Here is a 54,617-nt window from a genome sequence, read left to right as displayed (position 1 = left end):
TCTAGCAAACAGCCTGCCTAACCGCCGCCGGTTTTTCTTCCCCTGTTAACACCCTCGCGCTAGCATGCGCGAAACGGGATTGTTTTCGGGGGTTGGAAATGGATTTGCTGGGTGTTCTGGTCGCGATAATCGGCCTTGTCGTCATCTTCCTCGCGATGGGCGTGCGCGTGGTCAAGCAGGGCTACGTCTACACGATCGAGCGGCTGGGCAAGTTCACCCTTGCCGCAGAGCCGGGCCTCCACCTCATCATCCCCTTCATCGACCGTGTCGGGCAGAAGGTGAACATGATGGAGCAGGTTCTCGACATTCCGGGCCAGGAAATCATTACCAAGGACAACGCCATGGTCGGCGTGGACGCGGTGGTGTTCTTCCAGGTCCTCGATGCGGGCAAGGCGGCTTACGAAGTCTCCAACCTCTACAATGCGATCATGGCGCTCACTACCACGAACCTTCGTACGGTGATGGGCTCGATGGACCTCGACGAAACGCTTTCCAAGCGTGACGAGATCAACGCCCGCCTGCTGGCGGTGGTCGACCATGCGACGTCGCCTTGGGGCGTGAAGATCACGCGTGTCGAGATCAAGGACATCCGTCCGCCGATCGACATCAGCGAGGCAATGGCCCGGCAAATGAAGGCGGAACGCCTCAAGCGCGCCGAAATCCTCGAGGCGGAGGGCGACCGTGCTTCGGAAATCCTTCGCGCAGAAGGTTCGAAGCAGTCCGCGATCCTCGAAGCCGAAGGCCGCAAGGAGGCCGCCTTCCGTGACGCAGAAGCGCGCGAGCGTGAGGCCGAGGCGGAAGCCAAGGCGACGCAGGTCGTGAACGATGCGATCGCCGGTTCGGGCGGGCAGGCGCTCAACTACTTCGTCGCGCAGGAATATACCAAGGCGGTCGGCAAGTTCGCCACCAGCCCCAATGCCAAGACCATTCTCTTCCCGGTCGAGGCGACGCAGCTCATCGGCTCGCTCGGCGGGATCGGCGAACTGGTCAAGGGAATCACCGACGACGGCCCCGGTGGCGGATCGCCGCCGCGCCCCTCCACCCCGACACGCACGGCACCTTCGCCTTCGCCGGCTCCGCGCCCGCAGCCGCGCAGCTCCACGCCCACCGTGCCGCGTAGCGGTGGAACGCCGGGAGCACGCTGATGGAGTGGTTCGAAACGCTCGCCCCGCACTGGGTCTGGCTCGCGCTCGGGTTCTTCCTCGCCGCGGCCGAAATCCTCGTGCCAGGCTATTTCCTGATGTGGCTTGCAGGCGCAGCACTGGTCACCGGCGTGATCGCATTCGCCCTGCCGATCGGTATTCCGCTCCAGATCGTTGCCTTCGCCATGCTCTCGATCGGCGCGGTCTTCATCGGCCGCAATTACCTGCGTGCCAATCCGGTCGAGGATGCCGATCCCAAGATGAACCGTCGCGGCATGCGCCTCGCCGGTGAGACCGCGATCGTCGTGACCGCGATCGACGGCGGCACGGGACGCGTGAAGCATGGCGATAGCGAATGGCTCGCCAAGGGCTGCGACGCGCAGGTTGGCGAGAAGGTCCGGATCAGCGGCAGCGATGGTGCCGTGCTGATCGTCGAGAAAATCTAGCTTACGATCAGGCCGACAGGCGCGGCTCGAAACGGCCGTGCTTGCGGTAGCGCGTCATCCACTTGTCGAGGAACAGGCCCAGCGGCTTGGGCTCGATGTCGAACTTCTCGAATCCGGGATAATCGCCGCTGGCGACATTGCCCTGCTTGAGCAGGTTCCACTGGTCGCTGCCCATCGGCGTGCCGGGCAGGGCTGCGAAGGTGGCCGAAAGACCGTCGGGCATCGGCAGGAAGGTCCGCTTGCGGCGCTGCGCATCGGCGATCCGCTGGTTGATCTCCATCATGGTCAGCTTTTCGGGACCGCCGAGTTCGTACGTCTTCCCGCCATGCTTGCCGGGGTTTTCGAGGCTGCGCGCGATCACTTCGGCAACATCGTCGACATAGACGAGCTGCAGCTGTGCATCGGGCCCGAAGACCGGCAGCACCGGAAGTTTCGAGATCAGGTCGCCGAACATGTTGAGGAAATTGTCGTCCTTGCCGAAGACGATGCTCGGGCGCACGATGGTCGCGTTCTTGAAGGCGGCCTTCACGGCCTGCTCGCCGCGATGCTTGGCGGCCGCGTAGTCATTGGTGGTGTCTTCGTCAGGCTCGGCCGCAATCGCGCTCACATGCACGAAAGCACCAGCACCAGCATTCGTGGCAGCTTCGGCCATCCAGCCCGGCGCATCGCCCATGAGCTTGTAAAGATCGCCCTGGAAGCTGCCGACGAGGTTGACCACGGCATCGGCGCCTTCGATGCAGCGCTCGACGCTCTGGCGGTTGGTCGCATCGCAGCGGGCGAACTGGAGCTGGCCCAGATTGGCGAGCGGCTTGAGGCTGAATGCCTTTTCCGGATTGCGGGCCGCGATCCGCAGGCGTGCGCCGCGTTCCAGCAGGGCCTGCGCCACGTAATTCCCCAGGAATCCGCTGCCACCCATGAGGACGACGAGTTTACCGTTGAGCGCGCTGCTGTTTGCCATGACCTGCCTTGGAAATTGATGCTGTCCGTTAGGATTTCGGGCTGCCCCTAGCCGTAACCCATGCGAGGCCGCAAGCGTTCCTCTCATCGAGGTGCGAATAGCGTTGACAAGGGGGCGACCCCTTCGCTAGTGGCCCGCGCCTACCACGGACACGGACTCGTATGATCCGCTTGTCTCGTAAGTGTGCCCAGATGGCGGAATTGGTAGACGCACCGTCTTCAGGTGGCGGCGCTCGCAAGGGCGTGGAGGTTCGAGTCCTCTTCTGGGCACCATTTTTCGATAGCTTGCGATTTTCGAAGTGCGCGCTGCGTGCGGTGGCCTAGATTGCGAAATCGAGGCTGTATCCGGGCGCATAGTAGAGACGGGTCGCCGTGACCGAGCGCTGGTCCAGCCATGTCACGCGTTTCATGGTGAAGAGTGCCTCGCCTTGCTCGAACCCTAGAACGGCGGCCAATTCGGCGTCGGCGCTGGTTGCGCAGAGGCTCACATCGCCGCGAGTGAACGGCACGGTGCGGATCAGCCATTCATTGGCGCTCGTCTGTGCGAGGTCGGCCTGTTCGAATTCGGGAACCGTCCCGAGATTTACCCACCGGCGTTCGAACACGAATGGGCGCCCGTCGGACAGGTGCAGAGTCTCGAGATAGGCGCAGCGACTCTGTTCTCTCACGCCCAGGAGCTGCGCGATCTCCGCCGTCGGTATGAGAGTTTCGCGCCGCACTATCCTCGCCGAATAGGCTGCGTCCCGGCTTTCCACCTGTTCGCGGATGATCGGGATCTTGAGCTGCGCTTGAGGGGCGGGCATCGGGCGCACCCTTGTGCCGCCCTTGCGCTTGCGCTCGACGATGCCCTCGTCGGCCAGCGCCTGCAGGGCGCGGTTCACGGTCGTGCGCGAACACTCGTATTCGGCGGCAAACTCCATCTCGCCGGGGATCAGTTCGCCAAGCTTCCATTCGCCTGCGACGATCCGCTCGCGGATGGCCTCGCGAATCCCTCCATGGGTGACGCCGTTCACAGGGCGCTCCGCAGCTCGGCCATGGTGGTCGCGAACTTGCGCCGGATTTCGCCGGCGCGGACATGGTCGCCGCCGGTCACGATATGGCGGCCTGCCGACCAGACATCGCGGACGGGATTGCCCTCTACACCAAACACCCAGCTGTCGATGCGCTGGTCGGGATCGGCCCAGTCGAGGAAGGGGATGTCGTCGCGAAGGGCTACAAGGTCGGCCAGCTGGCCTGTCTCGATCGTGCCTGCCTTGCGGCCGACAGCCTGCGCGCCGCCGCTCGCCGCGCGTTCCAGCAAGTTGCGGCCGTTGGAGCGGGCCTTGTCGTCGGTCAGCACAGCGCGCTGGCGCAGGAGGAGGCGCTGGGAGACTTCGAGCATGCGCAGCTCTTCGGCTGCTGATATGCGGATATTGGAATCCGATCCGACGCCGAACCGTCCGCCCGCGGCGAGATATTCCTGCGCGGGAAATATTCCGTCGCCGAGATTGGCTTCGGTGGTCGGGCAAAGACCTGCGACAGCACCGGACTGCGCGAGATCGCGTGTCTCGCCCTCGTCGATATGTGTCGCATGGATGAGGCACCAGCGTTCGTTTACGGGCATGGTATCGAGCAGCCAGCGGACCGGCCGTGCGCCGAGCGCGGCTTCCACTTCTTCGATCTCCCTGACCTGTTCGGCAGCATGGATGTGGAACGGGCCCTCGGGGCACAGGTCGAGGCACACAGAGAGGCCTTCGCCATCGACGGCCCTCAGCGAATGCGGCGCGACGCCGAGGCGGAAGTCGGCAGGCATGTGCGCGGCGGCGTCCGCAATGGCGGCGTAGAGCGTCTCGAACTCTTGCGGACTGCATCCGAAGCGCGACTGGCCCTGGTTCAAGGCGCGCTTGTCGAGCCCGCCATGGCTGTAGAGGACCGGCAGGTGTGTCAGGCCGATGCCGCTCGTCTCGCTCGCTGCGAAGATGCGCTGCGACATCTCGGACACGTCGTCGAAATGCGCGCCCCGGGGCTGGCGGTGGAGGTAATGGAATTCAGCCGAGGCGGTGAAGCCTGCCAGCGCCATATCCATCTGCACCTGCGCGGCGATTGCCTCGATATGCTCGGGCGTGAGGACCTCGAGGAAGCGGTACATGACCTGCCGCCAGCTCCAGAAATCGTCGGAGCCGGAAGGTCCGCGCGTCTCGGCAAGGCCCGCCATTGCGCGCTGGAAACTGTGCGTGTGGAGATTGGAAAGGCCCGGGATCAGCGTGCCGACGGCACTCGCGGCATCGAAGCCGTCATTGCCGAGATAGGTGATCGTGCCCGTATCGTCCCAGCGGACCACATGGTTCGCGAGCCAGCCGCCCGGGGTCAGGACCTGCCGCGCAGAGATTTCACCGGCCATAGCAGCTTGCGCCTTTCCAATATTATGTGCATACATAATCACGCAAAGAGGGGAAGCGCAAGCCCATGAGTCTCAGGGTCTTCAACGGATGCAGCGCGGCGACCATGAGCGCCGGCGAGGGCTATGGCCTGGTCGAAAACGCAGCCATTGCTATCGAGGGAGGGCGAGTTGCGTGGGTTGGGCCTGCACAGGATTTGCCGCCCGAATATGCCGATTGTCCCGCAACCGATCTCGGCGGCGCGCTGGTCACTCCGGCCCTGATCGAATGTCACAGCCATCTCGTTTTCGGTGGCGACCGGGCGCAGGAATTCGCCATGCGGCTCGGCGGGGCAAGCTATGAGGAAATCGCTCGCGCGGGCGGCGGTATCCGTTCGACCGTCAAGGCGACGCGCGAGGCAAGCAATGAGGAATTGCTCGCATCGGCCTTGGTCCGGGTCGACGACCTGCTCGCCGACGGGGTCGCGGTGATCGAGGTGAAGTCGGGCTACGGCCTCACCGTCGAGCAGGAATTGCGCATGCTTCGCGTCGCGCGCAGTATCGAACAGCACCGGCCGGTCCGCATTTGCACGACCTGGCTCGCCGCTCACGCGCTTCCACCCGGTTACGAAGGCCGAGCCGACGATTACGTAGAAGAGGTCGCGATCGCCGGATTGCGGCAGGCCCATGCGGAAGGCCTCGTCGATGCGGTCGATGCCTTCTGCGAGAATATCGGTTTCACTCCGGAACAGGTCCGCCGCGTGTTCGAAACCGCACGCGAACTGGGCCTACCGGTCAAACTCCATGCCGAGCAGCTGAGCGACCTCAAGGGCGCCGTGCTGGCGTCGGAGTTCGCAGCGCTCTCGGCCGATCACCTCGAATTTTTGGCCCCCGAAGACGCCGCGCTCATGGCGAAAAGCGGCACGGTCGCCGTGCTGCTGCCGGGCGCATTCTTCACCTTGCGCGAGACGCAGCTGCCACCGGTCGAGGCCCTGCGTGAGCATGGCGTCGCCATGGCCGTCGCGACCGATGCCAATCCCGGCAGTTCGCCCATGTCCTCGCTGCGGCTGGCGATGGGGATGGCTTGCACGCTGTTCCGCCTGACGCCTGTAGAGGCGCTGGCGGGAGCGACACGCAACGCGGCCTCAGCGCTCGGGCTCTCGGACGAATATGGCTCCATCGAAGCGGGCAAGCGCGCGGAACTCGCCGTCTGGCAGGTGCAGCATCCCGATTACCTCAGCTACTGGCTCGGCGGCGACTTGCTGCGCGGGCGGATCGTGAACGGAGAATTCCATGAGCGTTGAGCTCGTCCCCGGCCAGGTCGGCATGGCGCAACTCGAGGCGCTGTATCGTAGCGGCTCAGCCTTCCATATCTCGGGCGAGGCAATGGGGCAGGTCGCGGGCGCCGTCGAACGGCTGGAAAAGGCCATGTCCAAGGGCGAGGCTCTCTATGGTGTGAACACGGGCTTCGGAAAGCTCGCCAGCGTGCGGATCGCGGAAGCCGACCTTGCCGCCCTCCAGCGCAATATCGTGCTCTCGCACAGCGCAGGCTTCGGCAAGCCTCTGCCCGCCGATGTGGTTCGCCTTATCATTGCCTTGAAATGCATCTCGCTCGGACGCGGAGCCTCGGCAGTGCGCCCGGTTGTCATCGAGCGACTGCAGCAGATGGTCGCCAGCGATGTCATCCCGCTCGTGCCCGAAAAGGGATCGGTCGGTGCCTCGGGCGATCTTGCCCCGCTGGCCCATGTCGCTGCCACGCTCATCGGTGAGGGCGAGGCATTCTACAAGGGTGAGCGGATGGCGGCGGGCGCGGCTTTGCAAAAAGCCGGTCTGGAGCCGGTCGAGCTGCAGGCGAAGGAAGGCCTCGCTCTTCTCAATGGCACGCAGGTTTCGACGGCGCTGGCGCTGGTCGGCCTGTTCGACGCCTGGAACCTCGCCACCAACTCGCTCGTGACGACCGCGCTGTCGATCGATGCGGCGATGGGGTCCTCGGCGCCATTTCGCGACGAGATCCACACGCTGCGCGGCCATCGCGGCCAGATCGACGCGGCGCGGATCGTGCGTGACCTGCTCGAAGGTTCGGAGATCCGGGAAAGCCACCGCGAGGACGATCTGCGCGTGCAGGACCCCTATTGCCTGCGCTGCGCTCCGCAGGTCGTGGGTGCGTGCCTCGACCAGCTGCGCAATGCGGGCCATGTGCTGCGCACCGAGGCCAATGCAGTGACCGACAATCCGCTGGTGCTGTCCGACGGTGAGGTGGTGTCAGGCGGCAACTTCCATGCAGAGCCGGTGGGACTGGCAGCAGATGCCATCGCCCTTGCCATCTCGGAGGTCGGCAGCATCGCCCAGCGCCGTGTCGCCCTGCTGGTCGATCCTTCGCTCAGCTTCGGCCTTCCGGCCTTCCTCTCCGCTAATCCGGGCCTGCAATCGGGCCTGATGATCGCCGAGGTGACTTCTGCTGCATTGATGAGCGAGAACCGCGCGCTCGCCAATCCGCGTACGGTGGATTCCACGCCGACCTCGGCCAATCAGGAAGACCATGTCTCGATGGCATGCCATGCCGGGCGCCGCCTGATCGAGATGAACGAGAACCTGTCCGCAATCCTCGGTATCGAGGCCATGTCGGCGGTCCAGGGGATTGAATTCCGCGCACCGCTCAGCACCAGCGATGCGCTGCAAACGGTCATGGCGCGCGTGCGCGAAGCCTCGCCGGTGCTGGACAGCGACCGCATGGTCGATGGCGATATCGCCGCCGCAGCTGAACTGCTCGCATCGGGACCGCTCTGCGAGGGACTTCACGAAGCCACGATCGGCGAGGCACTGGGATGAACCCCGTCTGTGTCGAGACCGGCAATTCGCCCATCGTCCTTGCGCAGCCGCATTCTGGGACGTGGCTGCCACACGATGTTATCGAAGCATTGGAACCCGCCGCGCGAGAGCTGTTCGACACCGACTGGCGTATTCCGGAACTCTATGAAGGGCTCCTCCCCGACGCGACCATCGTGCGTGCGACCTTCAACCGCTATGTCATCGATGCAAACCGCCCGCCCGACGACGCGTCGCTTTATCCGGGCCAGAACACGACCTCGCTCGTCCCGCTGACCGATTTCGATGCCAAGCCGATCTGGCGGCAGGAACCTGACGCTGCCGAGATCACGCGCCGGAAATCCCAATTCCATGCCCCCTATCACACGGCGCTGGCCGAGCAGCTTGCGCGAGTGAAAGCGCAGCACGGTTTCGCCGTCCTCTACGATTGCCATTCGATCCGCAGCCACGTGCCCTATCTGTTCGAAGGCGAATTGCCTGTGCTCAACATCGGGACCAATTCCGGGACCTCTTGCTCCCCCGCGATCGAGAGCGCTGTCGAGCAGGCCTGTGCCACAAGCGCCTTCACCCACGTCCTCAACGGCCGCTTCAAGGGCGGCTGGACCACCCGGCACTACGGAAGGCCTGCCGAGAACATCCATGCCGTCCAGATGGAGATCGCGCAAAGCGCCTATCTCGCGGCCGAGGAACCGCCCTTCACCTATTCCCCCGACAAGGCCGCGACGCTGCGCGATACGCTCGCCGCGGTCTTTGCCGGCATCGAAAGCACTTTCGGAGATTTATAATGAGGACTTCGGCATGACCATCGACCGCCGCAACGCCCGTGACGTGAAGGCCCCGACCGGCCCGGAGCTCAATTGCGGCAGCTGGCAGACCGAGGCGCCGTTCCGCATGATCCAGAACAATCTCGACCGCGAAGTGGCCGAGAACCCGGACGAACTGGTCGTCTATGGCGGTATCGGCCGCGCGGCGCGCAGCTGGAGCGATTTCGACCAGATCCTGACCAGTTTGAAAACACTGTCGGACGACGAGACGCTGCTGGTCCAGTCGGGCAAGCCCGTCGGTGTCTTCCGCACGCATGGCGATGCGCCGCGCGTGCTCATCGCCAACTCGAATATCGTGCCGCACTGGGCGAACTGGGAGCACTTTAGCGAGCTCGATCGGAAGGGCCTGATGATGTACGGCCAGATGACCGCCGGCTCGTGGATCTATATCGGCACGCAGGGCATCGTGCAGGGCACTTACGAGACCTTCGTCGAGGCTGGTCGCAAGCATTATGGCGGCGACCTGACTGGCAAGTGGATTCTCACCGGCGGGCTCGGCGGCATGGGCGGCGCGCAGCCGCTCGCGGCTGTGATGGCGGGCGCCTGCTGCCTCGCGGTCGAGTGCAATCCGGAAAGCATCGATTTCCGCCTCCGCACCCGCTACCTCGACGAACGCGCCGATAGCGTGGACGAGGCCCTCGAAATGATCGAGCGCTGGACGGCGGCGGGCGAGGCCAAGTCGGTCGGCCTGCTCGGCAATGCCGCGGAGATCTTCCCCGAACTGGTGAAGCGCGGCGTGCGGCCCGACATCGTCACCGACCAGACGAGTGCGCATGATCCGGTGAACGGCTACCTGCCCGAAGGCTGGACCATGGGCGAATGGCGCGAAAAGCGCGAAAGCGACCCCAAGGCGGTCGAGAAAGCGGCGCGCGCCTCGATGCGCCGTCAGGTCGAAGCCATGCTGGCCTTCTGGGATGCGGGCGTGCCGACGCTCGATTACGGCAACAACATCCGCCAGGTGGCGCTGGAAGAGGGGCTGGAGAACGCCTTCGACTTCCCCGGCTTCGTGCCCGCCTATATCCGCCCGTTGTTCTGCCGCGGTGTCGGCCCGTTCCGCTGGGCTGCGCTTTCGGGCGATCCGGAAGACATCTACAAGACCGATGCCAAGGTGAAGGAGCTGCTCCCCGACAACCACCACCTCCACAATTGGCTCGACATGGCGCGTGAGCGGATTGCCTTCCAGGGCCTGCCCGCACGCATCTGCTGGGTGGGCCTGGGCGATCGCCACCGGCTCGGCCTCGCCTTCAACGAAATGGTTGCGACCGGCGAACTGAAGGCGCCCGTCGTGATCGGCCGCGACCACCTCGATTCAGGTTCGGTCGCCAGCCCCAATCGGGAGACAGAGGCGATGAAGGATGGCTCGGACGCGGTTAGCGACTGGCCGCTGCTCAACGCCCTCCTCAACACCGCCAGCGGCGCGACTTGGGTGAGCCTGCACCATGGCGGCGGCGTGGGCATGGGCTTTTCGCAGCATGCGGGCATGGTTATCGTTGCCGACGGGACCGAGGATGCGGCGCGGCGTCTCGAACGCGTGCTCTGGAACGACCCGGCAACTGGTGTGATGCGTCATGCCGATGCGGGCTATGACGAGGCTGCGGATTGTGCGCGCGAGAAGGGGCTGAACCTGCCGGGCATCCTCGGCTAGCGCGCCCTCGCTCGTCAGAAATCAAGCGCTTCGACCAGGGCGCCGGCTTCGCATGCGGGACTGCCTGCAGGCCTGCGGATGAGCCAGTCGGCTTCGGCCAGTGGCGCCTGCGACCCGCTCTCCTGATTGCTGCGCGGCACCAGCCCGTCTGCAGTGGCCCGTGCCCGGACGAAGGTCTCGCGCGAGCCGGTCGGCGGCAGGGCGGCGGCCAGCGGCATCGACAGGAACCGGAGCTGCCCGGATGCCGAGCCACCCTGCATGGCGGCCAGCAGCGGCCTCAGGAAAAGGCGCGCGGTCACCATCGCGGAGGTCGGATTGCCCGGCAGTCCGAGGACCATCTTGCCGCGCGATGTGCCAAGCCAGACAGGTTTTCCCGGCTTGATGGCGATTTTCGAGAACACGAGGTCGAGGCCCGCATCGCCGAACATCGGGCGGGCGAGATCGTGATCGCCGACCGAAGCGCCGCCGGTCACCACCACGCAGTCCGCCGTGTCGAGGGCCTGACCTGCCAGCCCGGTCAATTCGCCTAGATTGTCTCCGCCGCGCGAGCGGGAAACGATCTGCGCGCCCATCTCTTGGGCCATGGCGGCGACCCCGAAACTGGCCGATTCCGGCAATGCCCCGGGCGTCTCGAAAGCGCTGCCGGGAGGCGCGAGTTCGTCGCCGGTCGCGATGATGGCGATGCGCGGGCGCGCATGCACCTCCACAGTCGCTACGTCGGCGGCGGAGGCCGAGACTATCGCGCGCGGGGTCAGGCGATCTCCCCGCTTCAGGAGGTTGTCGCCAGCGCGAAAATCGCTCCCCGCCTCGCGGATGTGGCGGGCCGGACCGTAGCCTTCGGAGAAGCGAACCTTGCTGCCCTCGCGCTCGGCATATTCCTGCATGATGACGCAATCCGCGCCTGCGGGAAGCGGGGCGCCGGTGAAGATCCTCGCCACCTCGCCGTCCGACAGGGTGCCGGGATCGGCTGCGCCCGCCTTGATCTCGTGCGCGACGGTCAGCCATTGGCCTGGACGCGTTGCGCCTTCTGCCACCGCATAGCCATCCATCGCGGAGATCGCCCTTGCCGGTGCATCGCCGCGCGCGCACAGGTCCTGGGCGAGGTAGCGGGCCGAAGCCTCGGCGAGAGGCACTTCCTCTGTCGCCAATGGACGCACCGCAGCTGCCAGTTCTTCGATTGCGGCATCGAAATCGAGCATGCCTGCTGTCAGCCCCCGATCGAGGCGAGATGCGGGGTCTGTCCGCTGTTCCCGTCGTGCAGGCGATGCCCGCGCATCTTGGTGGGCATGGCGGCGCGGATACGGTCCACCAGCGCATCGAGCTGGTCGTCCGCTTGCAGGAGGTCGCGCAGGTCGAGGCCCTCGTCACCGAACAGGCACAGGTGCAGCTTGCCGCGGCTCGACAGGCGCAGGCGATTGCAGCTGTCGCAGAAGCCCGACCCATAGGGCGAGATCAGCCCGATCGAACCGCGGCTCGAAGGGTGGACATAGTCATTGGAAGGGCCGGCTCCCGGCTGGCGGGCGCTGGCCTGCCAACCTTCTTCGAGCAGGCGGGAGCGGATGACTTCGCCCGGCAGAGCTTCGCCGCGATGGAAACCTGCATTGTCGTTGGTGCGCATCAGTTCGATGAAACGCCAGGTGACCGGGCGGTCCGCGACAAATGCGAGAATGTCCTCCCAGTCGCGCGCGCCGAGCGATTTCATCAGTACGCTGTTCACCTTCACTGCCTCGAATCCTGCGTCGAGACAGGCATCGATCCCGGCGATCACCTCGCTCAGGCGGTCATGGCCGGTGATCCTTGCGAAGCCTTCCGGATCAAGCGTGTCGATACTGACGTTGACCGCGTCGAGTCCGCTTGCCCGCCAAGCCTTCGCATTGTGCGCGAGGCGGTATCCATTGGTGGTCAGGGCAATGCGTTCGGCGCCCGGAACGCCCGCTACGGCTTCGAGGATTTCGCCGAAGTCGGGCCTCACCGTGGGTTCGCCACCGGTGAGGCGGAATTTCCACAGGCCGAGGTGTGCAAATGCGCGCACGGCCCGCAGGATTTCGTCGCGGGAAAGTTCCGGCGCCAAGCCCGTTTGTTTCCTGAAGCCGTCAGGCAGGCAATAGGTGCAGCGGAAATTGCATTTCTCGGTCAGCGATATGCGCAGGTAGGAGAAGTGCCGGCCGAAACCGTCCCGCAATCCGCGTGCGTCGCCATCTGGCGCAGGACCTGGTGCGGAAGCCGGGGGATCGAATAACGCCATGGACGCAATTCCTAGTCGCAGTTTTGCACCTTGGCCAGCCACGTTTTGAGGGACTTGGCAAGGCCGGCATTGACTAACGCTGCATGTATATTAGATAATGCGCATATAAAGGTGACGCCATGACCCATACTGATGACGATGTAATCGAGGCAGCCGCCGGGCAGGTCGAACGTGCTCTTGCCGACACGGCGCTGCAGCCTGAAATCAAGGCATTTTTCGACGAGGAAACGAACACGGTCAGCTACGTGGTCCACGACCCGGATACGCGCCAGTGCGCGATCATCGATTCGGTGCTCGACTATGACGCGGCTTCGGGTCGTACCTCGCATGAATCGGCCGATCCCATCCTCGACCACATACGGCAGCACGACCTGACCGTCGAATGGCTGATCGAAACGCACGCCCATGCCGACCATCTTTCGGCAGCGCCCTACCTGCAGGAAAAGCTCGGCGGGAAGCTCGCCATCGGCCGCGAAATCATTGAGGTCCAGGAGGTCTTCGGCAAGCTGTTCAATGCCGGCAGCGATTTCGAGCGCGACGGATCGCAGTTCGATCACCTGTTCACGGACGGCGAGACCTTCATGCTCGGCCGGATCGAAGGCATGGCGCTTCACGTCCCCGGCCACACGCCCGCCGACTATGCCATCGTGATCGGCAATGCCGCCTTTATCGGCGACACGCTGTTCATGCCCGATTTCGGCACGGCGCGCGCCGATTTTCCCGGCGGCGATGCGCGGGTGCTGTTCCGGTCGACCCGCCGCCTTCTCTCGCTGCCCGCACAGACGCGCCTGTTCATGTGCCACGATTACAAGGCGCCGGGCAGGGACGAATATGCCTGGGAAAGCAGCGTCGCCGAACAGCGCGCGGGAAATGTCCACGTGAAGGAAGGCACGAGCGAGGACGAATTCGTCGAAATGCGCACGGCGCGTGACCGCACTCTCGCCATGCCCAAGCTGATCATGCCGGGCGTGCAGGTGAACATGCGCGGCGGTCATCTTCCCGAACCCGAGGAGAACGGTGTGAGCTATATCAAGATACCGGTGAACACGCTGTGATGCTGCCCGGATTTCCAGACGCGGCACCCGTCGACGGGCTTGCCGGTGGCGTGCTGATCGGCCTTGCCGGAGCCTTGCTGTTGCTCGGTGCCGGTCGCATCGTCGGCGTGTCGGGTATTGCCAGCCGCGCCGTCGGCCTCAGCAGCGAAGGCATGTCCAGGCGTTCGGCGTGGCTGTTCCTCATCGGCCTGCCGCTGGGCGCGGCTATCGTGGCTACGCTCAAGGGCGGACTGAACCCCGAATTCGTGTCGCTGCCCTTGCTGGCCGTGGCAGGTGTCCTCGTCGGCTTCGGTGCGCGGCTCGGCAGCGGCTGCACGAGCGGGCACGGCGTGTGCGGCGTTAGCCGTTTGTCGCAGCGCTCGATCGTGGCGACGCTGACCTTCATGGCCTCCGGCATCGCTACCGTCGCCCTCATGGGAGCAGTCGGATGAGCCTGCGCAATTACTTGCCCCCGCTCGCTTCGGGCCTCCTGTTCGGTGCGGGTCTCGCCCTTGGCGGAATGACCGATCCGGCGCGCATTCGCGGTTTTCTCGACATTTTCGGCGCGTGGGATCCGACGCTGGCTTTTGTCATGGGCGGTGCCGTGCTGGTGATGGCCGTGGCATGGCGGTTCGTGCCGCGCATGACCAAGCCGATTTTCGCGCAGTCTTTCGCCTTGCCCGACCGGTCGGACCTCACGCCCCAGCTGGTGTCGGGCGCGACATTGTTCGGTATCGGATGGGGTCTTGCCGGCCTGTGCCCGGGCCCGGGCTTCGCGATCCTCGCAATCGCACCGCTTCAGGCCGTGGTTTTCCTCGCCAGCCTGGTGGCGGGGATGGCTCTTAACCGGGTGATGTTCAAAGGCTGAGGTCGCTCAGCAGCCGGGCAGGCCGCCTTCTTCGGCAGGCGCGCAATACAGTGCGTAGAGCGTGCCTATCACGGCTTTCACTTCCTCGCTGTCGAGCGAATAGTGGATGAATTGCGAGCTGCGCCGCGTCTTCACGAGTTTTTCGCGCCGCAGGACCGACAGGTGCTGCGAGAGGGCCGATTGCGAAAGCGGGACAAGCTCGGTCAGCTCGCCGACCGTCATTTCATTCTGGGAAAGCTGGCACAGGATCAGCAGGCGCCACTCGTTAGCCATCGACTTCAGCAAAGCCGTCGCACGCGAAGCGTTCTTCTGCATGTCTTCCATGGGCATTTCCATGGTCTGTCGTATTCCCCTGCTTAACCCGAAGCCTGTTTTGAAAGCTTCGCCAAATTACCCCTAGTCGGCGGATAAGGCAATTGCCGAGGGCTCTTTGCAGCGATCTGTTTGCCCTGCCACCAATGCGCTGTAATAGCATGGCAGGGGTGGCGAGGATTGTAGAGGCTCGCCGTCCGACGGAGGGAGATGGGCATAAATCCGTTCGAGACCGTCCACGAGGACGTTGGCCTTTCGCCGCAAGTCGGCGACGAGGTAAAAACGTCCACCTGCTACATGTGTGCCTGCCGCTGCGGCATCAAGGTGCATCTCAAGAACGGCACCATCCGCTATATCGAGGGCAATCCCGACCACCCGGTAAACAAGGGTGTGCTGTGCGCCAAGGGCAGTGCGGGCATCATGCACCAGAACGCGCCTGCCAAGCTGACCAAGCCGCTGCTGCGCGTCGGCGAGCGGGGTTCGGGCGAGTTCAGGGAAATCGAGTGGGACGAAGCGCTCGAGCTTGCGACCGAATGGCTGGGTGAGGTGCGCCAGCGCGACCCGGGCAAGCTCGCCTTTTTCACGGGGCGCGACCAGTCCCAATCCTTGACCGGCTGGTGGGCGAGCCAGTTCGGCACGCATAATTTTGCAGCCCACGGCGGCTTTTGCTCGGTCAATATGGCGGCGGGCGGGCTCTACACGCTGGGCGGCGCCTTCTGGGAATTCGGCGAACCCGATTACGAGCGCACGCTCTACCACATGATGTTCGGCGTGGCCGACGATCATGACAGCAATCCCATCAAGCTCGGCCTGGGCAACCTCAAGACGCGCGAAGGGACCAAGTTCGTCTCGGTCAATCCGGTACGCACCGGCTATTCGGCGATCGCGGACGAATGGATCGGCATCCGCCCCGGCACCGACGGGCTCTTCGTCTTCGCGATCATCCACGAGCTGCTGCGCGCAGAAAAGATCGATTGGGCGAGCCTTGCGCGCTATTCCAATGCGCCGTGGCTGGTCATCCGCGAGCCGGGTGCGGCAGATGACGGCCTGTTCTTGCGCGGGCCAGATGGCGGGCCGCTGGTCTGGTGTCTCGAACAGGGCAAGGAAGTGCTGGCCAACGCCGTGCACCGCAAGCCTGCCTTCGCCGGCGAGCGGCAGGCCCGCGGGCGCACGGTCGTCCCTTCCTTCCAGCTTCTCGCCGAACGCTATCTGGCCGAGGAATTCTCGCCCGAGGCAGTGGCCGAGACCGCCGGCGTTCCCGCCGAAGTCACGCGCCGGATTGCCGCCGAACTGGCTGAGACCGCCTTCGAGAAGGAAATCGTCATCGAGGAGCCCTGGGTCGATGCCTGGGGCCGCCACCACGATAGGTTCGTCGGCCGTCCGGTGAGTTTTCACGCCATGCGCGGCATTTCGGCGCATTCGAACGGCTTCCACACCTGCCGCGCGATCCATATCCTGCAAGCGCTGCTCGGCAGCGTCGATTGCCCGGGCGGCTGGCGCTACAAGGCGCCGTTTCCCAAACCGATACCGCCGGGCATCAAGGCGGCGTGGCCCAAGGCGGAGGCGGGGCTGCCGCTCGATGGTCCACCTCTCGGCTTTCCGCGCTCGCCCGAAGACCTGATCGTCGACCAGCACGGCGATCCGCTGCGCATCGACAAGGCGTTCAGCTGGGAGCACCCGCTCGCGCTCCACGGCATGATGCACATGGTGCTGCACAATGCGGCGAACCACGATCCCTACGGCATCGATGTCCTCTTCATGTTCATGGCGAACATGGCGTGGAACAGCTCGATGAACATCCCCGAGACGCTGGGGTATTTCACGAAGAAGCGCGAGGATGGTGAATATGTCATCCCGAAAATCATCTACTCCGATGCCTTCTATTCGGAGACGGTCCCCTATTGCGACCTGATCCTGCCCGACACGACCTATCTGGAGCGGTGGGACTGTATCTCGATGCTCGACCGGCCCATCTCCTCCGCGCATGGCGGGGGCGATGCCATCCGCCAGCCGGTGGTCCCGCTCGACCGCGACGTGCGGCCCTTCCAGACGGTGCTGCTCGACCTCGGCGCAAGACTCGGCCTGCCGGGGATGACGAATGAGGACGGCTCGCCCAAATTCCCCGGCGGCTATGAGGATTACATCGTCAATCACGAACGCGCGCCCGGTGTCGGGCCGCTGTCGGGCTGGCGCGGCGAAGACGGGAGCAAGTCGGGCGTGGGCGCGGTCAATCCCGACCAGCTCACGCGTTACGTCGAGAACGGCTGCTTCTGGCACGAAGAGCTGCCGCTGTCGGCACAGTTCATGAAGTTCGCCAACCGCGAATATCTGGAGCACGCGAAGAAGATGGCGTGGCTGGGCCATGCCGATCCGATCACCTTCCAGCTCTATAACGAGGATTTGCAGAAATTCCGCCTCGCCGCGCAGGGACATGGCGACATCCAGCCGCCCGAGGCGCATCGCGAGCGGATCGAGACCTATTTCGACCCGTTGCCGATCTGGTACCAGCCCTTCCTCGAACGCGACGAGGGCGGTGAGGAATTCCCGGTCCACGCGCTCTCGCAGCGGCCGATGCACATGTATCACAGTTGGGGCAGCCAGAACGCGTGGCTGCGGCAGATCACCAGCGCGAACAAGCTGCACATGCACCGCGAGCTTGCGGCGAAACACGAGCTTATGGATGACGACTGGGTCTGGATCGAGAACGGGCGAGGGCGGGTGAAGGCGCAGGTCCGGCTGGTGACCGGCGTGAACCCAAACGTCGTCTGGACGTGGAACGCCATCGGCAAGCGCAAGGGCGCTTGGGGCCTCGACAAGGACAGCCCCGAATTCGAGAAGGGGTTCCTCCTCAACCACATCATCACCGAGAAGCTGCTGCCCGAGAAAGGCGGGAAGGAATATTCGAATTCCGACCCCGTCACCGGACAGGCGGCATGGTACGATCTGCGCGTCCGACTGAGGAAATGCAGCGTGGAGGAGGCTGGCGAGGCCTATCCGATGTTCGAAGCCGTCGACAAGCGCTTCAGCGGCCAAGAATGCCCGATGGAATTCGGCGCAAACCTGCAAGGCAATGACACCGGCGGCAAGGCACCGCTCAAGGAATTTATCGGCCAGCGCAGCGCCAACCACAGCTGGGTCGATGGCATCAGGGACGGACGCGGAAACAGGGTGAGCGAGAAACCATGACCAGCCTGCCCAAGACCACCGCAAAGAAGCTCGGCCTCGTCGTCGATCTCGACATCTGCGTCGGCTGCCACGCCTGCGCGGTGAACTGCAAGGAATGGAACGCCGGCGCCAAATCCGCGCCGCTCACCGATTACGATCCCTACGGCAAGAAGCCCGACGGCGTGTGGTTCAACCGCGTCCACACCTATGAAACCACCGACGAGGCGGGCCACGGACAGACGGTCCATTTCCCGCGCAGTTGCCTCCACTGCGAGGATGCGCCCTGCGTCACCGTTTGCCCAACCGGCGCCAGCTACAAGCGCGAGGAGGATGGTATCGTCCTCGTCAACGAGGACATCTGCATCGGCTGCAAACTGTGCAGCTGGGCCTGTCCCTATGGCGCGCGCGAATATGACGAGAACGAAGGCGTGATGAAGAAATGCACGCTCTGCGTCGACAAGATCTACAACGAGAACTTGCCCGAAGAGAGCCGCGTGCCGGCCTGCGTTTCCACCTGCCCCGCAGGCGCGCGCAGCTTCGGCGATCTGGGCGACCCGGATAGCGAGGTCTCGAAACTGGTCGCGGCGCGCGGCGGCTACGACCTCATGCCCGAACAGGGGACCAAGCCGGTCAACAAGTACCTGCCGCCCCGGCCGCGGCAGGACGGGCGCGGCGGCGACAAGGCTCCGCGCATGCTCGAGCACGCCGATGACAGCACCGAGGGCGCGGGGCTGATCGCGCGCTGGGTCGACAAGATCCTGTCGTGAGGAGCTGACCGAGATGCATCCGGCGAAATCCGTCATCTTCTTCACCACCGCGAGCGGCGCGGGCTACGGTATGATGATCTGGCTTGGCGTGCTCGCCGCACTGGGAATGCTGCCTCAAGAAACCGTGTTCGGCATTCTCGTCTTCGGCCTCGCATTCGCACTTATCGTCGGTGGCCTTTTGTCCTCGACCTTCCACCTCGGGCGGCCCGAGCGGGCGTGGAGGGCGATGTCGCAATGGCGCACGAGCTGGCTTAGCCGGGAGGGACTGGCCGCCATAATCGGCTTCGTGCCGCTCGGCCTGTTTGCGCTCGTTGCAATCTTCTCGATTGCCGACATGGCGCTGGGTGTAGTCCTTGGCCTGGTTGGCGCGGCGATGGCGCTGCTGACGCTCTATTGCACCGCGATGATATATGCATCGTTGAAGACGATACCCGCGTGGCACAACCGCTGGACCGTCGCGGGCTACCTCGTGCTCGGCCCGATGAACGGCGCGGTCATCCTCGCATTCCTGCTGGCTGTTTTCGGCTTCGAAGAAGCGGCTGGCACGATGCGCACGATCGCCGGTGTCATGATCATCATCGGCCTGACGGTAAAAACCTTCTACTGGAAGCATCTCGCCACCGCGCCCGCCACGAGCACTGCCGGCAGTGCGACCGGCTTGGGACATCTCGGCAAGGTCGAAATGACCGGCAGCCCGCACGACCAGGACAATTACCTCCTGCGCGAAATGGGTTTCCGCATCGCCCGCAAGCACGCACGCAAGCTAGGCCGGATTGCCATAGTGCTCGGCTTCTGGATGCCGCTTGCATGTCTCTTGGTGGCAGGAATTTTCCTCGATGGCGGATTGCCCGCCGCCGGAATAGCGCTCCTGTTTGTCGCGGTTATCGCATGCCAGATTGGCATCACCGCCGAGCGCTGGCTGTTCTTCGCCGAGGCCAGGCACGCGGTGACGCTCTACTACGGCGAAAAGGCGCTCTGATAGGCTCGTCCCCCGGATTGCAGGCAGCACCAAGAGCCTTTTGGCGCGCAGCGAAGAACGCGTCATTCCGGTCTGCTCGGCTTGGGGCATTGCAGCATTAGCGAGCGCGCTTCCCGCATATCTTGCCCAAGCCGAATTGCGGATATGCTGACACTCAAACCGGTTGCAATTGCGCACCGATTTGCTTTGGTATGCGCGAGAGAGATTTGGAGAGAGAAGTATGAGCAACGGACCGCTTACCGGCCTGCGTGTCGTCGAATTCCAGGGTATCGGACCGGGGCCGCATGTGGCCATGCTGCTTGCCGACCTCGGCGCGGAAGTGGTCCGCATCGAACGCCCGGGCCACAAGCCGATGAACGCGGTGGTCGAACGTGCTCGTCATCGCGCGGCGGTCGATCTCAAGAGCGAGGACGGGCAGGCTTTCGTCAAGAAGGCGCTCACCAATGCCGATGTGCTGATCGAAGGCTTTCGCCCCGGTGTGATGGAGCGCCTCGGACTTGGTCCCGATGTCGTGCTCGGCCTCAACCCGCGCCTTGTCTATGCGCGCATGACCGGCTGGGGGCAGGACGGCCCGCTGGCGCAGGCGGCGGGGCACGACCTCAACTATATCGCCATCACCGGCGCGCTCGACAGCATCGGGGCAAAGGGCGAATTGCCGATCCCGCCGCAGAACCTTGTCGGCGATTTCGGCGGCGGCTCGATGTATTGCGCTTTCGGTATCCTCGCCGCGCTTTACGAGAGGCAGACCAGCGGCAAGGGGCAGGTGGTCGATGCGGCCATCGTCGATGGCGTGACCAGCCTGATGAGCTTTTTCTACGGCCAGCCGCATTCGGCACTTCGCACGACGCAGCGCGGGGCGGGGCTGCTTGGCGGCGCGGCGCATTTCTACCGCTGCTATGAATGCGCGGACGGCAAGGAAATCACCGTCGGCGCGATCGAACCGCAGTTCTATGCCGAACTGCTCGCCCGCGCCGATGCACCCGAAGAGCTGCGCGAAGGCCAGATGAACCCGGCGAACTGGGACGATTACACCGAAAAGCTCGCCGCACTGTTCAAGACGAAGACGCAGGCCGAATGGGCCGCGCTGCTAGAAGGCACCGATGCCTGCTTCGCCCCGGTCGTCCCGCTCGACGAGGCGAAGGACCATCCGCACATGAAGGCGCGTGGTGCATTCGTCGATCATGGCGGGCGCTCGCACACCGCACCGGCACCCCGCTTCGACCGCACCCCGGGCGTGATCCGCGACAGTGCGACCGACGGCGAAGAGGTGGTGGCGCGCTGGGCGCAAGGGAGCTAGAGAGCCGCGCATAAGGAGAGATTTTACAATGCGCGATTGCACCAAGTTCTACATCGACGGCCAGTGGGTCGATCCGGTTGCCGAAAACACCCAGCCGGTCGAGAATCCCGCCACCGAAGAAACCATCGGCCACATCAGCTTCGGCACCAAGGCCGATGTCGACAAGGCGGTCGCTGCCGCACGCCGCGCATTCGAAAGTTTCAGCCAGACAAGCAAGGAAGAGCGCCTCACCCTGCTGCGCGCGATCCAGGCGGAGATCGCCAACCGCAAGGACGATCTCGCACTCGCCGTGAGCGAGGAAATGGGCGCGCCGATGAGCCTTGCCAATGGTCCGCACACCGGCCTGCTCGCCGGCCACTGCCAGACCGCCATCGACGTGCTCGAAGGTTTCGAATTCGAACGCCAGGACGGCCCGACGCTGCACATCTGGGAGCCGATCGGCGTGGTCGGCATGATCACCCCGTGGAACTGGCCGTTGAACCAGATCGCCTGCAAGGTCTTCCCTGCGCTCGCAACTGGCAACACGATGATCCTCAAACCTTCCGAAATCGCGCCCTTCGACGCCTATATCTTTGCCGAGATAATGGACGCGGCGGGCGTGCCCGCGGGCGTGTTCAACCTCGTCAACGGTGACGGTCCGGGCGTGGGCGAAGCGATGAGCGGCCACCCTGACATCGACATGATCAGCTTCACCGGATCGACGCGCGCGGGCGTGCTGATTGCCAAGAATGCCGCCGATACGGTCAAGCGCGTGGCGCAGGAACTGGGCGGCAAGAGCCCCAACATCATCCTCGACGACAGTGCCTTCACCCAGTCGGTCATGCGCGGCACCATCGCCATGATGGGCAATTCGGGCCAGACCTGCACTGCGCCCAGCCGCATGCTCGTGCCGCACAAGCGCATGGAAGAAGCCAAGGCAGCGGCCAAGGAAGCTGCCAAGGGCGTGATCCCCGGCGATCCCAAGGGCAATGCCACGATCGGACCGGTCGTCTCCAAGGCACAGTGGGACAAGATCCAAGGCCTCATCGAAAAGGGTATTGAGGAAGGCGCGACGCTGGTCGCGGGCGGCCCCGGCAAGCCCGAAGGGCTGGAAACCGGCCATTACGTCAAGCCGACCGTCTTCGCCGATGTCACCAACGACATGACCATCGCGCGCGAGGAAATCTTCGGGCCGGTCCTCGCGATGATCGGCTATGACGATTACGACGACGCCATCCGCATCTCGAACGACACCGAATACGGCCTTGCCAGCCACATCATGGGCGAGGATATCGAGACCGCGAAGAAGCTCGCCAAGCGCATCCGCGCCGGCCGTGTCGCGATCAACGGCGGCTATGACATGAACGCGGCCTTCGGGGGCTACAAGAAGTCGGGCAATGGCCGCGAATGGGGCGAGTGGGGCTTCCACGACTTCCTCGAAATCAAAGCCGTGATGGGCCATAGCTGATGGCGGGCAGGCACTTCGACGAATGGCAGGTCGGCGACAAGCTGACCCATGAAATCCGGCGCACGGTGACAGAGGCGGACAACCTCTTCTTCACCGTGATGACCCACAATCCGCAGCCCCTGCACCTCGATGTGGAAGCGGCCAGGGAAAGCGAATTCGGGCAGATCCTCGTCAACGGGACCTACACTTTTTCGCTGATGGTGGGCCTTAGCGTGGGCGACACCACGCTCGGCACCCTGGTGGCGAACCTCGGTTACGACAAGCTCGTCATGCCCAAGCCGGTCTTCATCGGTGACACACTGCATGCGACCAGCGAGGTGATCGGACTGCGCGAAAGCAAGTCGCGCCCCGATACCGGGATCGTGACCTTCCTCCACGAAGCGGTGAACCAGCGCGGCGAGGTCGTCTGCCGCTGCGAACGTTCGGCGCTGCTCAAGAAAAGCGTCTGATACCCGGCGGTTGCACCCATTGTGCCCCTTCGCGCGTTGAGTAGCGAAGGTGAAGGCAATGAGCGGAATAAGAAACGGCAAGGATCCAGAAGGCGTCGAAGATGTCATCGGCGAACTCGACGAGCTTGCGTCCGAGAACGACGAGGTCTGCATAGCCGATGTGCTCGACGATTTCGGCGCGCGCAGTTTCGGCCCCGTCATCATGATCTTCGCCCTTATCGAAATTACCCCCATCGGGGCCATTCCCGGCGTGCCGACCACTCTTGCTTCGATCATCGCGTTGATTGCCCTGCAGATGCTGTTCGGCAAGGAGCACATCTGGATGCCGCAATTCGTCCAGAAGCGATCGGTCGAATCGAAGAAACTGCACAAGGCCGTGGGCAAGCTGCGCGGCGTAGCGCACTGGCTCGATGGACACAGCAAGGACAGGCTGAGCGCGCTTACGCAAGGCCTCTGGTTGAAGGTTGCCGCGCTGGCAATCGTCATCCTGTGCGTCACCGTGCCGCCGCTCGAATTCCTGCCCTTTGCCAGTTCCGGCCCGATGCTGGCCATTGCTGCGATCGGGCTTGCCCTGATCGTGCGTGACGGGTTGGTGATGCTTTTCGCCCTGGCGCTTGCCGTTGCTGCGCTGGGCGGCGGGACTTATTACTACTACACCTCCGGCGATGAAGAGGGCAGCTCGAGCGCATGGACTGCTCCGCTCGATGAAGGGCCGACCTTGACCTGATCGCGTCGCCCGGCGCACAGTTGCGCAAGGGGAGGATACGCGATGCACAAACTCATCGGAGTCGCAGCTGCAGGCCTGTTTCTCGCAAGCTGTAGCGACGGGTTGCCGGCGGACGCGACCGAGGCGCAATCCGGCGATGACACCGACACTATCGAGCTCGCCGAATTCCCCGATCGTCCATATTGGGGCGACACCCATCTCCACACCGACGTCTCTGTGGATGCCTTCGGTTTCGGCGTTCGCCTCGGGCCGGAAGACGCGCTGAAGTTCGCGCGCGGGGAACAGGTGACGGCGACCACGGGCATGACAGCCAAGCTCGACCGCCCGCTCGATTTCCTCGTCATCGCCGATCATTCCGATGCGATGGGCGCGACGCGCAGGCTTTACGATGCACCGCGCATGATGGTCCGCGATCCCACGCTGCGCCGCTGGTACGACATGATGCACGAAAGCCCCGAGCAATCGACGCGCGCGGTGGCCGAACTCATCACGGCAGCGGCGAATGACGAAATTCCCGAAGCGCTGCGCGATCCCGCACAGCAAGAAAAGAACACGCGCGAATTGTGGGATCGTCATCTCGACATCCTCGACCGCTATAACGAGCCGGGCAGGTTCACCGCCTTTGCCGGGTTCGAATGGACGCTGATGCCGGGCGGCAACAATCTGCACCGCGTCGTCATGTTCAGGGATGGCAGTGCGAGGACCCGCGAAATCCTTCCTTATCCGGGGATCGACGGCGAGGTCACCGGCCTGTGGGATTATATGGACGCCTACGAGGATAACACCGGCGGCAAGGTGCTGGCGATCCCGCACAATTCCAACCTGTCGAACGGCATGATATTCGAACTGACCGGGCCCGATGGCGGGGCGATGAGCGCGCAATATGCCCGCCGCCGTGCCGCGCGCGAGCCGGTTGTCGAGGCGACGCAGATCAAGGGCGACAGCGAGACGCATCCCTTCCTCTCGCCGAACGACGAGTTCGCAGGCTTCGGTGTCGCCGGCTGGGACTTGGGCAATCTCCCGCTGACCGCAAAAGCCACGCCGGACATGTATGCCGGCAGCTATGTCCGCTCGGCGCTGCTGCGCGGGCTCACACTGGAACAGCAGCTCGGGGTCAATCCCTACGCCTTCGGCCTGATCGGCTCGACCGACAGCCACACCGCACTCGCCACCGGTGACGAGGACAATTTCTTCGGCAAGCACACGGGCAACGAACCGCGTGCAGGCCGCGCCATGGAAGGCCAGAACCTCGGCACACGGGTCGGCCGGTTCGGCTGGCATTACCTTGCTGGCGGCTATGCGGCTGCCTGGGCGAGGGGGAATACGCGCGCGGAAATCTTCGATGCCTTCATGCGCCGCGAAGTCTACGCAACGACCGGCCCGCGCATGGTGGTGCGCCTCTTCGCAGGCTTCGACTTTACCGATGGCGACTGGGACGGCGACTGGGTCCGCACAGGCTATACGCGCGGCGTGCCGATGGGCGGCGAGCTGGAAGACAGCGGCAAGGCTCCAACCTTCCTGATCAGCGCCCTGAAGGATCCCGACGGGGCGAATCTCGACCGCGTGCAGATCGTGAAGGGCTGGGTCGATGCGAGCGGTGAGGCCCGCGAAAAGGTTTACGATGTCGCGTGGAGTGCGCGCGAGATGGACGGCGCTTCGGATTCCCCCGTTCCGCCGGTCGGCGACACGGTCAACCGGAGCGAGGCGACCTACGAGAACTCGATAGGCGCTCCGGAACTGCGGGTTACCTGGACCGATCCCGATTACGTCCGGGGACAGCGCGCCTTCTACTATGTGCGCGTGATCGAAATCCCCACGCCGAGCTGGGTCCTGTTCGATGCTAAGCGCTTCGGTCTCGACCTGCCAGCAGACGTGGTGGAGGCGAATGTCATCCAGGAGCGCGCCTATTCCTCGCCCGTCTGGCTGCGAGAGCGCCGCGCGCCGGGTGATGCACCGCCGATCATGGACGAGGGATGATACGAGGGCTGCTGCGCGATCCGCTTGCGCATTTCCTGATTGCCGGGGCCGCGATCTGGGGCGTGCTCGCGCTTGCGGGCGATCCGGTCGATCCGGCCGAGCGCACGATCACCTTGACCCGCGAGCAGCAGGCCGGGCTCGCGCTCGGTTTCGAGCGTACGATGGGCCGCCCGCCGACCGATGCCGAACTCGATGCCCAGATCGAGCGCTGGACGCGCGAGGAAGTGCTCTACCGGGAGGCCTTGCGGCTGGGCCTCGATCGGGGCGACCCGGTCGTCAGGCGGAGGCTGGCCGCCAAGATGGACGAGCTCGCCGGGGCCGAGGTTGAGCTGGCGCAGCCTTCCGAGGCTGAACTGAAGGAGTGGCTGGCGGACAATCCGGCGGCGTTCGAAACCGGTGGAACGCTGACGTTCGAACAGGCCTATTTCGCCAGCGAAGACGAGGCATTGGCCGCGCGTGACGGCGGAGAGCCCGTCGGTCAGGCGATCAGCCTGCCCGGCTCGGTCGAAGGCATGGACGAGCGAGAAGTGGCGCAGGTTTTCGGGAGCCAGTTCGCGGGGGAAGTCGCGCGGCTTGCTGCCGGGCCGCAGTGGCAGGGCCCGATAGCTTCGGGTTTCGGCTGGCATCTTGTGCGCCTGACCAAGCGTGACGAAGGCAAGATCCCACCTTTCGGCGAGATCAGGGAACGGGTGGAGGCGCAATGGCGAAGCCGTACCATCCAGGCGCGGCGCGAGAAGGCCTATGAGCTGCTGCGCGATGCCTACCGGATCGAGGTCGAATGATCCGCTGGTTGCTTGCGCTTGTGCTGCTTGTCATCCCGGCGGTCGCTTCGGCAGACGAGTTGCGGCCCGTGTCGATCCAGTTCGAACAGGTCTCTGCCACCCAATGGTCGCTGGGCTGGCGCGAGCCGCGCGCCCCGCGGGCAATTGGCGAACCGGTGCGACCGATCCTGCCCGGCAATTGCCAGTTCTCCGGCGAGCCCGGGATTATGATCGCGCCTGCGGTCGCGACAGGGCGCGCCGAGGTGAGATGTTCGGGCGATGTGGCAGGACAGGAGATGGGCTGGAGCTTCCCCGCGCCGGGCGAGGCGATCCTGCGTGTCGCTCCCACGGACCGGCCCGTGCAGGTGCACCGGCTCACACCAGAAGCCCCGCTTGCGACCATCGCCGAGCGTCCGTCGAGCGCGCAAGTGTGGCTCAGCTATTTCCTGATCGGAGTGGAACACATCCTCGCGGGATGGGACCATCTCCTGTTCGTCATCGCGCTGGTCCTGCTTGTGCGCGGCGGCTGGGCGGTCGTGAAAGCGGCGACAGCCTTCACCATCGCGCATTCGATCACGCTGGCAGGCACGACGCTTGGCCTGACCGGTTTGCCTCAGCGACCGGTCGAGGCGCTGATTGCCCTGTCGATCGTATTCCTCGCGGTGGAAATCGCTCGCGGCACGCGCGAGACACTGACCCGCCGCCTGCCTTGGCTGGTCGCCTTCATATTCGGCTTGCTCCACGGCTTCGGCTTTGCAGGCGCCCTGCGCGAAATCGGCCTGCCCGAAGGCGAGGTGCCCGCCGCGCTCATCAGTTTCAACCTCGGTGTGGAGGCCGGCCAGTTGCTGGTTATCGCCGCCGTACTCGTGGCGGTCGCAGCGCTACGCCGTATCAGGCCCGGTCTCGAGGCGCGGGCGATCCGCATCGCCTCCTATCCCATCGGGATAATCGGGGCTTACTGGCTGATCGACCGCGTAATCGGCTGAGGGTCGCCGCCGAGCGCCTGCCACAGCAGCACCCGGGCGCGCTTGGCACGGCCCAGCGCAGCCGCTGCACGTTCGCCGCTCGCATCGGCTGCGCGCCGCGCCTCGAGTACGGTGAGGAAATCGGCAAGGCCAGCCTCCTGACGTGTTTCGGCAAGGCGCGCGGCCCGCTGCAGGCTTTCTGCCTCGGAGTTGGCCGCGGCGAGTTCGCGGTCGGCTGCTGCGACGAGGCTATAGGCTGCTTCGGCATCACCAAGCGCGGTATAGACGGCGCCCCGATAGGCTTCGAACGCCGCGCGCTTTCCAGCGGCGGCACCGTTGATCTCGGCCTCGATCCGACCGAAGTCGAGCAATGGTCCGGCAATGGTGGCGGCGATGGAGCCGACGATGCTGTCCTCATCGAACAGGTCGCCGGGGCTGAAGGCGAGCAGGCCGAGTGCTGCCGACAGGTCGAATGTCGGAAAGCGGCGGCGTGCGGTCGCGGCAAGCTCGGCATCGGCTGCGGCAAGCCCGGCGGATGCGGCGAGGATATCGGGCCGGTTGACCAATAGCGAGGAGGGCAAGGCAACCGGCGGAGCGGGAAGCTCGGTGTCCGGAGCCCCCAGCGCCATGGCCGCCCGCACCTGCATGCCGCCCTGTGCGGTCAGGGTGACGAGCCTGCCGGTTAGGCGCGCACGCTCGCTGTCCAACGCGGCAAGGCGGCTGCGCGAAGCATTGGCGGCGCTTTCGGCGCGCACGCGGTCGAAACCCGGCGCAATCCCGGCGCGTTCGCGCACGCCCGCCAGCCGCGCCAGTTCCTCGGCAGCGGCGATGTCGCTTTCAATCTCCTCCTGCCGGGCTTCGAGCGTGCGCCAGTCGATCACACTCGCAGCGATCTCGGCGAGCAATGCGTTGCGAACGGCGAGGGCCGAAGCGTCGGCGGCATCGACGCGGGCGAGCGCCGCGCGTTCCTGTGCGCGCAGGCGGCCGAAGATATCGAGATCCCAGCGCGCCGTCAGGTTGGCGGCATAGGCAACGCGTTCGGTGTCAAAGGCGATCCCCGGAGGCAATGAAGTGCCGAATTGCGCGGGATTGGTGCGGGTGCCCGTGACGGATGCGTTGGCACCGATAGCGGGCAAGCGCTCCGCCCCGGCTCGCGCGGCTCCTACACGGGCCTGTTCGATCCGTGCAACGGCCTCGCCGAGTGTCGGGGACCCTGCCAGCGCTTGCGCCGCAAGCGTGTTGTAGGCGGGATCGGAGGTCGGCAGGAGTGCGGCAAGCTCCGCGCCCGTTCCTGCGTCAGGTGCGTGGAAGAACTGCTGCGGCAGGACCGGCGTCGGCGTCGCGACTTCGGGCGGAGGTCCGCCCGCACAGGCCGACAGGGCTAGCGCGCTTGCGGTAAGGAACAGTGCGCGCATCATTCGCCAGCCTTGGCCGGCATATAGGCATCGACCTGCTGGCCGACACGGAACAGGCCGTTGTCGCCAACCGCTTCCGCAGGCAGTTCGTAGATCACCTGCAGGACGCGCACATCGACGCGTTCGGCAGCCGAATTGGTGAGCGAACGCTTGGGCACGACCAGCGGCTCTGCACGAACGAAGCTGGCCTGCACCTGCTGGTCCGACGCGCCGCGCGGGCTGACGGTGGCCGGTTCGCCCATGGCAAGGCGCGGGGCCTGTTCCTCGTCGATATCTATGCGGACGTGCATCGGCTGGGTCTGGCCCATTTCGATGAAAGGCTGCGAGCCGCCACCACCCATGGTGCTGACATATTCGCCCTTGCGGATATTCACCGCGAGGATTTCGCCCGCGATCGGGGCGCGCACGGTCAGGCGCCCCAGTTCTGTCCGGGCCGACCCTGCGCGCGCCTGGGCGGCATCGAGCCGCGCGCGTGCGAGGCTGAGGCGCTCGGCAGCGGCGCTGGCTTCGCCTTCCGCGCGGATCACTTCGCTGCGGCTGACCGCGGCGGGATCGTCGACATTGCGATAGAGCGCAAGCTGGCTTGCGGCAGTGGCCTGTGCGCTCTGCGCTTCGGCGATGGCTGCACGCGCTTCGGCAATCGCGGCGTTGGCTTCGCGCAGCTGCGCCCGCACGGCGCGATCATCGACGGTGAACAGCGTCTGGCCTTCGCTCACGCGGTCGCCGGGCTGGACGTAGAGACCGGTCACGAGACCCGAGAGGGCCGATCCGACTTGGACCAGTTCGCTCGACGGTTCGACGATACCCGAACCTGCGACACGCGCTTCGTCAGCCAGCGCTTCGGGTGTGCGCGGCGGTTCGCGGTCGGGATCGGACAATTCGCGATCGGGCTGTCCAGACAGGATGAAAATCGCTGCGAAGATCAGTCCGACCACCGCGATCACCGGCAGGATCTGCCGCGAGAAGCTCAAATTGCGAATGTCTAGTGCCATCTCAGTGGTCCTCCGGCATGTCGGTGCCGTCATGCTTTACTTTCCCGTCCTCGAGCACGAGGATACGGTCGGCCATGTCGAAAATGCGGTTGTCGTGGGTGACGATGATGCAGGCGCGGTCCTTGGCGACGGCGACTTCGCGCAGCAGGTCCATCACGCGGCGGCCCGAGGCGGCATCGAGCGCCGCGGTCGGCTCGTCGCAGACGACGAGACGCGGTTCGTGCACCAGAGCACGCGCAATGGCGACGCGCTGCTGCTGCCCGCCCGAAAGCTGGTTCGGCAGCTTGTCGGCCTGGTCGCCGATGTTGAGTTTCTCCAGCATGGCGACGGCTTTTTCGCGCGCATCGTGCCGGTCCATCCCCTGCGCGATTAGAGGCACGGCAGCGTTGCTGGCGGCATCGATCGAGGGGATCAGATTGTACTGCTGGAAGATGAAGCCGATGTTGTTCAGCCGGAAGTCGACCAGCTCATCATCGGACAGGTCGTAGATGTCGGTGCCGAAGACCTTCACCTCGCCCAAGGTCGGCCAGAGGATGCCGCACATGATCGAAATGAGCGTCGTCTTGCCCGATCCGCTTTCGCCGACGAGGAAGGTGAGTTCGCCCGCCTTCACGTCGAGATCAATCCCGTGCAGCACGGTGATCGTCTGCTGGCCCGCCTTGAAATCGCGCGTCACTCCGCGCGTGGAGATCGCAGGGCCAGAAGAGACCGGGCCGCTCACCGGAACACCGCCGCAGGTTCGGTCTTGAGCACTCTGCGCAGCGCTAGCCAGCCGGTCAGCGCCAGGATCAGGGCGACGGCGACGAGGCTGATAATCGGGATCTGCCAGGGAATGTAAAAGCCCTTGAATTGCGGGTTTGCGGAGAAAGCCTGAATGAAGCCGACCGTCCCCAAGACACCCAGGCCGTAGCCTATGAGGCCGACCAGACCGGCTTGCGCGGCAACCATGGAGCGGATCTTGGAATTGGTCACGCCGATGGCTTTCAGTGCGCCGAATTGCTTGATGTTGTCGCGAATGAAGAGGCTGAAGGTCAGGCCGACGATGGCAACGCCAACAATGAAGCCGAGGGCCACGGTGATCCCGAAATTGATGGGAATGCCGGTATTCTCGATGATGAAATCGACCCCGTCGCGGGCGAATTCCTCGCGCGTCTGTGCCTTGAGGCCGGTGTCTCGCTCGATGCGTTCGGACAGCGCCTTTGCTTCCGCCGGATTTTCCGCGCCGACTAGGACGAAAGACAGGCGGTTGCGCGTGCCCGGCACGTAGTTCAGCGCCTGGCTGTACTTCGTATAGAGCACCACGGTGCTAGTGAAGCTGGGGACGGCATCGGCAATCCCGCGAATGACCGCGCGCTGGTCGTTCAGTTCCAGCCGCTCGCCGATGGGCGACTGGCCCGGGAACATGCGCGTCGTGCCGACATCGTCGATGATCACGCTGTCGGGCTGCGAGAGGACGTCGATCGAGCCTTCGACCATGTTCTTGGGCAGTCCGATCAGCGTCGCATCGTCCACACCGATCACGGCCACGCCTTCCAGATCGCCGTCCTTGGTCCGTACCGAAGCCTGCGCGCGGATATGCGGGACCGCCCACTCCACCCCGGGAACCCCGCGCACCTTGTCGAGCGCGGTGGAGGGCATGGCATAGGCGACATCGGTCGTGCGGCTGACCGGGTCCATGACCCAGACATCTGCGCTCGAGACATTGTAGACGCCGCTGGCGCCGCGTTCGAGGAGGTTGACGAAGATCGTCAGCTGCTGGGTGATGAGCAGGGTCGAGAACGCGATGCCGAACACGAGCCCGAAGAACTTCTGCGGATCGCCTGTCAGCATGCGGATGGCTATCCAGATCATGTTTTGGCGACCTCTGCTTGCGTTGACGGGGCGACTCGTTCATTACTGAACGATGGCGTTCAACTGAACGGGACCGTTCATTTTGTCAAGCGACGTGAAGAGGGCTGGAAGGCCGGCAGACAAGGCCAAGCGCGAGGCGATCCTCGACGCGGCCGGTCGTGCCTTCTTCCAATCGGGATTCGCGGCAACTTCGATCGAGCAGGTCGCGGCCGATGCCGGCGTGTCCAAGGTCACCGTGTACAACCACTTCGGCGACAAACGCGGCCTGTTTGCCGCCGCAGTGGAACTCGAATGCGAAAAGATGCGCGGTCAGTTCCAGGCAGCGCCGGACCTGCGCGGGACGCTGCGCCAGCGGATGACCGCGGTGGGCGAGGCGATGATGGCCTTCCTGTCGCGCCCCGAAATGGTCCAGTTCGAACGCCGTATCGCTGCGGAAACCGAACATGAGCCGGAGATCGGCGCCGCTTTCCTCGCCTCGGGGCCGCACCGGATGAAGGCGGCCTTTGCCGGCCTCATGCGGGCAATGGTCGAGGCGGGCGAGGTCGAGATCGACGATGTCGAGCTCGCGGTCGAACAGTTCGCCAGCATGTGCAAGGGAATGGGCGACCTGGAACGGCGTTTCGGCCATCCTGTCGACCCGGTTCGCGACCGCCAGCGCATCGAAGGTGCGGTCGAGGTGTTCTGCCGGGCCTACGCAGTCGATGAGTGTGATCGCGATTAGCGCCGAAATACCCTCTGTGCTAAACTTGTCATTCACACGCCCGCCCCTACATCAGCAATTCCAGGAAAGGATTGCACCCAGCAATGCGTGACGAAAACGAAAACCAGTCGCCCGAGCCCGATGGCAACGGCCCCAACCCGTGGATCAAGAGCCTCATGGTATGGGGCGGCGTCTTCCTCGGCCTGCTGCTGGTGGTTTCGCTGTTCGGCGGCGGCAGCCAGCCGGCTGGTACTCCGCTGCTCTATTCCGATTTCAAGGACAAGGTTGCCGAAGGTCAGATCGCATCGGTGGTAATTTCCGACGAGACCATCGTCGGCAAGACGACCGCTGGCGAAGCGTTCAGCACGATCCCTGTCCGCAACGATCCCAAGCTGACCGAGTTGCTGGAAGAAAACGGCGTCCAGTATTCAGGCAAGGAAGCCGATAACGGCAACATGCTGATCTATGCGCTGATCCAGATCCTGCCGTTCCTGCTGATCCTCGGCATCGCCTTTTTCGCCCTGCGACAGGTCCAGAAGGGCGGCGGTGCGGGCGGCGCGATGGGCTTCGGCAAGTCCAAGGCCAAGATGCTCACCGAAAAGCAGGGCCGCGTCACCTTCGACGATGTCGCCGGCATCGACGAGGCGCGCGAGGAACTGGAAGAGATCGTCGAGTTCCTGAAGGATCCGCAACGCTTCTCCAAGCTTGGCGGCACCATCCCCAAGGGTGCGCTGCTGGTCGGTTCGCCCGGTACCGGCAAGACGCTGCTCGCACGCGCCATCGCGGGCGAAGCGGGCGTGCCTTTCTTCACCATTTCGGGTTCGGACTTCGTCGAAATGTTCGTCGGCGTGGGCGCAAGCCGCGTGCGCGACATGTTCGAACAGGCCAAGAAGAATGCACCGTGCATCCTCTTCATTGATGAAATCGACGCCGTCGGTCGCAGCCGTGGCCATGGCCTCGGCAATTCGAACGACGAGCGCGAGCAGACGCTGAACCAGCTGCTGGTCGAGATGGACGGCTTCGAAGCCAATGAAGGCATCATCATCATCGCGGCGACCAACCGCCCCGACGTGCTCGACCCCGCGCTGCTGCGCCCGGGCCGTTTCGACCGCCAGGTCGTGGTGCCGATCCCCGATATCGACGGCCGCGAGAAGATCCTTGCCGTCCACATGAAGAAGGTGCCGCTGGCTCCCGACGTGAACCCGCGCACCATCGCGCGCGGCACGCCCGGCTTCTCGGGTGCTGATCTCGCCAACCTCGTCAACGAAGCAGCCCTGCTTGCGGCGCGCCGCAAGAAGCGCCTCGTCGCAATGCAGGAATTCGAGGACGCCAAGGACAAGGTCATGATGGGCGCCGAGCGCAAATCCATGGTCATGGACGAGGACGAGAAGAAGATGACCGCCTATCACGAGGCAGGCCACGCGCTGGTCTCCTTGAACGAGCCGGCATCGGACCCGATCCACAAGGCGACCATCATTCCGCGCGGCCGTGCGCTGGGCATGGTGATGCGCCTGCCGGAACGCGACAATTACTCGTACCACCGCGACAAGATGCACGCGAACCTCGCAGTCGCCATGGGCGGCCGCGTTGCGGAAGAAATCATCTTCGGCCACGACAAGGTCTCGAGCGGGGCGAGCGGCGACATCCAGTATGCCACTGACCTGGCGAAGAACATGGTCACCAAGTGGGGCATGTCCGACAAGCTTGGTCCGCTGATGTATGAGGAAAGCCAGGAAGGCTATCTCGGCATGGGCCAGACGGCGCGGACCATGGCCGGTGCGGAAACCAACAAGATGATCGACGCCGAGATCAAGGAATTGGTCGAGGGCGGCCTCAAGCGCGCGCAGGAAGTCCTGACCGCACAGGAGGACAAGCTCCACCTACTCGCCCAGGCACTGCTTGAGTACGAGACGCTGACTGGCGAAGAGATCGACCGGCTGATGAAGGACGGCAAGATCGACCGCCCCGACGAGCCCAAGGGCCCTGTCGCCGTGCGTCCGGCGGGCAGCTCGACTGTTCCCAAGGCAGGCAAGAAGTTCGGCGGTTCGGGCGACGGAGCCCCTGCAGGGGCCTGATATCCGCCAAGAGCCAATGGGAAGGGCGCCGCGGGGAAACCCTCGGCGCCCTTTCTGCGTTTGGACTGGATACATCAGCTATTTCGAAGGTCAGACCATGAACCGCACCTACTCTGCCATTATTGCCCTCGCCGCACTTTCAGGCGTCGCCGCCTGCTCGCAGGAAACCCAGGATGATGCCGCGCGCACTGTCGATCTCGCAGGAGACGATATCGAAGCCAACGCAGCCGTGGTGGGCGAAGTGATCGAGGAAGGCGCGAAGGACGCGGCCGGTGCGGTCAGCGAAGGCGCTGCCAACCTCGAACAGCATATCGAGGAAGGCGACAAGGAAACGCCCGGCCCGGCACCGATCCTCGGTGACAACCTCAACAGCGATCAGGCCGATCCGAAGGACTAGTTCAGAAGGCGCCGAGCAGCAGCAATAGCTGGAGGAAGATCGTGAGTACGATCATGATGAACAGCGTCAGCACGCCGAGGCGCCAGAAGGCCGAGAATCGCGAGAGCCCATAAGCCCCGCGCAAGTGCTTGTAGATGTGGATCGGCGGGACCAGTATCGACGCGAGGACGATGAAACCTTCGGGCACACCGGCAAGCCCCGCGAGCGTGATCGTGAGGATGAGCAAGGTCATGAAGCTCAACGAATAGGTCACGAAAATCGCGTGGTCATAAGCCTTGAACTTGCGTCGCCATGCGAAGAGCAGCCACACGAAGGGTATCGACAAGGGTATCAGCAGCCAGCTGAACTTGTAGAAATTCGTCTGCAGTTTGTAGAGCATCAGCGTAGGGTTCGAGCGCCACTTCTCTATGCCCTTGTCCAACCAGGCGATACCGGTGCCTTCCTTCATCGATTTGCCGATCGAGTTACCCAGGGCAAAGGACTGGGTGGTCTCGATCGCCTGGTAGGCCTCTTCCGCCTCGGCGATTTCCGCCTCCAGTTCGGCGCGCCCGGGATCGTCGGCCGACATGGCCGCCAGTTCCGCCTTCGATGTTCTCAGCGCCTTCCCGGCCTCTACCTTGACCCGGTCGATCGAGTTTTTGACCTCTACCGGGCTATCGGCGCGCAGGTCGGTCGGCGTGGAAATCCCCGCCAACTGGAAGACGGCGAACATCAGGAAAATCACGAAGAGGAACAGCGCCATGGGAGACACGAAGCGCGCACGCTCGCCATCGATATAGCGGCGGGTCAGTTCTCCGGGCTTGAACACAAGCTTGGGCAGCGTCTTCCACGTGCGGCCTTCGAAATGCAGCGCGCCGTGGAGCAGGTCGTGCAGGAAAGCGCCGAGCGTGCGGTGGAGATGCGCCTGCTGGCCACATTCATGGCAGTGCGGGCCGACAAGCGCGGTACCGCAATTGAGGCAAGTCCCTTCGGCGAAGTGGCCCTTTTCGAGCGGGGTTCCGTTCTTGCCGCGGCCGTCGATGGCCTTGGCGAAAAGACCGCCTTCGACCGCCGTTCCGATTGCATCGCCGATATCGCTCACGAATTCCCCCTTGCCGTGCCGACGCATCATAGGCCGCCATGGCGCAGACGCAAACCGCCACGATTGGACTTGCAGCAGCTGGGCCGCCTTGCGAAAAGCCCGACATGGACGCCATCGGCACTTCGGCTGAGTTATACGCCCTTGGCGCAATGGCGGGCGTGTTCGCCCTGTTTGCAGGTATCGAACTCCTCGTACCGGCAAGGAGCACGCCGCGCGGCAAGCGGTGGGTGACCAATCTGGCGCTCTTCGCCATCGACACGCTGGCTGTGCGCCTGCTGGTCCCGCTGCTGATGGTCGGTGCAGCCGCCCTGGCGCAAGATCGCGGCTGGGGCCTCTTTAACCAGGTCGAGATCCCGCAATGGGCCGGTATCATCGCAGCGATCGTCGCGATGGACCTTGCGCTTTTTTTCCAGCACTGGGCGACCCACCGGATCCCGCTGCTCTGGCGGTTGCACAAGGTCCATCATTCCGATCCCGCCTTCGACGTGACGACCGCGGCGCGTTTCCACCCCATCGAGATCATGGCGAGCATGGTGTTCAAGATGGCAGTCGTGGTCGCGCTGGGCCTGCCGGTCTGGGGCGTTTTCCTGTTCGAGCTGGTCTTCAACCTCGCCACGCTTTTCACCCATGCGAACTTCGCGCTGCCCAAGGGGCTGGAAACGCCGGTTCGCGCCGTGCTGGTGACGCCCGACATGCACCGCATCCACCACTCGGCGATCGAACGCGAGACGAACAGCAATTACGGCACGCTGCTGTCTGGCTGGGATCGCCTCTTCGGCACTTACGTGGGCAAGGGGCAGGGCAAGCTCACGATCGGGCTCGAGGAATACCAGGACAAGCGCCCCCATGCGCTGGGCTGGAGCCTGCTGCTTCCGTTTCGCAAATAAGGGCGGACCAAATGAAAAACCCGCCCGGTGAGGGGCGGGTTTTCATGTTTGCAGCCAGTCCGAAGGATCAGCCTTCGTAGTCTGCCCCGATCGAGGTCGAGCGGGTCGGTGCCGATGCGGTGATGCGCAGCGCTTCGGCCGACTGGCTCAGCGAGCCGACTTCATCCATCTCGTCATCGTCGTCCGGAAGGATCTTCTGCAGGTTGGTGACTGCAGCTTCCTTGAGATCCTTCGGCTTGACCGTCTGTTCCGCGATTTCGCGGAGCGCGACGACGGGGTTCTTGTCGCGGTCACGGTCGAGCGTGATTTCCGCACCGCCCGAAATTTCACGTGCCCGCTGGGCGGCCAGCAGGACGAGATCGAAACGGTTGGGAACCTTGTCTACGCAATCTTCGACGGTAACGCGCGCCATGGGCACTCCGATGCAAAATCAAAAGAGAATCTGGAAAGCGCGCGAAATAGGGTCGACAGCCGCGATAGTCAAGGATTTGCGCCTTTCGCCACACGCGCTAAAGCATCTGGCACATGGGAGAGCCAGCCACTCAAGCCGAACCGGTCGCGTTTCGCGATCCCCCGCCCTTTTCGGTGGAGGCCCAGGGCCAGTCGCTCACCTTCTATCCGGCAGGCGATGACCGGCGCAAGGCGCTGATGGCGCTGGTCCGCTCTGCGCAGCGCACGCTCGATGTCTGCTTCTACATTTTTGCCGAAGACGATGTGTCGACCGAACTGCGCGATGCGCTGTGCGATGCGGCCTCGCGCGGTGTCGAAGTCACGCTGATCATCGACCGCTTCGGCGCCTCGGCGACAGAGAAATTCCTCCAGCCGCTCGTGGATTGTGGAGGGCGCTGTCTCTACTTCAGCCCGCGCTGGTCGATGCGCTACCTCATTCGCAACCACCAGAAGATGGTCATTGCCGATCGCGAGCGGGCGATGTTCGGCGGCTTCAACATCGAGGACGATTACTTCGCGCCGCCCGAACGCAATGGCTGGAACGATCTTGCCATCCATATCGAGGGCGACGGGGTCGAGGGCCTGAACGACTGGTTCGCCAAGCTGCGCGCCTGGACCGAGGACGGTAGGGCGCATTTCCGTGCGATCACGAAAACGGTTCGCAACTGGGAATGGAAGTCCGGTTCGGGCCGCGCGCGCTGGCTGGTGGGTGGGCCAACCCGCGGGCTGTCGACCTGGGCGCGGCGTATCTCGCAGGACATGAAGGAAGGCTCGAGGCTCGATATCTTCATGGCCTACTTCTCGCCGCCCTATACCCTGCTCAAGCGGATCGCGGGCGTGGCGAGGCAGGGCGAGACGCGCCTGCTCATGGCCGCCAAGAGCGACAATGGCGCCACGATCGGCGCGACGCGCTCGCTCTACAAATACCTGCTCAAGCGCGGTGCGAAGATCTGGGAATTCTCACCCTGCAAGCTGCACACCAAGCTGCTCGTGCTGGATGATGCCGTCTACATGGGCAGCGCCAATTTCGACATGCGCAGCCTCTACATCAATCTGGAAATCATGCTAAGGATCGAGGACAAGGCGCTGGCCGACAAGATGCGCGAATTCGTCACGCAGCACATCGAGGCTTCCGAAGAGATTACGCTGGAAAAGCACCGCAAGCGGGCGACGCTGTGGAACCGGTTCCGCTGGTCGCTCGGGTGGCTGCTGGTGTCCGTGATCGACTATACCGTCACCCGGCGTACCAACCTCGGCATTTAGGCCCTATTCGTAATCTTCGTAGCCACCGCGCATTTCGGGCGAGGTGAACTTGGTGAACTCGCTCTGGAACAGGAGCGGGACATTGCCGGTCGAGCCGTGACGCTGCTTGGCGACGATCAGCGTGGCGCGGTTGACCAGCTCCAGGTGGCGCGCTTCCCAGTCGGCATATTTCTGGCGCACGTCCTCGCTGCTGGTCTCGTCCGGCGTGTCGGGCTTCAGGGCATTGTGGTAATATTCGCCGCGGAAGATGAACCAGACCATGTCGGCGTCCTGCTCGATCGAGCCGGATTCGCGCAGGTCGGAAAGCTGCGGGCGCTTGTCCTCGCGCTGCTCCACCGCACGGCTGAGCTGCGAAAGCGCAATAACCGGCACATGCAGTTCCTTGGCGAGCGTCTTGAGACCACGGCTGATCTCCGAGATTTCGTTGACGCGGTTGTCGTTAGCGCGCCCCGAACCCTGGAGCAGCTGCAAATAGTCGACGATGACGAGGCCGATATCGTGGCGGCGCTTCAACCGTCGTGCGCGGGTGCGCAGCGCACCGATGGTGAGACCGGGGGTGTCGTCGATATAAAGCGGGAGCTCGTTCAGTTCCTGGCTGGCAAAGGACAGGCGCTGGAATTCTTCCTTCGACAGCTTGCCCGAACGCAGCTTCTCCGAGGAAATCTCCGCGGTCTCGGCAAGGATACGCGTGGCCAGCTGGTCGGCGCTCATTTCGAGGCTGAAGAATGCGGTGGCTGCACCCGGCGATTCCTCGCCCTCGATACCGATCTTCTTGTCGTCCATCAGGCGGCGCGCCGCGTTGAAGGCGATGTTGGTCGCAAGCGAGGTCTTACCCATGCCCGGACGGCCGGCGAGGATGATGAGGTCGGAATTGTGGAGGCCGCTGGTCTTGTCGTTGACCGTCTCGAGGCCAGTCGTTTTTCCTGAGAACTTGCCGCCCGAATTGATCGCGGCCTCGACCATCTTCAACGCGCCGAGTGCGGCGGTGCGGAAGTCCTGCGCCTCGCTGCCCGTCGTTGCGCCCTCGGCCACCTTGTAAAGGTCTGCCTCGGCCTGGCTGATGCGGTCCATCGGCGCGACTTCGTCGGACGTATCGAGCGCGCCTTCGACAAGGTTGCGGCCGACGCTGACGAGTTCGCGCAGCAGGGCGAGGTCGTAGATCTGCTCGGCCAGCTTGCCGGTCGCGAGAAGTCCCTGTCCGTCGGCGGTCAGCTGCGCGAGATAGGTCACCCCGCCGAGCTGCTTCAGGGCCTCGTCGCTTTCGAAATAGGGCTTCAGCGTCACCGGCGTTGCGACCGAGTTGCGGTCGATCAGCTTGTGGATGCGCTCGTAGATGCGCTGGTGCACCGGTTCGAAGAAATGATGCGGCTGGAGCGGGGTGTTGAGCTCCTGCACGACCTGGTTGTCGATCAGCACCGCGCCAAGGAAAGCAGCCTCTGCCTCGACGTTACTGGGCAGGGTCTGGCCCTGCACGTCCTTGGCAGGGGTCGAATCAGTGGCGGGGAAAAGGAGATCGGTGTCGGCCATGCGGAGACTGTTGCCCGTGAAACGGGTGCACTGGCAAGGCGAGGATGCCACAGTACGGCTGTGGATAGCGGGGAAGAGTCTGCAACCCCTTGCCCCGCACCCTCGCAGTTGCGAAAGCAGCCTTCGAACAATGACCGAATCCGCACCCCTCTCCGGCGACCAGCGCATTGCGAAGATCGAGCTCGACGAGGAGACGATCATCTGGCGCAATGCCGATATCGAACAGGAACGGCGCATCGCCATCTTCGACCTGATCGAGGAGAACACGTTCAAGCCGGTGCGCGCGGCAGAGCGCGGCGCCAACGGTCCCTATCACCTGCGTCTCGCGGTTCGCGACGGGCGGCTTTTGCTCACGATTGCCGACACGGACGACGAAGTGCTCGAGGAATTGTTGCTCGGCCTTGCGCGTTTCCGCCGTCCGATCCGCGAATATTTCGCGATCTGCGACAGCTATTACCAGGCAATCCGCAAGGCGACGCCGGGCGAGATCGAGACGATCGACATGGCCCGCCGCGGCATTCACAACCGTGCCGCCGAACTCCTGCTGGAACGGCTGGATGGCAAGGTCGAAACCGATTTCGCGACCGCGCGCCGCCTCTTCACGCTGATCTGCGTGCTCCATATCAAGGGCTGAGGCGATGGCGCGCAGGAAGAAGAAGAGCCGTTTCGGGCTGGTCGTGAAACTGGCGTTGCTGCTGGCGCTGGTCGGTGGCGGCTACTGGCTCTGGCTTCAATACGAACAGCGCGGCTGGCGGCCCGACGAGACCGCCTATCCCGACCAGGGCGCACTGGTCGGGGAGGGTGACGGCGCGGTCGATTTCGAAGTGCTCAAGGGGCTGGGCGCCGGCTTCGTCTACCTCGAGGCCAGTCGCGGCGCGCGGGGGAAGGACGCCAATTTCTCGCGTAATCTCGAAGCTGCCCGCGAAGCCGGATTGCAGGTCGGTGCGGTCCACCTTTTCGACCCTTGCGAAACAGCTGACGGACAATCGGCCAATTACGTCACCATCGTCCCGCGCGATGCGGAACTGCTGCCGCCCGCGATCCGCCTGACGCGGACAGCCGACCAATGCTTCGAACGCGTTTCGGAGGCCGCGGTCCAGAGCGAACTGCTGACGCTGGTAAACCAGATCGAATCGCACACCGAAGCACCGGTGGTGCTGGCTCCCGGCGAAGAATTCGAACGCCGCTATCGCCCTGCGCGCCGGCTCGAACGCGCGCTCTGGCTCGATGGCGATATGACGGAGCCCGACTATGGCGGGCGTCCCTGGACCGTGTGGACCGCCAATTCGGCCTACGCCAGCGAAGCAGCAGAGAAGCCCTTGCGCTGGCTGGTCGTGCGACCCTAAAGACTCTCACTAGCAAGTTTTGCGGGGGAACATCTTGAAGATTTTCGCTTTTTTGGCCGCTTTGGCGGGAATACAGGCGCATCCGCAAGACGCGGGCACTTGTATTCGCACCTTTTCGCATGGAGACGAGCTTGAGGTCGTGCTCCCTTCAGAGGAAATGATGCCGCGCCTAGTCGTCAAAAACGACAACTCGGGGTTTGCTTTTGTCAGGCTGAGGGGCATCGATAGCGCACAGCTTAGGACCGTGTTTGTCGAGGCAGGGCGCACGGTGACCCTTGAGAACATTGTGCCCGGTCGATATGAAATTCTCGTCGCATATCGAGGCTCGCTAGCCGCCGATTGCCACAATTTCGCTGGCGGGCAGCTCGAGCGATTCGAAGGTGTTTACGAGTTTGAGCGGATCAAAGAGACCGAGCAAACAAGCGAAGGCACGATTACAAAAATCTCAGCAACGGTGGGCGAGATCACGTTGTACGAAGTCGAAGACGGCAATGTCGAAACCAAGGAGGTTTCGCTGGAGTATTTCAATCAACCTTAGAGACGAGCGCATGACCGACGAAGAGCTGATCGCTGCCGCACGCGGCGCCGCCGAAAACTCCTATTCGCCCTATTCGAACTTTGCCGTGGGCAGCGCGCTGCGCTTTGCCGATGGCAGCGTGATCACGGGGACGAATATAGAGAATGCGAGCTACGGCCTCGCGCTGTGTGCAGAGACGGTCGCGGTCTCGAAGGCCATGGCCGATGGCGTGCGCGGCGGTCTGGAAGCCGTGGCGGTAACCGGGCCGGGTGACGCGCCCATCACGCCATGCGGCCGCTGCCGGCAAGTGCTCAACGAACTGGCGCAGCTTGGCGGCACCGATCCGCTGATCCTGTGTGTCGGTCCCAACGAGGTCCGACGGGTCAAACTCAGCGAATTGCTGCCCGACGCCTTCGGACCCGCAAGCCTCGACTAAGCCTTTCTTCACGTTTCGGGCGTAGCTGGATTTCGTGGCGCAATCTGCGCTCGGAGTACTTCGCATGAAGTTCGTTCAACTCGACTCGCGCGGCGGGAATTACCTCGTCGTCGCAAGCAATGTCGCCTGGCTGCGTGTGGGCGAAAACGGCCAGACGCTGGTCGGCATCGTGGGCGGCCAGCCGCTGCTGGTTACCGGCACGCCCGAAAGTGTGGCTGAAAAGATCCTCGCCGGCTGACTATGAGCCCATTCCGGGTCTGACCATTTGCGGTTCGAAGCCTGAGAGAATTTCGATTCGCGCGGTCTTTTGCTTTCTGTCGACGGAGTGGACCAGAATTTCTGAGCCTAGAAACTCGACAGTCTGCGGGAAAGGGCCGCGAACCTGGAAGTGGCGGCTTATATACTTTTCGTCATCCGGATCGCCTTTGCCGAAGGAGAAATACCATTCTTCGATCGTGTAGCCCTCTTCACTTTTTTCGCGGTGGATGATGCGCGTGTCGAATTTCACGATTTTCGAGCCGATCTTATCGATCTTGACGCGGACATCGCGTGCTCTGTCGCCCGCCGCATACTCGCGTTGCGAGAAGGGAATGGGCGTGATTGCAGTGATATACGGCGATCGCAACGGATTGGGGTTGAGAACCGCAAAATCAAATGTGCCGTCATCGTCACGATCGTTCAGGCACAGGCGAATGCTTCCTCCTGGCGTGGAAAACAACGCACTCCCGAAGGCTTTGCGCAGTTCCTTTGTCGCGGTCTTCCAGTCCTCACAATAAAAGGTGCGCGAGGTGCCAAGCTCCTCGGCAAGGGCGCCGTCCAGTATCGTCCCGTTCAACGGAACTCCGGCTTCGAGAGTAGTCTCATATGCCCCGATCTGCAGTGTATGAGTCTCATCCAATGTCACATGGTCAGGCGCGACGAGAATGCCATCCAAAACGAAATCCCCCTTGCGGACTTCGAGGACCCCGGGCTCGGCATCGACCGGCAAGAGCAAGTCGGACTGCGTTGACATTGCGCCTGTCGCAGCCACTATCATCACGGCTCCTGGAATAAGCGCGCACGCCAACATCCATCGATTTTTCATGCTGATGCGTCCAATTTTCTCTTGCGGCAATATTCGCCCGATCGTGCGCTGAGCAGCCTCAGGCGTCCTGCGCGTCCAGCCATTCGACCAGCGCCGCAAGGCAGTCGCGGGCGAGCATCTTGCAACGCTCGGGCGACCAGCCCTGCTCGGGCTCGGGATCGGCGTGGTTGTCCTTGTAAGGCATCTCCAGCGTCATCGAGGTCGCGCCGAAACGTTCGGCGACCTGCGTCGTACTCATCGAGAGGTTGGCCTTGCCCGGAGCGGCCTTGGTGTAACCCTGCTCGGTCTGGAAATCGGGCGTGCGGCGGTCGAGGATGCGCTCGTAGCTGTAGTAGCGCTCGCCATGCTCTTCGGTCCACGAGGGAATGCCTTCGTAGCCTGCAAGGAAGCTGACGGGGATCGCCTCGTCACCATGGACGTCCATCGCGAAATCGACGCCGGTCTTGTCCATGTGGTTGCGGATCGCGAGCACTTCGGGGCTGCGTTCTGCGGTCGGGTTTTCCCACTCGCGGTTGAGGTTGGCACCGGCGGCGTTGACGCGCAGGTTCCCGCGGCGCGAGCCGTCGGGATTGCAGTTGGGCACGATGTGCAGGCGGCACTTCTGGCGCAGCTTGCGACCGACGCTGTCCGAAGGATCGGTCAGTACTTCCAGCGCGCCTTCCATCCACCATTCGGCCTGCGTTTCGCCCGGATGCTGGCGCGCATAGAGCCATACGTTGAAGCTGCCTTCGCCCATTTCGAGGCAGTCGATCGGCTGGCCGTCGAGCGTATTGCCGAGCGCGACATGGTCGACGCCTTCCGACGCGGCAGCCTCGGCGATGAGGTCGTGATGACGCTCCATCGAATAGGGCGCGAAATAGGCGAACCAGGCGATGTCGCTGGCAGGCGTGTAGCGGATCGTCAGCGTGCCGCCCTGTTCGTCCTTGTCGTAAGTGGACGAGGCGCGGCCCCAGTAGTCGCGGTCTTCGGAAACGCAGGCGTCATAGCCGGGCCAGCCATCGGGATAGGCGCTGTCCGAAAGCTGCGTGATCTTCAGCACCAGTTCGCGGCCCTTCGCGCCGGCGACGCGGAAGTGGAACCACTGCTTGAACTCGCTGTTCGTATCCAGCGGAATGGCGAGCGTCGCAGTTGCGCCGTCCACCGACAGGACTTCGATGTTGCCGCTGTCGAAAGCTGAATCGATCCGGATATCGCTCACTCGGAGACCTCTACTTCTATGGTTTCGCCATTGTTGCCGGGAAAATCGCTGAATAGCGCGGCGGCCACCGTCTGCGCGTTGGCGGTTGATTGCGCAAGGGGGGAATTATCTTTCACTCGGAAGTCCGCGCGGCCTTCCCACAGGCTGGCGGACGTAGCGGCATCGCGGATCATCACGGCCAGTTCGGTGCCGACCTTGTCGCGTTCACCGCCGCCAAGGTTGATGCCGATGCCGACACCCACGCCAGAGCCATAGGTGCCGGTGCTGCCACCGACGCCCACGCTGACCGGCGAACGGCGCGCGCCACCTGCTTCGAGCACGTATTTCTCGAGGCTGACGGTCGCGATCTGGTCGGCGCTCTCGCGGTCGCTCTCGGTATAGCCGAGGCGAACGAGCTCTGCCGCTACGGCCGCCTTGTAGGGCGCGAGGAACAGGCTGTCGTCGTCCTGCCCGTCCATGCTCGCGACGAAGACCGTGCCCTGGGCGAGCTGTCCGGCGGTTTCAGGCGCCACGAAACGCGTGACCTCGACCGGGCCGGGCGCAGTCGCGCAGGCGGCGAGTGCGAGCGAGGCCATGGCGGCGGGAAGGAGGGTTTTGAGCTTCATGATGCGACCTTTCATGCGATGCGGATCTGGCGGGTGTGTCCCATTGAACGCTCGGGCGCGCGCAAGGCTCCGCAAGGCATGCGGGCGGCCTCTTAGGCAATTGCCCTTACCAAATCGTATGCTAGGCGTCGCTGCCATGGAACAGGACACAAAAGTGCCCGTGCTGGTTACCGGCGGGGCGGGGTATATCGGAAGCCACGCGGTGCTTGCGCTGAAGGATGCAGGCTGGCCGGTGGCGGTCATCGACAACCTTTCGACCGGCTTCGAATTCGCCATTCCCGATGGCGTTCCCCTTTATAAAGGCGACATTGCCGATGCCGACCTGCTCGCGCGCATCTTCGCCGAGCAGGGCACCAGGGCGATCATGCATTTTGCAGGTTCCATCATCGTGCCCGAATCGGTCGAGCAGCCGCTCGCCTATTACGAGAACAACACGGTGAAGAGCCGCGCGCTGATCGAGGCGGCGGTAAAAGGCGGGGTGGCGCATTTCATCTTCTCCAGCACGGCAGCGACCTATGGCATACCCGAAAGCTCGCCGATTTCGGAAGATTCGCCCAAGAGCCCGATCAATCCTTATGGCTGGTCGAAACTGATGACCGAGCAGATGCTTGCCGATGCGAGCGCGGCGCATGGCTTCAACTTCTGTGCGCTCAGGTACTTCAACGTGGCGGGCGCCGATCCGCAGGCGCGCAGCGGCCAGTCGACCGCGGGCGCGACGCATCTGATCAAGGTCGCCTGCGAGGCGGCAACCGGCAAACGTGACGGCGTGTCGGTCTTCGGTACCGATTACGATACGCCCGACGGCACCGGCGTGCGCGACTATATCCACGTCAGCGACCTGGCGAATGCCCACCTGCTCGCGCTCGAGGCGCTGATCGAGCAGGGCGATCGCTCGCTCACTATGAACTGCGGCTATGGGAAGGGCTTCTCGGTGCTCGAAGTGCTCGATGCCGTCGACCGCGTGACCAACACCAAGATCGAACGCCGGATGGAGCCGCGCCGTGCGGGTGATCCGGCAGAACTCGTGTCGGACCCGAGCCGCATCCGCGCCACCGTGCCGTGGCAGCCGAAACACGACGATCTGGGCGAAATCATCAGCCATGCGTTGCAATGGGAACGCAAACTCTCCGAAATTCGGGGAAATGCTTGACCAGAATCACCACGCTCGCTAACGGGCGCGCTTGAAATCGGCGCGTCGGGGCACCATCTCCGGCGCGTATTTATTTGATCAGAGAGAAACGATGAAGATCCGCAACAGCCTCAAGTCGCTCAAGAGCCGTCACCGCGATTGCCGCGTGATCCGTCGTCGCGGCCGCACCTACGTCATCAACAAGACCAACCGTCGCTTCAAGGCCCGCCAGGGCTAAGCTTCGGCTGCGCGGAAGGCTTCTTCCGCGATTGTCTATCGACCGGCCCGGCTCCGCAAGGAGTGCGGGCCGTTCGTGTTTGGGGATTCAGCGATGACGAATATGCCGGTCGATGCAGTGGTCTTCGATGTGGGGCGCGTGCTCTATCAGTGGCAGCTGTCTGCCCTGTTCGAAAAGATGATCGACGATCCCGCCCGCCTTGAGAAAGTGCTGGGTGAGGTGGTGACCGAGGAATGGCACTTCCTGCACGATGCGGGCCGTCCGCTCTCGCAGATGGTGCCCGAACGGATCGCGCTCTTTCCCGACTATGCCGAGGAAATCCGCGCCTATGCCACCCGCTTCAACGAGACCATTCCCGGGCCGGTAGAGGGCAGTCACGCGCTGGTCGAACGGCTGGACGAACGCGGCGTGCCGCTGTTTGCGATCACCAATTTCGGGGCGGAATTCTGGGCCGGTTTCCGTCCGCACGAGCGCATCTTCGACCGCTTCCGCGATATCGTCGTGTCGGGCGAGGAGCGGATCGCAAAGCCCGATCCGGCGATCTTCAGCCTGTCGGCCGAGCGTTTCGGCCACGCGCCCGAAGCCATGCTCTTCATCGACGATAATGCGGCCAATATCGAAGCTGCGCGGGGCTGCGGCTGGCAGGTGCACCATTTCACCGAGGCTGCATCGCTCGAAAGCGATCTTGCCGCGCGGGGCCTCATCTGACGCACGACAAAAAAGCCCCGGCGGGTCGCGCCGGGGCTTGAGGGTCCACCCTGATGGAGAGGGGGTGGGGGATCGGGTCGTCAACCGCTCAGCGGTTGCACTTTTCCAGCTTGGCTTCTTCCAGCGCTTCACCCTTCGCGGTGAAGGCGACGACTTCGCCGAGGTCGCGCTGGAGTTCGCGGCACATGCGCATCGGACGCGAGGTGCCCTTGCCGGCGACACAGGTCGTAGCCTGGCACTTCCAGGCGACGCCGCCAGCGATGACGGTGGTTTCTTCAGCCGGAGCTGCCAGCTGTGCGGTGTAGAACGGCTCTGTATCGCGTGCTTCTGCAACGGTGGGCATCGTCAGCGTGCCGAAACCGACGGTGGTGTAGGCGAGGGCAGCGCCAAGGACGCCGAGCTTTGCGCGGAGGGAGAGGGAGAGGGTCATCGATCATACCTTTCGGTTGGTGCAATTTTTACAACACCACTTGCGAAAAGAGCAATTTAGGTTTCTCTTTGCAACTGGTTGCGAATCGCTACCTACTTATATAGGTTGCATTCCACAACCCTTTTTTGCAAAAAATTTGGCAGCAGCCGAAAATCGGCTAGATAGGTTTCCGGAAGAGGACTGAAATTTATGGGCGATATCCGCGAACCTTTGCGCGAACTGACCGAATGCGGGCTGCCGCAGGCTCTTGAAGTCATGGGCGAACGCTGGAGCTTCATGATCCTGCGCGCCAGCTTCAACGGGCTGCACCACTTCGAGGAATTCCTCAGCGAACTCGGCATCGCGCGCAATATCCTGTCGAACCGGCTCGCCAAGCTGGTCGAACACGGCATCCTGCGCCGCGATCCCTGCCCCGACGATCGGCGCAAGATCGAATATCGCCTGACCGAAAAGGGTTTCGACCTGCTTCCCACCATGGTCGCCCTGCGCCAGTGGGGCCAGAAATACGGGCAGGAAGTCATCGAGAACCCGGTTCTCGTCGACGAGCGCGATCGCTTGCCGATCGGCCCGACCTCGATCCTCAGCCACGACGGCCGTATCCTCGGCCCGCAGGACTTGCACCTGGTAGAGCGCAGCAATCTCGGCATCCGTGCCGACGGCACCAAGGCCGAGCCGGGCGATGCGCTGGGCAATGGCTCGGTCGTCGACCTCGAAGCGCTGCGCAAGGCACGCGACGCCGCCTGAGCGATCCAGCGGAAAAGACGCCCGACGGCCGCTACATCATCGTACGCGGCCGCCTGTGGCGTACCAGTAATCCCGATCTCGACCCCGCCGAACGCGAACGGTTGGTCGGCGAGCTGATGGATGCCCGCCGCGCCGTGGGCTCGGCCATGAAGCAAGGCGACAAGACTGCGCAGAAGGCCGCGCGATCACGCGTGCACGCTGCGAAAGTCGCCCTTGGAGAGCGCGGACCGGTATGGTGGGACGACGGCGCGCCCGACTACAACCGCCACCTTCTCAAGAACACGCCTTATGCCGGCGCTGATACCAAAGATGGTTAAAGTGGCCCTTCGAAAACGCGCCAAAAGCGCCAGGGTGACGTCACTTTTTCCAGCCGCCGCGACGCAAACCATCACCCGAAACGCTTGAAATTCTGCGGTTTGTGTAGAAAGGCACCGGTGATGCAGACTTCGTGACGTCATCGTTAAAACGATCGCAACACCTGTCTGTCATAAACGCGAGTGAATCGGGGGCGAAAGCTCCGCTGAGCCGGAAAATGACGTGATCGAAATCGAAGTCCAGAACGAGACGCACCAGACGCAGTTTCGCATCAAGGCGATGGCGGTGCCGCGCATTGGCGAAGGCATCCGCCTCAAAGAGCCCGACGACAGCTGGGCCAGCTACGACGTGCTCGACGTATGGTACCAGCAGGCCGATTACGGCGAAGTCTGGGTGCCGTACCTCCACGTCCGTACCACGCCGGCTGCCGGCGGCCTCGACCAGGGTCCGGTGGCTGCCATGCCGACCGTTCCCGACCAGTCGATGCCGATCGCCGATTTCCTCGCCAAGTTCGAAGGCGAGGAGGAGCACGAGACCGTGCACCTCAACCTCGACATCAGCGAAGAGACCTGATCCTCGGGTTTACTCGGCCACTTCGGGCTCGAAGGGCTGGGGATCGGATATCCGGCCGATAAACAGCACCGCATCGCGTTCGAGGTCGCGCAGTACCGCGATGAAGGGCCGATCTGCCCTGAAGGGGATCGGTTCCTTTGGCAAAATGCGTGCGCCCGTCACCACGATGCTGATCGTCGTCACCGCGGCGGCCTTGGTGCCTTCGTCATAGACCTGGAGCTTGGTCATGTGGCGAACGTCACTGACCTTGATCGGTTGCTGTCCGGGTTCGGCCATTCCGCTCAGATCTGCCCTGATCTCGTCGAAGGGCAGCGTCACGCCCAGCGACATCAGCGTATCGTTGAGCGAAATCGCAAAGTCGGTTTCGAACTGGGGTATCTCCACCCGCACCAGTTCCATCGCGTCGCCGTCCAGTTCCTGTTTCAAGCGCTCGATCAGTTCGAGTGGCGGGGCAGCCGCCATGATCTCGCGATCGCTCGGCATCAATATGTCCATGGCGTAGCGGTCGTTGCGGTACGCAAGGCGCACGCCCTCCCAACCGTCAACGCGTGCATAGGGCGTCTCGAAGGTCTCGCCGACAAAGGTGAAGGGCTCTTCCCTGCCGCTACCGAAAAGGAAGGGGTGCTGGCTGCTCGACATCAGCTTCGTTTCCCACAACCCGTCGAAATAGAGCGCGTTGGCGAGGACCGCGATCATGTCGGGAGTGACCGTCTCCGGCGCGATAACCTTCGGGATAAGCCCTTCCGTGGCATCGTCCGCCCAACTGTTGATCGTGTCGGCGGCGCCCTGCTTGTCGGTAAAGTCGGTGGCGATCGCCTTGGCCTCGTATTCGCGGCGCAGCTGGGAAACATAGCTGTCACGGAAACGGAACCGGTCATCGAGAAACAGAGCGTTGGAGATGGTGACCTTCACGTCGTCCTTGTTTGTCTCGTATCCCATCGGATCGGCCAGGGGCGGGAGGTATTGCTCCAGCTGCGCGCGGGTTTCGCCGCGCGCGCCGGCGTGAAGTAGCCCGAATGCGAGATCGATGCTCACCGGTGAAATGACGACGTTCTCGTCGCGCTTCGCTTCGGCATCGAGGATCGGGAAGAGCGCGAGCGCGCCTCCGCCACCAGTTCCCGCAGATCCGGCAGGCTGTGGCCCCTCGGTCTGAGCAGAGCAGGCGGCAAGTGTGAGGCCGGCAGCGGCGATGAACAGGCGAGAAGCGTTGCGGATCAAAGGCATAGGCGAACTCCTTTCAGTTCGCACAACGCATCAGGCGCGGGGAGGTTGCCTCCGGTAGCTCAGCGCCTCTGCCACATGGATGCGGCCCACCTGCTCCGCCCCTGCAAGGTCCGCGATTGTCCGCGCGACGCGGAGCATACGGGTGTAGCTGCGCGCCGAAAGGTTCATGGCGGTTGCCGCCTGCATCAGCAGTTCGCGACCCTTTGCGTCGGGCCCCGCAAAGGTTTCCAGCGCATCGCCCTGCAATTCGGCATTGGTGCGCGCGCCACTCTCTTCGGCGCGGGCGGTTTGGATCGCCCGGGCTTTCGCTACCCTCGCGGCGACCTCATCGCTGCCCTCTGCGGGCGGGGGCAGGGCGAGATCGGCGGCGCTGACAGGGTCGACCTCTACGTGCAGGTCGATCCGGTCGAGCAAGGGCCCGGAGACCTTGCTCTGGTAGTCGGCGGCGCATTTGGGCGCGCGGCTGCAAGCAAGCGCAGGGTCGCCGAGGTGCCCGCAGCGGCACGGGTTCATTGCGGAAACGAGCTGGACGTTCGCTGGAAAGGTCACATGCGCATTGGCGCGCGCGACATCGACCGTGTTGGTTTCAAGCGGTTGGCGCAGCGAATCGAGCACGGCGCGCTGGAATTCCGGCAGCTCGTCGAGGAAGAGCACGCCGAGGTGCGCGAGGCTGACCTCGCCCGGCTTCACCTTCAATCCGCCGCCGGTCAGCGCCGCCATGCTCGCCGAATGGTGCGGCGCACGGAACGGGCGCGAACGGCTGATCTTGCCCTCTTCGAGCAGGCCCGCGACCGATTGCACCATGCTGACTTCAAGCGCCTCGGCAGGCGAGAGCGGCGGCAGGATACCCGGCAGGCAGCTCGCCAGCAGCGACTTGCCCGCGCCCGGCGGGCCGATCATGAGGAGGTTGTGCCCGCCCGCCGCCGCGATTTCGAGCGCGCGCTTGGCGGTTTCCTGCCCTTTCACCTGTTTGAGGTCCGGCGCGCTGACCGGCTCCTCTACCAGACCCGGCTCGGGCGTGGGCAGCTGGCTGGTGCCCTTGAGATGGTTCAGCAGGCTGGCGATATCGGGTGCGGCGATCACCGGCACTTCGCTCGCCCAGCGCGCTTCCGATCCTTGCGCGGCGGGACAGATCAGGCCTTTTTCCTGCTCGCTGGCATGGATCGCGGCCAGCAACACGCCGGGGGAGGGCGCGATGCGCGCATCGAGCGCCAGCTCGCCCACGATGATCCAGTCATCGAGTTGCTCGGCATCAGTAATGCCCATCGCGGCCAAGACCGCAAGCGCGATCGGCAGGTCGTAATGCGAGCCTTCCTTGGGCAGGTCGGCGGGCGATAGGTTGATCGTGATCCGCTTGGGCGGCAGCGCGAGGCCCATGGAGGACAGCGCGGCGCGCACGCGTTCCTTGCTCTCTCCGACTGCCTTGTCGGCAAGGCCCACGATGTTGAAATTTGGCAGGCCCGGGGCGAGCGAGCATTGCACTTCGACGCTGCGCGCTTCCAGCCCGAGATAGGCCACCGTCCGGACCAGTGCGACCAATGCATTCCCCCCTGTTGGAGGTTGCTGTGACAAGAAGTGGTGATATTGTCGAGACTTGCTGGTTCCGAAATGGCGGAAACACGCTTCAGGCTTGACCTGCCAGCCCGTTTTCCTTAAGCGCGCCCCCACGAGAGCGGTCGCCCGTGCGGCGGCCCTTTTTTCGTCGGAGCGATTCGCCCGGCACAAAACGAATTTAACTGAAGGTGTTCCCATGAAGCGGACTTTCCAGCCCTCGAACCTCGTGCGCGCCCGTCGCCACGGTTTCTTCGCACGCAAGGCTACCCCGGGTGGCCGTAAGGTTCTTCGTGCACGTCGCAGCCGCGGCCGCAAGAACCTCTGCGCGTAATCGCATGATCGGTCGCGCTTCGGCGCGGCTTCGATCGCGATAATCAAACGGGCTCCCATCGGGGGCCCGTTTTGCGTATCTGCATTCCATGCACCCGAGCCTGTCCGTCATCCGCAAGCGTAGCGATTTCGTCGCCGCCAATCGCGGTGTGCGCAATGCCAAGCCGGGTTTCGTCCTGCTGACGCGGCCGAACGAAGGCCACGGCAAGCGTTACGGGATTACGGTCACCAAGAAAATCGGCAATGCCGTCGTGCGCAACCGCATGAAGCGGCGTTTTCGCGAATTGCTGTGGGCGGCACTTCCCGAAGGCGGCCTGCCCGATCACGATCACATCCTTATCGGCCGCGAAGGTGGTATCGAGCGCGACTTCGCGGCGATGGCCGAGGAGCTGGATGCTGCGTTGGCACGCGCTGCCAAAGGCGAAGGCGACCGCCCGCGCCGACCCCGACATAAAAGATCGCCCCGCGCATGAAATATCCGCTCATCTGGATTGCGCGCCTGTGGCAGCTCGGCCCAAGCCGCATTCTGCCGCCGACCTGCCGCTTCACCCCGTCGTGTAGCCAGTATGCCATCGAGGCGCTCCAGAAATACGGGGCAATCAAGGGTGGATGGTTGGCGTTCAAGCGGCTATTGCGCTGCCAACCATGGGGGGGCTGCGGCCATGATCCGGTGCCCTGAAGCACCGCTGTCTTGACGTAGCAACACACCCTTCCCACCTAACGAATACAGCTTTCAACGGGATCGACCTTGGAAAATTCACGCAATTTCGTGCTCGTCCTCACCCTGTCGCTGGCCGTCCTGCTCGGCTGGCAGTGGGCGATGGACTATTTCTATCCGCAGCCAGAAGAAGTCCCCGTCACTGCCGAGAAGGTGGATACGCCAGCTGAGCATGCCGCAGTCGCGCACTCGCGCACCGGCGGCCTGCAGGATCCCAGCGCCATCGCGCTGGAAGCGGCCGATCTCGAAACAGCGCTTGCCTCGCCCGACCGTGTGGCGATCGATTCGCCCAAGGTTGGCGGCTCGATCAACCTGCAGGGGGCCTTCCTCGACGACGTCGTGCTCAAGGATTACGCGGCCACCACCGAAAACGACGAACCGGTGCGGATCTTCTCTCCGCGCGGAACGCCCGCGCAGCAGGTCTCGCAGTTCGGCTTCCTCGTGAACGGCGAAAAGGTTTCGGACGACGCGATCTGGCAAAGCTCTGGGGGCGTGCTCACTCAGGACAACCCCGTCACGCTGACGCATGTCGCAGGCGAGGGCGTCACGCTCGAACAGACCTGGTCGATCGATGAAAACTACATGCTCACCATCGACCAGGTGGTCAGCAACACGAGCGGCGTCCCCGTGGTCGTGCAGCCCTACGGCCTCGTCAGCCGCACCAGCGACACCGCCAGCGCCGACTTCTTCATCGCCCACTCGGGTCCGATCGGCAGCTTCGACCAGAGCGTCGACTACGATTACGACTATGACGACGTGGAAGACGAGAAGACCGTTGCGCTTGCCGGCAAGACCGACTGGGTCGGATTCACCGACATCTACTGGCTCGCAGCCATGGTCCCGCAGGTAGGCTCTGCGCCCGATTCGACCTTCCGTTCGCTCGGCAACAACATCTTCCGCGCGGACATGATCTACGACCCGATCACCATTCCCAACGGTCGCAAGGTCACCACCATTTCGCGCCTCTATGCAGGTGCGAAGGACAGCGAAATCCTCGATGCCTACCAGGATGCCGGCATCCCGCAGTTCGGTCTCGCGATCGACTGGGGCTGGTTCCGATGGTTCGAGAAACCCTTCCTCTGGCTGCTCAAGAACATCTTCGAACTGGTCGGCAATTTCGGTGTCGCGATCATCATCCTGACGATCATCGTGCGCGGCCTGATGTTCCCCATCGCGCAGAAGCAGTTCGCTTCGATGGCAAGCATGAAGGCGATCCAGCCGAAGATGAAAGCGCTGCAGGAAAAGTACAAGGACGACCGCGTCAAGCAGCAGCAGGAGATGCAGAAGCTCTTCAAGGAAGAGAAGGTCAATCCGCTCGCGGGCTGCCTTCCGCTGATCCTGCAGATCCCGATCTTCTTCGCGCTCTACAAGGTGCTCTACCTCGCGATCGAAATGCGTCACCAGCACTTCCTCTGGATCGACGACCTTTCCGCTCCCGATCCGGCGACCATCCTCAACCTGTTCGGCCTGTTGCCGTTCACGCCGCCGAGCTTCCTGGCCATCGGCATACTCGCGGTGCTGCTGGGCGTGACCATGTGGCTGACCTTCAGGCTCAACCCTCAGACCGATCCGGTCCAGGCGCAGGTGTTCTCGATCATGCCATGGGTGCTGATGTTCATCATGGCGCCGTTCGCCGCAGGC

At 63.8% G+C, this 54,617-nt stretch carries 59 protein-coding genes and 1 tRNA gene (2 of these 60 only partly in view); 41 read left to right on the top strand and 19 right to left on the bottom strand.

What is annotated here, in order from left to right; translation table 11 throughout:
• The 3 genes from K3136_RS06730 to K3136_RS06720 form a co-directional block, all read left to right on the top strand.
• Nucleotides 1-5: the final stretch of a dienelactone hydrolase family protein gene (locus tag K3136_RS06730; RefSeq protein WP_221432089.1), read on the top strand. Its footprint begins 862 nt before the window's first position; 5 of the gene's 867 nt are visible here — the last part of the coding sequence; its start codon lies beyond the left edge, outside the window; its stop codon occupies nt 3-5.
• A 93-nt stretch (nt 6-98) separates the two neighbouring features.
• Entirely contained in the window at nt 99-1,145 is a 1,047-nt protein-coding gene (locus K3136_RS06725) for an SPFH domain-containing protein (RefSeq protein ID WP_221432088.1), read from the top strand.
• Nucleotides 1,145-1,588, top strand: coding sequence for an NfeD family protein (locus K3136_RS06720; RefSeq protein WP_221432087.1), 444 nt, complete (start codon nt 1,145-1,147; stop codon nt 1,586-1,588). Before K3136_RS06725 ends, K3136_RS06720 begins: the two co-directional genes overlap by 1 nt.
• 7 nt (nt 1,589-1,595) lie before the next feature.
• Here the strand turns inward: K3136_RS06720 and K3136_RS06715 are convergent, their stop codons facing one another.
• Nucleotides 1,596-2,546, bottom strand: a complete 951-nt coding sequence (locus tag K3136_RS06715) for a complex I NDUFA9 subunit family protein (protein WP_247711462.1) — start codon at nt 2,544-2,546, stop codon at nt 1,596-1,598.
• Nucleotides 2,547-2,731: 185 nt separating this feature from the next.
• Between K3136_RS06715 and K3136_RS06710 the strand changes: the two genes are divergently transcribed.
• Nucleotides 2,732-2,818: transfer RNA gene (locus K3136_RS06710), tRNA-Leu, on the top strand.
• Between the two features lie 47 nt (nt 2,819-2,865).
• On the opposite strand, the gene hutC is transcribed toward K3136_RS06710, so the two are convergent.
• Nucleotides 2,866-3,558 carry a histidine utilization transcriptional repressor HutC gene (gene hutC, locus K3136_RS06705; protein WP_221432085.1) on the bottom strand — a complete coding sequence of 231 codons (693 nt, stop codon included), beginning with the start codon at nt 3,556-3,558 and terminating at the stop codon, nt 2,866-2,868.
• Nucleotides 3,555-4,925, bottom strand: a complete 1,371-nt coding sequence (locus tag K3136_RS06700) for a formimidoylglutamate deiminase (RefSeq protein ID WP_221432084.1) — start codon at nt 4,923-4,925, stop codon at nt 3,555-3,557. The genes hutC and K3136_RS06700 overlap by 4 nt, the downstream gene beginning before the upstream one ends.
• 65 nt (nt 4,926-4,990) lie before the next feature.
• Between K3136_RS06700 and hutI the strand changes: the two genes are divergently transcribed.
• From hutI to hutU, 4 genes are read left to right on the top strand one after another with little or no spacing between them, the layout of a single operon-like run.
• Nucleotides 4,991-6,205, top strand: a complete 1,215-nt coding sequence (gene hutI, locus K3136_RS06695; RefSeq protein WP_221432083.1) for an imidazolonepropionase — start codon at nt 4,991-4,993, stop codon at nt 6,203-6,205.
• Nucleotides 6,195-7,730 carry a histidine ammonia-lyase gene (gene hutH, locus K3136_RS06690; RefSeq protein WP_221432082.1) on the top strand — a complete coding sequence of 512 codons (1,536 nt, stop codon included), beginning with the start codon at nt 6,195-6,197 and terminating at the stop codon, nt 7,728-7,730. The genes hutI and hutH overlap by 11 nt, the downstream gene beginning before the upstream one ends.
• A complete protein-coding gene (hutG, locus tag K3136_RS06685; RefSeq protein ID WP_221432081.1) occupies nt 7,727-8,512 on the top strand; it encodes an N-formylglutamate deformylase in 786 nt (261 codons plus the stop codon). The genes hutH and hutG overlap by 4 nt, the downstream gene beginning before the upstream one ends.
• 13 nt (nt 8,513-8,525) lie before the next feature.
• Nucleotides 8,526-10,196 carry a urocanate hydratase gene (hutU, locus tag K3136_RS06680; RefSeq protein ID WP_221432080.1) on the top strand — a complete coding sequence of 557 codons (1,671 nt, stop codon included), beginning with the start codon at nt 8,526-8,528 and terminating at the stop codon, nt 10,194-10,196.
• A 14-nt stretch (nt 10,197-10,210) separates the two neighbouring features.
• Here hutU and K3136_RS06675 read toward each other — a convergent pair whose 3' ends face one another.
• Both K3136_RS06675 and moaA read right to left on the bottom strand, forming a co-directional pair.
• Nucleotides 10,211-11,395 (bottom strand): molybdopterin molybdotransferase MoeA, encoded by a 1,185-nt coding sequence (locus K3136_RS06675; RefSeq protein ID WP_221432079.1) that lies wholly within the window; start codon nt 11,393-11,395, stop codon nt 10,211-10,213.
• Nucleotides 11,396-11,403: 8 nt separating this feature from the next.
• A complete protein-coding gene (moaA, locus tag K3136_RS06670; RefSeq protein ID WP_221432078.1) occupies nt 11,404-12,441 on the bottom strand; it encodes a GTP 3',8-cyclase MoaA in 1,038 nt (345 codons plus the stop codon).
• 119 nt (nt 12,442-12,560) lie between these two features.
• On the opposite strand from moaA, the gene K3136_RS06665 reads away from it, so the two are divergent.
• From K3136_RS06665 to K3136_RS06655, 3 genes are read left to right on the top strand one after another with little or no spacing between them, the layout of a single operon-like run.
• Complete coding sequence (locus K3136_RS06665; protein ID WP_221432077.1) at nt 12,561-13,496, top strand: MBL fold metallo-hydrolase; 936 nt, start codon at nt 12,561-12,563, stop codon at nt 13,494-13,496.
• Complete coding sequence (locus tag K3136_RS06660) at nt 13,496-13,927, top strand: YeeE/YedE family protein (protein ID WP_221432247.1); 432 nt, start codon at nt 13,496-13,498, stop codon at nt 13,925-13,927. Before K3136_RS06665 ends, K3136_RS06660 begins: the two co-directional genes overlap by 1 nt.
• Nucleotides 13,924-14,343, top strand: coding sequence for a DUF6691 family protein (locus K3136_RS06655; RefSeq protein ID WP_221432076.1), 420 nt, complete (start codon nt 13,924-13,926; stop codon nt 14,341-14,343). Before K3136_RS06660 ends, K3136_RS06655 begins: the two co-directional genes overlap by 4 nt.
• Nucleotides 14,344-14,349: 6 nt before the next feature.
• Here the strand turns inward: K3136_RS06655 and K3136_RS06650 are convergent, their stop codons facing one another.
• Nucleotides 14,350-14,667 carry an ArsR/SmtB family transcription factor gene (locus K3136_RS06650; RefSeq protein ID WP_221432075.1) on the bottom strand — a complete coding sequence of 106 codons (318 nt, stop codon included), beginning with the start codon at nt 14,665-14,667 and terminating at the stop codon, nt 14,350-14,352.
• A 198-nt stretch (nt 14,668-14,865) separates the two neighbouring features.
• Here K3136_RS06650 and K3136_RS06645 point away from each other — a divergent pair, with 198 nt between their 5' ends.
• The 10 genes from K3136_RS06645 (at nt 14,866) to K3136_RS06600 (ending at nt 27,210) form a co-directional block, all read left to right on the top strand.
• A complete protein-coding gene (locus K3136_RS06645; protein WP_221432074.1) occupies nt 14,866-17,841 on the top strand; it encodes a molybdopterin oxidoreductase family protein in 2,976 nt (991 codons plus the stop codon).
• Entirely contained in the window at nt 17,838-18,587 is a 750-nt protein-coding gene (locus tag K3136_RS06640) for a 4Fe-4S dicluster domain-containing protein (RefSeq protein ID WP_221432073.1), read from the top strand. The genes K3136_RS06645 and K3136_RS06640 overlap by 4 nt, the downstream gene beginning before the upstream one ends.
• Before the next feature lie 13 nt (nt 18,588-18,600).
• Nucleotides 18,601-19,566, top strand: coding sequence for a dimethyl sulfoxide reductase anchor subunit family protein (locus K3136_RS06635; protein ID WP_221432072.1), 966 nt, complete (start codon nt 18,601-18,603; stop codon nt 19,564-19,566).
• A gap of 220 nt (nt 19,567-19,786) precedes the next feature.
• On the top strand, nt 19,787-20,863 hold the full coding sequence (locus K3136_RS06630; protein WP_221432071.1) for a CaiB/BaiF CoA transferase family protein: 1,077 nt from the start codon (nt 19,787-19,789) through the stop codon (nt 20,861-20,863).
• Between the two features lie 28 nt (nt 20,864-20,891).
• Complete coding sequence (locus K3136_RS06625; protein ID WP_221432070.1) at nt 20,892-22,310, top strand: aldehyde dehydrogenase family protein; 1,419 nt, start codon at nt 20,892-20,894, stop codon at nt 22,308-22,310.
• Nucleotides 22,310-22,759 (top strand): MaoC family dehydratase, encoded by a 450-nt coding sequence (locus K3136_RS06620; protein ID WP_221432069.1) that lies wholly within the window; start codon nt 22,310-22,312, stop codon nt 22,757-22,759. The genes K3136_RS06625 and K3136_RS06620 overlap by 1 nt, the downstream gene beginning before the upstream one ends.
• 58 nt (nt 22,760-22,817) lie before the next feature.
• Nucleotides 22,818-23,486 carry an exopolysaccharide biosynthesis protein gene (locus K3136_RS06615; RefSeq protein ID WP_221432068.1) on the top strand — a complete coding sequence of 223 codons (669 nt, stop codon included), beginning with the start codon at nt 22,818-22,820 and terminating at the stop codon, nt 23,484-23,486.
• Between the two features lie 42 nt (nt 23,487-23,528).
• The gene (locus tag K3136_RS06610) at nt 23,529-25,463 is read left to right on the top strand and encodes a DUF3604 domain-containing protein (RefSeq protein ID WP_221432067.1); all 1,935 of its coding nucleotides are present in this window, start codon (nt 23,529-23,531) and stop codon (nt 25,461-25,463) included.
• Nucleotides 25,460-26,245: a peptidyl-prolyl cis-trans isomerase gene (locus K3136_RS06605; RefSeq protein ID WP_221432066.1), complete on the top strand. Its 786-nt coding sequence runs from the start codon at nt 25,460-25,462 to the stop codon at nt 26,243-26,245. The genes K3136_RS06610 and K3136_RS06605 overlap by 4 nt, the downstream gene beginning before the upstream one ends.
• The gene (locus K3136_RS06600; RefSeq protein WP_221432065.1) at nt 26,242-27,210 is read left to right on the top strand and encodes a HupE/UreJ family protein; all 969 of its coding nucleotides are present in this window, start codon (nt 26,242-26,244) and stop codon (nt 27,208-27,210) included. Before K3136_RS06605 ends, K3136_RS06600 begins: the two co-directional genes overlap by 4 nt.
• Here K3136_RS06600 and K3136_RS06595 read toward each other — a convergent pair.
• From K3136_RS06595 to K3136_RS06580, 4 genes are read right to left on the bottom strand one after another with little or no spacing between them, the layout of a single operon-like run.
• Nucleotides 27,180-28,607, bottom strand: coding sequence for an efflux transporter outer membrane subunit (locus K3136_RS06595; RefSeq protein WP_247711461.1), 1,428 nt, complete (start codon nt 28,605-28,607; stop codon nt 27,180-27,182). The two genes, K3136_RS06600 and K3136_RS06595, sit on opposite strands and share 31 nt — an antisense overlap.
• Nucleotides 28,604-29,596, bottom strand: coding sequence for an efflux RND transporter periplasmic adaptor subunit (locus tag K3136_RS06590; RefSeq protein WP_221432064.1), 993 nt, complete (start codon nt 29,594-29,596; stop codon nt 28,604-28,606). Before K3136_RS06590 ends, K3136_RS06595 begins: the two co-directional genes overlap by 4 nt.
• Before the next feature lies 1 nt (nt 29,597).
• Complete coding sequence (locus K3136_RS06585) at nt 29,598-30,272, bottom strand: ABC transporter ATP-binding protein (RefSeq protein ID WP_247711460.1); 675 nt, start codon at nt 30,270-30,272, stop codon at nt 29,598-29,600.
• 41 nt (nt 30,273-30,313) lie between these two features.
• Nucleotides 30,314-31,447 carry an ABC transporter permease gene (locus tag K3136_RS06580; RefSeq protein ID WP_221432062.1) on the bottom strand — a complete coding sequence of 378 codons (1,134 nt, stop codon included), beginning with the start codon at nt 31,445-31,447 and terminating at the stop codon, nt 30,314-30,316.
• Nucleotides 31,448-31,541: 94 nt separating this feature from the next.
• Between K3136_RS06580 and K3136_RS06575 the strand changes: the two genes are divergently transcribed.
• The 3 genes from K3136_RS06575 to K3136_RS06565 all read left to right on the top strand — a co-directional run bounded on the left by K3136_RS06575 (nt 31,542) and on the right by K3136_RS06565 (nt 34,619).
• On the top strand, nt 31,542-32,168 hold the full coding sequence (locus K3136_RS06575; RefSeq protein ID WP_247711459.1) for a TetR/AcrR family transcriptional regulator: 627 nt from the start codon (nt 31,542-31,544) through the stop codon (nt 32,166-32,168).
• Nucleotides 32,169-32,251: 83 nt separating this feature from the next.
• Entirely contained in the window at nt 32,252-34,222 is a 1,971-nt protein-coding gene (gene ftsH / locus K3136_RS06570) for an ATP-dependent zinc metalloprotease FtsH (protein WP_221432060.1), read from the top strand.
• A 97-nt stretch (nt 34,223-34,319) separates the two neighbouring features.
• Nucleotides 34,320-34,619, top strand: coding sequence for a hypothetical protein (locus K3136_RS06565; protein WP_221432059.1), 300 nt, complete (start codon nt 34,320-34,322; stop codon nt 34,617-34,619).
• 1 nt (nt 34,620) lies between these two features.
• Here K3136_RS06565 and K3136_RS06560 read toward each other — a convergent pair whose 3' ends face one another.
• Nucleotides 34,621-35,700 carry a DUF3667 domain-containing protein gene (locus tag K3136_RS06560; RefSeq protein WP_221432058.1) on the bottom strand — a complete coding sequence of 360 codons (1,080 nt, stop codon included), beginning with the start codon at nt 35,698-35,700 and terminating at the stop codon, nt 34,621-34,623.
• 38 nt (nt 35,701-35,738) lie between these two features.
• On the opposite strand from K3136_RS06560, the gene K3136_RS06555 reads away from it, so the two are divergent.
• Nucleotides 35,739-36,587 carry a sterol desaturase family protein gene (locus tag K3136_RS06555; RefSeq protein WP_247711458.1) on the top strand — a complete coding sequence of 283 codons (849 nt, stop codon included), beginning with the start codon at nt 35,739-35,741 and terminating at the stop codon, nt 36,585-36,587.
• Nucleotides 36,588-36,654: 67 nt separating this feature from the next.
• Here K3136_RS06555 and rpoZ read toward each other — a convergent pair whose 3' ends face one another.
• Complete coding sequence (rpoZ, locus tag K3136_RS06550; protein ID WP_221429348.1) at nt 36,655-36,999, bottom strand: DNA-directed RNA polymerase subunit omega; 345 nt, start codon at nt 36,997-36,999, stop codon at nt 36,655-36,657.
• Between the two features lie 113 nt (nt 37,000-37,112).
• On the opposite strand from rpoZ, the gene K3136_RS06545 reads away from it, so the two are divergent.
• Nucleotides 37,113-38,300: a phospholipase D-like domain-containing protein gene (locus tag K3136_RS06545; protein ID WP_221432057.1), complete on the top strand. Its 1,188-nt coding sequence runs from the start codon at nt 37,113-37,115 to the stop codon at nt 38,298-38,300.
• Between the two features lie 3 nt (nt 38,301-38,303).
• On the opposite strand, the gene K3136_RS06540 is transcribed toward K3136_RS06545, so the two are convergent.
• Nucleotides 38,304-39,827, bottom strand: a complete 1,524-nt coding sequence (locus tag K3136_RS06540; RefSeq protein ID WP_221432056.1) for a replicative DNA helicase — start codon at nt 39,825-39,827, stop codon at nt 38,304-38,306.
• Between the two features lie 130 nt (nt 39,828-39,957).
• Here K3136_RS06540 and K3136_RS06535 point away from each other — a divergent pair, with 130 nt between their 5' ends.
• From K3136_RS06535 to K3136_RS06515, 5 genes are all read left to right on the top strand, one after another.
• The gene (locus K3136_RS06535; protein WP_221432055.1) at nt 39,958-40,461 is read left to right on the top strand and encodes a UPF0262 family protein; all 504 of its coding nucleotides are present in this window, start codon (nt 39,958-39,960) and stop codon (nt 40,459-40,461) included.
• Between the two features lie 4 nt (nt 40,462-40,465).
• A complete protein-coding gene (locus K3136_RS06530; protein ID WP_221432054.1) occupies nt 40,466-41,173 on the top strand; it encodes a glycoside hydrolase family 25 protein in 708 nt (235 codons plus the stop codon).
• A 34-nt stretch (nt 41,174-41,207) separates the two neighbouring features.
• Nucleotides 41,208-41,711 (top strand): hypothetical protein, encoded by a 504-nt coding sequence (locus K3136_RS06525; protein WP_221432053.1) that lies wholly within the window; start codon nt 41,208-41,210, stop codon nt 41,709-41,711.
• 10 nt (nt 41,712-41,721) lie between these two features.
• Nucleotides 41,722-42,126, top strand: a complete 405-nt coding sequence (locus K3136_RS06520) for a cytidine deaminase (protein ID WP_221432052.1) — start codon at nt 41,722-41,724, stop codon at nt 42,124-42,126.
• A 64-nt stretch (nt 42,127-42,190) separates the two neighbouring features.
• On the top strand, nt 42,191-42,364 hold the full coding sequence (locus K3136_RS06515; RefSeq protein ID WP_221432051.1) for a hypothetical protein: 174 nt from the start codon (nt 42,191-42,193) through the stop codon (nt 42,362-42,364).
• On the opposite strand, the gene K3136_RS06510 is transcribed toward K3136_RS06515, so the two are convergent.
• The 3 genes from K3136_RS06510 to K3136_RS06500 form a co-directional block, all read right to left on the bottom strand.
• On the bottom strand, nt 42,365-43,156 hold the full coding sequence (locus K3136_RS06510) for a hypothetical protein (RefSeq protein ID WP_221432050.1): 792 nt from the start codon (nt 43,154-43,156) through the stop codon (nt 42,365-42,367).
• Between the two features lie 112 nt (nt 43,157-43,268).
• Nucleotides 43,269-44,408 (bottom strand): M14 family metallopeptidase, encoded by a 1,140-nt coding sequence (locus K3136_RS06505; RefSeq protein WP_221432049.1) that lies wholly within the window; start codon nt 44,406-44,408, stop codon nt 43,269-43,271.
• Nucleotides 44,405-45,013: a DUF4136 domain-containing protein gene (locus K3136_RS06500; protein WP_221432048.1), complete on the bottom strand. Its 609-nt coding sequence runs from the start codon at nt 45,011-45,013 to the stop codon at nt 44,405-44,407. The genes K3136_RS06505 and K3136_RS06500 overlap by 4 nt, the downstream gene beginning before the upstream one ends.
• A 136-nt stretch (nt 45,014-45,149) precedes the next feature.
• Between K3136_RS06500 and galE the strand changes: the two genes are divergently transcribed.
• From galE to K3136_RS06485, 3 genes are all read left to right on the top strand, one after another.
• Nucleotides 45,150-46,163, top strand: coding sequence for a UDP-glucose 4-epimerase GalE (gene galE / locus K3136_RS06495; RefSeq protein WP_221432047.1), 1,014 nt, complete (start codon nt 45,150-45,152; stop codon nt 46,161-46,163).
• Nucleotides 46,164-46,254: 91 nt separating this feature from the next.
• A complete protein-coding gene (ykgO, locus tag K3136_RS06490) occupies nt 46,255-46,380 on the top strand; it encodes a type B 50S ribosomal protein L36 (protein WP_006833921.1) in 126 nt (41 codons plus the stop codon).
• 93 nt (nt 46,381-46,473) lie between these two features.
• Nucleotides 46,474-47,088 carry an HAD family hydrolase gene (locus K3136_RS06485; RefSeq protein WP_221432046.1) on the top strand — a complete coding sequence of 205 codons (615 nt, stop codon included), beginning with the start codon at nt 46,474-46,476 and terminating at the stop codon, nt 47,086-47,088.
• An 88-nt stretch (nt 47,089-47,176) separates the two neighbouring features.
• Here K3136_RS06485 and K3136_RS06480 read toward each other — a convergent pair whose 3' ends face one another.
• Nucleotides 47,177-47,518: a CC_3452 family protein gene (locus K3136_RS06480; RefSeq protein ID WP_221432045.1), complete on the bottom strand. Its 342-nt coding sequence runs from the start codon at nt 47,516-47,518 to the stop codon at nt 47,177-47,179.
• Between the two features lie 189 nt (nt 47,519-47,707).
• Between K3136_RS06480 and K3136_RS06475 the strand changes: the two genes are divergently transcribed.
• From K3136_RS06475 to K3136_RS14065, 3 genes are all read left to right on the top strand, one after another.
• Nucleotides 47,708-48,262 carry a winged helix-turn-helix transcriptional regulator gene (locus tag K3136_RS06475; protein WP_221432044.1) on the top strand — a complete coding sequence of 185 codons (555 nt, stop codon included), beginning with the start codon at nt 47,708-47,710 and terminating at the stop codon, nt 48,260-48,262.
• A gap of 101 nt (nt 48,263-48,363) precedes the next feature.
• Complete coding sequence (locus K3136_RS06470) at nt 48,364-48,579, top strand: hypothetical protein (RefSeq protein WP_345725184.1); 216 nt, start codon at nt 48,364-48,366, stop codon at nt 48,577-48,579.
• 220 nt (nt 48,580-48,799) lie between these two features.
• A complete protein-coding gene (locus K3136_RS14065; protein WP_247711457.1) occupies nt 48,800-49,150 on the top strand; it encodes a hypothetical protein in 351 nt (116 codons plus the stop codon).
• Between the two features lie 9 nt (nt 49,151-49,159).
• Here the strand turns inward: K3136_RS14065 and K3136_RS06460 are convergent, their stop codons facing one another.
• Together K3136_RS06460 and K3136_RS06455 are read right to left on the bottom strand one after the other, a co-directional pair.
• The gene (locus K3136_RS06460; protein ID WP_221432043.1) at nt 49,160-50,374 is read right to left on the bottom strand and encodes a serpin family protein; all 1,215 of its coding nucleotides are present in this window, start codon (nt 50,372-50,374) and stop codon (nt 49,160-49,162) included.
• 30 nt (nt 50,375-50,404) lie between these two features.
• Nucleotides 50,405-51,913, bottom strand: coding sequence for a YifB family Mg chelatase-like AAA ATPase (locus K3136_RS06455; protein ID WP_221432042.1), 1,509 nt, complete (start codon nt 51,911-51,913; stop codon nt 50,405-50,407).
• Between the two features lie 211 nt (nt 51,914-52,124).
• Between K3136_RS06455 and rpmH the strand changes: the two genes are divergently transcribed.
• The 4 genes from rpmH to yidC form a co-directional block, all read left to right on the top strand.
• Nucleotides 52,125-52,259, top strand: a complete 135-nt coding sequence (gene rpmH / locus K3136_RS06450) for a 50S ribosomal protein L34 (protein WP_067468613.1) — start codon at nt 52,125-52,127, stop codon at nt 52,257-52,259.
• An 88-nt stretch (nt 52,260-52,347) separates the two neighbouring features.
• Complete coding sequence (gene rnpA, locus K3136_RS06445) at nt 52,348-52,731, top strand: ribonuclease P protein component (RefSeq protein WP_221432041.1); 384 nt, start codon at nt 52,348-52,350, stop codon at nt 52,729-52,731.
• Complete coding sequence (yidD, locus tag K3136_RS06440) at nt 52,728-52,937, top strand: membrane protein insertion efficiency factor YidD (protein ID WP_160595619.1); 210 nt, start codon at nt 52,728-52,730, stop codon at nt 52,935-52,937. Before rnpA ends, yidD begins: the two co-directional genes overlap by 4 nt.
• A gap of 69 nt (nt 52,938-53,006) precedes the next feature.
• A protein-coding gene (gene yidC, locus K3136_RS06435; RefSeq protein ID WP_221432040.1) for a membrane protein insertase YidC crosses the window boundary here: on the top strand, nt 53,007-54,617 show its 5' portion. The gene runs 138 nt beyond the window's last position; the window shows 1,611 of its 1,749 coding nt (coding positions 1-1,611); the start codon lies at nt 53,007-53,009; its stop codon lies off the right edge, out of view.

The sequence above is a fragment of the Qipengyuania gelatinilytica genome (assembly GCF_019711315.1).
GTDB classification, from domain to species: domain Bacteria; phylum Pseudomonadota; class Alphaproteobacteria; order Sphingomonadales; family Sphingomonadaceae; genus Qipengyuania; species Qipengyuania gelatinilytica.
This window is presented reverse-complemented; position numbering and strand designations above follow the sequence as displayed.

What these genes read in the sequence shown, in the direction of transcription:
- K3136_RS06610 (WP_221432067.1), top strand. Translation starts at nt 23,529, where the DNA reads ATGCACAAACTCATCGGAGTCGCAGCTGCAGGCCTGTTTCTCGCAAGC.
- K3136_RS06580 (WP_221432062.1), bottom strand. Translation starts at nt 31,447, where the DNA reads ATGATCTGGATAGCCATCCGCATGCTGACAGGCGATCCGCAGAAGTTC.
- K3136_RS06665 (WP_221432077.1), top strand. Translation starts at nt 12,561, where the DNA reads ATGACCCATACTGATGACGATGTAATCGAGGCAGCCGCCGGGCAGGTC.
- rpmH (WP_067468613.1), top strand. Translation starts at nt 52,125, where the DNA reads ATGAAGCGGACTTTCCAGCCCTCGAACCTCGTGCGCGCCCGTCGCCAC.
- yidD (WP_160595619.1), top strand. Translation starts at nt 52,728, where the DNA reads ATGAAATATCCGCTCATCTGGATTGCGCGCCTGTGGCAGCTCGGCCCA.
- K3136_RS06595 (WP_247711461.1), bottom strand. Translation starts at nt 28,607, where the DNA reads ATGATGCGCGCACTGTTCCTTACCGCAAGCGCGCTAGCCCTGTCGGCC.
- K3136_RS06545 (WP_221432057.1), top strand. Translation starts at nt 37,113, where the DNA reads ATGGGAGAGCCAGCCACTCAAGCCGAACCGGTCGCGTTTCGCGATCCC.
- K3136_RS06590 (WP_221432064.1), bottom strand. Translation starts at nt 29,596, where the DNA reads ATGGCACTAGACATTCGCAATTTGAGCTTCTCGCGGCAGATCCTGCCG.
- K3136_RS06660 (WP_221432247.1), top strand. Translation starts at nt 13,496, where the DNA reads ATGCTGCCCGGATTTCCAGACGCGGCACCCGTCGACGGGCTTGCCGGT.
- K3136_RS06715 (WP_247711462.1), bottom strand. Translation starts at nt 2,546, where the DNA reads ATGGCAAACAGCAGCGCGCTCAACGGTAAACTCGTCGTCCTCATGGGT.
- rpoZ (WP_221429348.1), bottom strand. Translation starts at nt 36,999, where the DNA reads ATGGCGCGCGTTACCGTCGAAGATTGCGTAGACAAGGTTCCCAACCGT.
- K3136_RS06640 (WP_221432073.1), top strand. Translation starts at nt 17,838, where the DNA reads ATGACCAGCCTGCCCAAGACCACCGCAAAGAAGCTCGGCCTCGTCGTC.
- K3136_RS06725 (WP_221432088.1), top strand. Translation starts at nt 99, where the DNA reads ATGGATTTGCTGGGTGTTCTGGTCGCGATAATCGGCCTTGTCGTCATC.
- K3136_RS06540 (WP_221432056.1), bottom strand. Translation starts at nt 39,827, where the DNA reads ATGGCCGACACCGATCTCCTTTTCCCCGCCACTGATTCGACCCCTGCC.
- K3136_RS06475 (WP_221432044.1), top strand. Translation starts at nt 47,708, where the DNA reads ATGGGCGATATCCGCGAACCTTTGCGCGAACTGACCGAATGCGGGCTG.
- K3136_RS06625 (WP_221432070.1), top strand. Translation starts at nt 20,892, where the DNA reads ATGCGCGATTGCACCAAGTTCTACATCGACGGCCAGTGGGTCGATCCG.
- K3136_RS06460 (WP_221432043.1), bottom strand. Translation starts at nt 50,374, where the DNA reads ATGCCTTTGATCCGCAACGCTTCTCGCCTGTTCATCGCCGCTGCCGGC.
- K3136_RS06515 (WP_221432051.1), top strand. Translation starts at nt 42,191, where the DNA reads ATGAAGTTCGTTCAACTCGACTCGCGCGGCGGGAATTACCTCGTCGTC.
- K3136_RS06485 (WP_221432046.1), top strand. Translation starts at nt 46,474, where the DNA reads ATGACGAATATGCCGGTCGATGCAGTGGTCTTCGATGTGGGGCGCGTG.
- hutH (WP_221432082.1), top strand. Translation starts at nt 6,195, where the DNA reads ATGAGCGTTGAGCTCGTCCCCGGCCAGGTCGGCATGGCGCAACTCGAG.
- hutI (WP_221432083.1), top strand. Translation starts at nt 4,991, where the DNA reads ATGAGTCTCAGGGTCTTCAACGGATGCAGCGCGGCGACCATGAGCGCC.
- K3136_RS06650 (WP_221432075.1), bottom strand. Translation starts at nt 14,667, where the DNA reads ATGGAAGACATGCAGAAGAACGCTTCGCGTGCGACGGCTTTGCTGAAG.
- hutU (WP_221432080.1), top strand. Translation starts at nt 8,526, where the DNA reads ATGACCATCGACCGCCGCAACGCCCGTGACGTGAAGGCCCCGACCGGC.
- K3136_RS06565 (WP_221432059.1), top strand. Translation starts at nt 34,320, where the DNA reads ATGAACCGCACCTACTCTGCCATTATTGCCCTCGCCGCACTTTCAGGC.
- K3136_RS06520 (WP_221432052.1), top strand. Translation starts at nt 41,722, where the DNA reads ATGACCGACGAAGAGCTGATCGCTGCCGCACGCGGCGCCGCCGAAAAC.
- K3136_RS06675 (WP_221432079.1), bottom strand. Translation starts at nt 11,395, where the DNA reads ATGCTCGATTTCGATGCCGCAATCGAAGAACTGGCAGCTGCGGTGCGT.
- K3136_RS06620 (WP_221432069.1), top strand. Translation starts at nt 22,310, where the DNA reads ATGGCGGGCAGGCACTTCGACGAATGGCAGGTCGGCGACAAGCTGACC.
- K3136_RS06635 (WP_221432072.1), top strand. Translation starts at nt 18,601, where the DNA reads ATGCATCCGGCGAAATCCGTCATCTTCTTCACCACCGCGAGCGGCGCG.
- K3136_RS06555 (WP_247711458.1), top strand. Translation starts at nt 35,739, where the DNA reads ATGGCGCAGACGCAAACCGCCACGATTGGACTTGCAGCAGCTGGGCCG.
- K3136_RS06720 (WP_221432087.1), top strand. Translation starts at nt 1,145, where the DNA reads ATGGAGTGGTTCGAAACGCTCGCCCCGCACTGGGTCTGGCTCGCGCTC.
- K3136_RS06500 (WP_221432048.1), bottom strand. Translation starts at nt 45,013, where the DNA reads ATGAAGCTCAAAACCCTCCTTCCCGCCGCCATGGCCTCGCTCGCACTC.
- K3136_RS06605 (WP_221432066.1), top strand. Translation starts at nt 25,460, where the DNA reads ATGATACGAGGGCTGCTGCGCGATCCGCTTGCGCATTTCCTGATTGCC.
- K3136_RS06600 (WP_221432065.1), top strand. Translation starts at nt 26,242, where the DNA reads ATGATCCGCTGGTTGCTTGCGCTTGTGCTGCTTGTCATCCCGGCGGTC.
- rnpA (WP_221432041.1), top strand. Translation starts at nt 52,348, where the DNA reads ATGCACCCGAGCCTGTCCGTCATCCGCAAGCGTAGCGATTTCGTCGCC.
- K3136_RS06630 (WP_221432071.1), top strand. Translation starts at nt 19,787, where the DNA reads ATGAGCAACGGACCGCTTACCGGCCTGCGTGTCGTCGAATTCCAGGGT.
- ftsH (WP_221432060.1), top strand. Translation starts at nt 32,252, where the DNA reads ATGCGTGACGAAAACGAAAACCAGTCGCCCGAGCCCGATGGCAACGGC.
- galE (WP_221432047.1), top strand. Translation starts at nt 45,150, where the DNA reads ATGGAACAGGACACAAAAGTGCCCGTGCTGGTTACCGGCGGGGCGGGG.
- ykgO (WP_006833921.1), top strand. Translation starts at nt 46,255, where the DNA reads ATGAAGATCCGCAACAGCCTCAAGTCGCTCAAGAGCCGTCACCGCGAT.
- K3136_RS06645 (WP_221432074.1), top strand. Translation starts at nt 14,866, where the DNA reads ATGGGCATAAATCCGTTCGAGACCGTCCACGAGGACGTTGGCCTTTCG.
- moaA (WP_221432078.1), bottom strand. Translation starts at nt 12,441, where the DNA reads ATGGCGTTATTCGATCCCCCGGCTTCCGCACCAGGTCCTGCGCCAGAT.
- K3136_RS06535 (WP_221432055.1), top strand. Translation starts at nt 39,958, where the DNA reads ATGACCGAATCCGCACCCCTCTCCGGCGACCAGCGCATTGCGAAGATC.
- K3136_RS06615 (WP_221432068.1), top strand. Translation starts at nt 22,818, where the DNA reads ATGAGCGGAATAAGAAACGGCAAGGATCCAGAAGGCGTCGAAGATGTC.
- K3136_RS06700 (WP_221432084.1), bottom strand. Translation starts at nt 4,925, where the DNA reads ATGGCCGGTGAAATCTCTGCGCGGCAGGTCCTGACCCCGGGCGGCTGG.
- K3136_RS06655 (WP_221432076.1), top strand. Translation starts at nt 13,924, where the DNA reads ATGAGCCTGCGCAATTACTTGCCCCCGCTCGCTTCGGGCCTCCTGTTC.
- K3136_RS06480 (WP_221432045.1), bottom strand. Translation starts at nt 47,518, where the DNA reads ATGACCCTCTCCCTCTCCCTCCGCGCAAAGCTCGGCGTCCTTGGCGCT.
- K3136_RS06530 (WP_221432054.1), top strand. Translation starts at nt 40,466, where the DNA reads ATGGCGCGCAGGAAGAAGAAGAGCCGTTTCGGGCTGGTCGTGAAACTG.
- hutG (WP_221432081.1), top strand. Translation starts at nt 7,727, where the DNA reads ATGAACCCCGTCTGTGTCGAGACCGGCAATTCGCCCATCGTCCTTGCG.